Origin of the sequence: Acetobacter cibinongensis, from assembly GCF_000963925.1 — a bacterium.
GTDB lineage: Bacteria > Pseudomonadota > Alphaproteobacteria > Acetobacterales > Acetobacteraceae > Acetobacter > Acetobacter cibinongensis.
On sequence record NZ_BAMV01000011.1, the window covers coordinates 1 to 57,671 of the forward strand.

The 57,671-nt window shown below is 54.0% G+C and carries 40 protein-coding genes (1 of these 40 running past the window's edge); 18 read left to right on the forward strand and 22 right to left on the reverse strand.

Annotation, left to right across the window (positions count from 1 at the left end; genetic code table 11):
- Positions 1-556 precede the first annotated feature (556 nt).
- The 4 genes from hpnH (at position 557) to Abci_RS06515 (ending at position 9,419) form a co-directional block, all read left to right on the forward strand.
- Positions 557-1,774: an adenosyl-hopene transferase HpnH gene (hpnH, locus tag Abci_RS06500; protein ID WP_048838355.1), complete on the forward strand. Its 1,218-nt coding sequence runs from the start codon at positions 557-559 to the stop codon at positions 1,772-1,774.
- Between the two features lie 238 nt (positions 1,775-2,012).
- Entirely contained in the window at positions 2,013-3,350 is a 1,338-nt protein-coding gene (locus tag Abci_RS06505; protein ID WP_371861375.1) for a hemolysin family protein, read from the forward strand.
- A gap of 240 nt (positions 3,351-3,590) precedes the next feature.
- Entirely contained in the window at positions 3,591-5,780 is a 2,190-nt protein-coding gene (locus Abci_RS06510; protein ID WP_048838357.1) for a TonB-dependent siderophore receptor, read from the forward strand.
- Between the two features lie 312 nt (positions 5,781-6,092).
- Positions 6,093-9,419 carry a S41 family peptidase gene (locus Abci_RS06515; protein WP_048838358.1) on the forward strand — a complete coding sequence of 1,109 codons (3,327 nt, stop codon included), beginning with the start codon at positions 6,093-6,095 and terminating at the stop codon, positions 9,417-9,419.
- A gap of 197 nt (positions 9,420-9,616) precedes the next feature.
- On the opposite strand, the gene Abci_RS06520 is transcribed toward Abci_RS06515, so the two are convergent.
- Both Abci_RS06520 and Abci_RS06525 read right to left on the reverse strand, forming a co-directional pair.
- A complete protein-coding gene (locus tag Abci_RS06520; RefSeq protein ID WP_244877604.1) occupies positions 9,617-10,648 on the reverse strand; it encodes an alpha-E domain-containing protein in 1,032 nt (343 codons plus the stop codon).
- The gene (locus Abci_RS06525) at positions 10,645-12,117 is read right to left on the reverse strand and encodes a circularly permuted type 2 ATP-grasp protein (RefSeq protein ID WP_048838536.1); all 1,473 of its coding nucleotides are present in this window, start codon (positions 12,115-12,117) and stop codon (positions 10,645-10,647) included. Before Abci_RS06525 ends, Abci_RS06520 begins: the two co-directional genes overlap by 4 nt.
- A gap of 287 nt (positions 12,118-12,404) precedes the next feature.
- Between Abci_RS06525 and Abci_RS06530 the strand changes: the two genes are divergently transcribed.
- Both Abci_RS06530 and Abci_RS06535 read left to right on the forward strand, forming a co-directional pair.
- Complete coding sequence (locus tag Abci_RS06530) at positions 12,405-13,307, forward strand: transglutaminase family protein (RefSeq protein ID WP_048838360.1); 903 nt, start codon at positions 12,405-12,407, stop codon at positions 13,305-13,307.
- A 65-nt stretch (positions 13,308-13,372) separates the two neighbouring features.
- On the forward strand, positions 13,373-14,455 hold the full coding sequence (locus Abci_RS06535) for a zinc-binding metallopeptidase family protein (RefSeq protein WP_048838361.1): 1,083 nt from the start codon (positions 13,373-13,375) through the stop codon (positions 14,453-14,455).
- Between the two features lie 13 nt (positions 14,456-14,468).
- Here the strand turns inward: Abci_RS06535 and Abci_RS06540 are convergent, their stop codons facing one another.
- The 3 genes from Abci_RS06540 to Abci_RS06550 form a co-directional block, all read right to left on the reverse strand.
- Positions 14,469-16,409 carry a lytic transglycosylase domain-containing protein gene (locus Abci_RS06540; protein ID WP_048838362.1) on the reverse strand — a complete coding sequence of 647 codons (1,941 nt, stop codon included), beginning with the start codon at positions 16,407-16,409 and terminating at the stop codon, positions 14,469-14,471.
- Between the two features lie 208 nt (positions 16,410-16,617).
- Complete coding sequence (locus tag Abci_RS06545) at positions 16,618-17,487, reverse strand: uracil-DNA glycosylase (protein WP_048838363.1); 870 nt, start codon at positions 17,485-17,487, stop codon at positions 16,618-16,620.
- Positions 17,484-17,636, reverse strand: a complete 153-nt coding sequence (locus tag Abci_RS06550) for a hypothetical protein (RefSeq protein ID WP_158319782.1) — start codon at positions 17,634-17,636, stop codon at positions 17,484-17,486. The genes Abci_RS06545 and Abci_RS06550 overlap by 4 nt, the downstream gene beginning before the upstream one ends.
- A 1-nt stretch (position 17,637) precedes the next feature.
- On the opposite strand from Abci_RS06550, the gene Abci_RS06555 reads away from it, so the two are divergent.
- The 4 genes from Abci_RS06555 to Abci_RS06570 all read left to right on the forward strand — a co-directional run bounded on the left by Abci_RS06555 (position 17,638) and on the right by Abci_RS06570 (position 21,186).
- Positions 17,638-19,482, forward strand: a complete 1,845-nt coding sequence (locus Abci_RS06555) for a tetratricopeptide repeat protein (RefSeq protein WP_048838364.1) — start codon at positions 17,638-17,640, stop codon at positions 19,480-19,482.
- Complete coding sequence (locus tag Abci_RS06560; protein WP_048838365.1) at positions 19,482-20,387, forward strand: 4-(cytidine 5'-diphospho)-2-C-methyl-D-erythritol kinase; 906 nt, start codon at positions 19,482-19,484, stop codon at positions 20,385-20,387. Before Abci_RS06555 ends, Abci_RS06560 begins: the two co-directional genes overlap by 1 nt.
- 115 nt (positions 20,388-20,502) lie before the next feature.
- Positions 20,503-20,904, forward strand: a complete 402-nt coding sequence (locus Abci_RS06565) for a hypothetical protein (RefSeq protein ID WP_240554464.1) — start codon at positions 20,503-20,505, stop codon at positions 20,902-20,904.
- Between the two features lie 72 nt (positions 20,905-20,976).
- On the forward strand, positions 20,977-21,186 hold the full coding sequence (locus Abci_RS06570) for a TOBE domain-containing protein (RefSeq protein WP_048838366.1): 210 nt from the start codon (positions 20,977-20,979) through the stop codon (positions 21,184-21,186).
- A gap of 68 nt (positions 21,187-21,254) precedes the next feature.
- Here the strand turns inward: Abci_RS06570 and Abci_RS06575 are convergent, their stop codons facing one another.
- Both Abci_RS06575 and Abci_RS06580 read right to left on the reverse strand, forming a co-directional pair.
- Complete coding sequence (locus tag Abci_RS06575; protein ID WP_146806769.1) at positions 21,255-22,091, reverse strand: cytochrome-c peroxidase; 837 nt, start codon at positions 22,089-22,091, stop codon at positions 21,255-21,257.
- 61 nt (positions 22,092-22,152) lie between these two features.
- Positions 22,153-22,695: a hypothetical protein gene (locus Abci_RS06580; RefSeq protein ID WP_052944781.1), complete on the reverse strand. Its 543-nt coding sequence runs from the start codon at positions 22,693-22,695 to the stop codon at positions 22,153-22,155.
- A 55-nt stretch (positions 22,696-22,750) separates the two neighbouring features.
- Here Abci_RS06580 and Abci_RS06585 point away from each other — a divergent pair, with 55 nt between their 5' ends.
- From Abci_RS06585 to Abci_RS06600, 4 genes are all read left to right on the forward strand, one after another.
- Complete coding sequence (locus Abci_RS06585; protein ID WP_052944782.1) at positions 22,751-24,916, forward strand: TonB-dependent receptor plug domain-containing protein; 2,166 nt, start codon at positions 22,751-22,753, stop codon at positions 24,914-24,916.
- 498 nt (positions 24,917-25,414) lie between these two features.
- The gene (locus Abci_RS06590) at positions 25,415-27,871 is read left to right on the forward strand and encodes a membrane-bound PQQ-dependent dehydrogenase, glucose/quinate/shikimate family (RefSeq protein WP_048838367.1); all 2,457 of its coding nucleotides are present in this window, start codon (positions 25,415-25,417) and stop codon (positions 27,869-27,871) included.
- A gap of 121 nt (positions 27,872-27,992) precedes the next feature.
- Positions 27,993-28,832, forward strand: a complete 840-nt coding sequence (locus Abci_RS06595; RefSeq protein WP_371861381.1) for a transporter — start codon at positions 27,993-27,995, stop codon at positions 28,830-28,832.
- A gap of 219 nt (positions 28,833-29,051) precedes the next feature.
- Entirely contained in the window at positions 29,052-29,939 is an 888-nt protein-coding gene (locus Abci_RS06600; protein ID WP_052944792.1) for a helix-turn-helix domain-containing protein, read from the forward strand.
- A gap of 59 nt (positions 29,940-29,998) precedes the next feature.
- Here the strand turns inward: Abci_RS06600 and Abci_RS06605 are convergent, their stop codons facing one another.
- From Abci_RS06605 to Abci_RS06625, 5 genes are all read right to left on the reverse strand, one after another.
- A complete protein-coding gene (locus Abci_RS06605) occupies positions 29,999-32,269 on the reverse strand; it encodes a TonB-dependent receptor (RefSeq protein ID WP_048838368.1) in 2,271 nt (756 codons plus the stop codon).
- Between the two features lie 327 nt (positions 32,270-32,596).
- Positions 32,597-33,136 carry a Dps family protein gene (locus Abci_RS06610; protein WP_048838543.1) on the reverse strand — a complete coding sequence of 180 codons (540 nt, stop codon included), beginning with the start codon at positions 33,134-33,136 and terminating at the stop codon, positions 32,597-32,599.
- 160 nt (positions 33,137-33,296) lie between these two features.
- Positions 33,297-34,253, reverse strand: a complete 957-nt coding sequence (locus Abci_RS06615) for an NAD(P)H-dependent glycerol-3-phosphate dehydrogenase (protein ID WP_048838544.1) — start codon at positions 34,251-34,253, stop codon at positions 33,297-33,299.
- A gap of 66 nt (positions 34,254-34,319) precedes the next feature.
- Positions 34,320-34,559 (reverse strand): (2Fe-2S)-binding protein, encoded by a 240-nt coding sequence (locus Abci_RS06620; protein ID WP_048838369.1) that lies wholly within the window; start codon positions 34,557-34,559, stop codon positions 34,320-34,322.
- A 186-nt stretch (positions 34,560-34,745) separates the two neighbouring features.
- The gene (locus Abci_RS06625; RefSeq protein ID WP_244877607.1) at positions 34,746-35,219 is read right to left on the reverse strand and encodes a PACE efflux transporter; all 474 of its coding nucleotides are present in this window, start codon (positions 35,217-35,219) and stop codon (positions 34,746-34,748) included.
- Positions 35,220-35,580: 361 nt separating this feature from the next.
- On the opposite strand from Abci_RS06625, the gene Abci_RS06630 reads away from it, so the two are divergent.
- From Abci_RS06630 to Abci_RS06645, 4 genes are all read left to right on the forward strand, one after another.
- Complete coding sequence (locus tag Abci_RS06630; RefSeq protein ID WP_048838370.1) at positions 35,581-36,597, forward strand: CgeB family protein; 1,017 nt, start codon at positions 35,581-35,583, stop codon at positions 36,595-36,597.
- A gap of 155 nt (positions 36,598-36,752) precedes the next feature.
- The gene (locus tag Abci_RS06635) at positions 36,753-39,701 is read left to right on the forward strand and encodes a glycosyltransferase (RefSeq protein WP_244877608.1); all 2,949 of its coding nucleotides are present in this window, start codon (positions 36,753-36,755) and stop codon (positions 39,699-39,701) included.
- A 128-nt stretch (positions 39,702-39,829) separates the two neighbouring features.
- Complete coding sequence (locus Abci_RS06640) at positions 39,830-43,180, forward strand: glycosyltransferase family protein (protein ID WP_048838372.1); 3,351 nt, start codon at positions 39,830-39,832, stop codon at positions 43,178-43,180.
- A 206-nt stretch (positions 43,181-43,386) separates the two neighbouring features.
- Positions 43,387-44,601: a glycosyltransferase family 32 protein gene (locus Abci_RS06645; RefSeq protein WP_052944783.1), complete on the forward strand. Its 1,215-nt coding sequence runs from the start codon at positions 43,387-43,389 to the stop codon at positions 44,599-44,601.
- Positions 44,602-44,731: 130 nt separating this feature from the next.
- Here the strand turns inward: Abci_RS06645 and Abci_RS06650 are convergent, their stop codons facing one another.
- The 10 genes from Abci_RS06650 to Abci_RS06695 all read right to left on the reverse strand — a co-directional run.
- Positions 44,732-45,730, reverse strand: a complete 999-nt coding sequence (locus tag Abci_RS06650) for an ABC transporter ATP-binding protein (protein ID WP_371861376.1) — start codon at positions 45,728-45,730, stop codon at positions 44,732-44,734.
- Positions 45,727-46,776: an ABC transporter ATP-binding protein gene (locus Abci_RS06655; protein WP_048838373.1), complete on the reverse strand. Its 1,050-nt coding sequence runs from the start codon at positions 46,774-46,776 to the stop codon at positions 45,727-45,729. Before Abci_RS06655 ends, Abci_RS06650 begins: the two co-directional genes overlap by 4 nt.
- Entirely contained in the window at positions 46,766-47,740 is a 975-nt protein-coding gene (locus Abci_RS06660; RefSeq protein ID WP_048838374.1) for an ABC transporter permease, read from the reverse strand. The genes Abci_RS06655 and Abci_RS06660 overlap by 11 nt, the downstream gene beginning before the upstream one ends.
- Before the next feature lie 17 nt (positions 47,741-47,757).
- Positions 47,758-48,756, reverse strand: a complete 999-nt coding sequence (locus Abci_RS06665; RefSeq protein ID WP_048838375.1) for an ABC transporter permease — start codon at positions 48,754-48,756, stop codon at positions 47,758-47,760.
- Positions 48,753-50,465: an ABC transporter substrate-binding protein gene (locus Abci_RS06670; RefSeq protein WP_084597559.1), complete on the reverse strand. Its 1,713-nt coding sequence runs from the start codon at positions 50,463-50,465 to the stop codon at positions 48,753-48,755. Before Abci_RS06670 ends, Abci_RS06665 begins: the two co-directional genes overlap by 4 nt.
- Positions 50,465-51,592, reverse strand: coding sequence for an acyl-CoA dehydrogenase family protein (locus Abci_RS06675; RefSeq protein ID WP_048838376.1), 1,128 nt, complete (start codon positions 51,590-51,592; stop codon positions 50,465-50,467). Before Abci_RS06675 ends, Abci_RS06670 begins: the two co-directional genes overlap by 1 nt.
- A complete protein-coding gene (locus tag Abci_RS06680) occupies positions 51,592-52,764 on the reverse strand; it encodes a glycosyltransferase family 61 protein (protein ID WP_048838377.1) in 1,173 nt (390 codons plus the stop codon). The genes Abci_RS06675 and Abci_RS06680 overlap by 1 nt, the downstream gene beginning before the upstream one ends.
- A 30-nt stretch (positions 52,765-52,794) precedes the next feature.
- Entirely contained in the window at positions 52,795-53,409 is a 615-nt protein-coding gene (locus Abci_RS06685; RefSeq protein ID WP_048838378.1) for an SCO family protein, read from the reverse strand.
- A 2-nt stretch (positions 53,410-53,411) separates the two neighbouring features.
- A complete protein-coding gene (gene polA / locus Abci_RS06690) occupies positions 53,412-56,228 on the reverse strand; it encodes a DNA polymerase I (RefSeq protein ID WP_048838379.1) in 2,817 nt (938 codons plus the stop codon).
- A 160-nt stretch (positions 56,229-56,388) separates the two neighbouring features.
- Positions 56,389-57,671 carry the 3' portion of a TonB-dependent receptor gene (locus Abci_RS06695; RefSeq protein WP_048838380.1) on the reverse strand. The gene runs 1,123 nt beyond the window's last position, so only the last 1,283 of its 2,406 coding nucleotides appear in the window; its start codon lies beyond the right edge, outside the window; its stop codon occupies positions 56,389-56,391.

A 57,671-nucleotide genomic window follows, 5' to 3' on the forward strand; every position in this document is an offset into this window, starting at 1 on the left:
TCCGCATGTCCGACGGATAGGTCACCCGGTCCAGGGCAGGAAAACGGCCAAGTGTGGGGATAGGGGGAGGGGCATTGCCAGAAGTGCGCGGCCCGGAAGCAACGGCGGAAAGAGTGGCCGTTTTTTTAGAAGGAGAACTGTCCATGCGATCGTTTCCATCTTCTTGCTTGTGGCATGCCAGAGGGCGGCCTGTGAGTAGTCAGGCACGTTTCCGGCTGCCGTATGCGTGTCTTACGTCGCGCCAAATGTCTGTGGACATTGCGAACCGTCATTTTGGTTTAATGTTTCTGTCTTTAACGCAAGGCTTTCGTGCAAACTAAGTCGTGATTGTGTCTTTTTTGTCACGCAAGTTTAAAAAGACTTGAGCTTGACAAATAGAGCGACCTATATGCAGGCCAACAGTTCCTGAATGCGTGGTGGTCCACCCCGTGCACGAGCGGTTGCCTCAAAACAGCAGGCTTAGCCGGTCAAGTGGCACAGCCACGTTTTTTGACACACTAACAGTCTCATCCAGTTTACGATACGGGCGTGAGATAAAGCGCCGGAGCGGGGGTTTATGGCCGTACCGATAATGCAGGCCGTCAGGGTCGGTAAATATGTTGTCACACAGCATCTCAAACGGCGCGAGCGCTACCCGCTGGTGCTCATGCTTGAGCCGCTTTTCCGCTGCAATCTGGCCTGCGCCGGGTGCGGTAAGATTGACTATCCTGCGGCTATCCTCAACCAGCGCATGACCGTGCAGGAATGTCTGGATGCGGATGCTGAAGCAGGCGCACCAGTTATTGCCGTGGCCGGGGGTGAACCCCTGCTGCACAAGGAAATGCCGGAAATTATCCGTGGCCTGATCGCCCGGAAAAAATACGTCTATCTCTGCACCAATGCGCTTCTTCTCGAGAAGAAGATGGATGAGTATGAACCCTCACCGTTCTTCTCATGGGACGTGCATCTGGATGGCGACAAAGCCATGCACGACTCCTCCGTCTGTCAGGATGGTGTGTACGAACGTGCGGTTGCGGCCATTAAAAAAGCCAAGGCCCGTGGTTTCCGTCTGTCCATCAACTGCACCCTGTTTGATGGCGCAGACCCCAAGCGTATTGCCTCCTTCTTTGATGAAGTGATGGCAATGGGCGTGGATGGTATCATGACGGCGCCGGGTTACGCTTACGAGCGTGCACCTGATCAGGAACACTTCCTGAACCGCCAGAAAACCAAGCAGTTGTTCCGTGACGTCTTCCGTCTGGGTAAAGGCAAGAAGTGGCGCTTCACGCAGTCACCGCTCTTCCTGAACTTCCTGGCCGGGAACGAGCAGTATCATTGCACCCCGTGGGGTAAGCCGCTGCGTAACGTGTTTGGTTGGCAGCGCCCGTGCTATCTGCTGGGTGAAGGCTATGCCAAGTCTTTCAAAGAGTTGATGGAAGACACGAAGTGGGACGACTACGGCACGGGTAACTACGAAAAATGCGCTGACTGCATGGTGCATTCCGGTTACGAATCTACAGCCGTGATGGATGCCGTCCGTCGCCCCTGGCACATTGCCAAAGTTGCCCTGTTCGGACCGGAAACGGAAAAACCGATGGCACCGGAAATCTCGCTGGCTAACCAGCGTCCGGCCCAGTACGTTTTTGCCCAGCAGGTTGAAGAGCAGATGGCCGATATTGCCGCGCGCAAACCTGCCAAGGCACCTCGCGTGAAGGTTATTCGGACTGAAGCCAAAGGGGACGCTGCCGCAGCAAAACCTGCTGTAGCACCAGTTGAAGCAACAGCTGCAGACTAAACCAGACGGGTTTCCCGACTCGGTTTTTCAAGGAAAGCGGTTCTGGTATCAGAGCCGCTTTTTTTGTGCCTGAGGAAGAAACAGGACCAAATTAGGCTGTTTTATTGGTCTGGCTGACATACTGTGCCTGCATAAGCAGGTATGGTGGCGTATCAGAGCAGATACAGTGTTTTAAGGGGATATTCTGGCCGCACATGTGTCGTGTGGCTGGTTTTGGCGCGCAGGTTCCCGTAGTGTTATGCCTAGACATTCCGTCACGCAGGGCTCCCGCTTTTTCATGACCGTTTCCATCCTCGTTATTTTCCTCCTCATTTTCCTGAACGCCGTTTTCGCCATGGGCGAACTGGCCCTTATTTCTGTCAGAACGCCAAGGCTGGCCATTCTGCGTGAACAGGGGTTGCGCGGGGCAGACCGCGCCATGCGGCTTGCAGAAGATCCACAGATTTTTCTTCCTACCGTTCAGGTGGGTATGACCCTTGTGTCCATTCTGGAAGGGACATTTGGTGGGGTACAGATTGAAGCCCACCTGACCCCCATGCTGGAAAAAATAGACCTGATTCGCCCCTTTGCGAGCCAGGTATCCATGGTGGTTGTGGTACTCGCCATTACAGCGCTTATGCTGGTGCTGGGTGAACTGGTGCCCAAACAGCTTGCCTTGCGCCAGCCAGAAATTATGGCGGCCCGTCTGGCTTTGCCGCTGGAAATTCTGGCGACCGTTTCCCGCCCGATTGTGTCGGTGTTACGAAAGTCTTCCAACCTCGTGCTCAAACTGATGGGGGCAGGGGATGCCGTCAGCCAGACCCTGACGGAAGAGGAACTGAAAGCCTATATTGCCGAAGGTGCCCGGACAGGTGTGCTGGAGCATGAAGAGCGGACAATGATTGAGCGCATGCTCAGGCTGGCCGACAGGCCGGTGCGTGCCATCATGACCCCACGGAACGAGCTGTACTGGATAGACCGGCATGCCGGGCGGGAAGCTCTGGTCAAGGCGCTAAAGGAAACCACCTACGCTCGTATTGTTGTGTGTGAAGGCGGCGTTGATAATCCGGTTGGTGTAGTGCTGGCCAAAGACATGCTGGACCGCACGCTGGATGGTATGCCTGTTTCCATAGAGGCTGGATTACGCCAGATGGTTGTGGTGCCAGACAGTATTTCAGCCTTTGATATGCTGGAGCGTATGCGCGGCATTCAGTTGGGTATTGCCTTCGTGTTTGACGAATATGGATCCTTTGAAGGGATTGTCACCGCGTCTGACCTGTTTGACGCCATTGTTGGGGAGGGGCGGCCGGAAACACAACAGGCTGCCAATAATTCTCGTGAGGCAGCCCAGGATGACGTGCTGATACTGGATGGTACAGATTCTGCAGATGAAGTGAAGGACCGTCTGGGCCTTCGGGCTTTGCCTGATGAGGGAAGCTATCACACGCTGGGTGGGCTATTGCTGGCATTGCTTCGCCGTGTTCCGGCAACAGGCGATAAGGTGGCCTATTCAGGTTGGCTATTTGAAGTGCTGGATATGGAAGGCCGCCGTGTTTCTCGTGTGCGTGCCAGCCGTCAGATCTTGGCGGAAAACTGAGGCAGGCCACCCGGCAGCCCACGGTTGCCGGGTAATTTCAGATAAAATTTTTTATTTCCTGATACTTGTAATTGTGAATTTTCATTCACCCTATAGTCTCTGAATACTAAAATTATATTTAATAAAATATACGGTGTGACAACGCAGTAAAAACATTGATCTTATTTAATTATGCAAATAATTCTCATTTACGATAAGCCCTGCACCTGCGTCCGCAATGAAACATAAGTGAATTCGTAAATGCCCGGCAGCAAGGCTATTTGTTTTAGCGTTCTCTCCCTTTTGTTGGCTTCTCAGGCTTTTGCTGCAGAACAGATCAAATCTTCTGATCTTTCGCATCAGGGGCGTGCTCCGACGAAAAGTCAGAAGAAAGCCAGTAAAAAAGAATTGGAACAGGTTGAGGTCCGCGGGCGTCGCGCCTCAACAACGGCGTCTTCTGCCACCAAGTCAGACACCCCTCTGGTGGAAACGGCTCAATCCGTCACTGTGGTAACCCGGAACCAAATGGATATTCGGGGTGTGCTGAACCTGAATCAGGCTGTGCGGTATGCTGCTGGCATTACGCCAGATCTGCGTGGCGGCGTGGGAACACGCTATGACCAGTTTGCTCTGCGTGGGTTCACTGTCCCGACATTTCTGGATGGCCTGAAGCTGCAAAAAGGTCTGGGTTATGCATCAGCGCAAACCGATACCTCGCGCCTTGACCGGATTGAAATTCTTAAAGGTCCGGCTTCGGCTTTGTACGGGCAGTCCAGCCCAGGGGGGCTGACAGCCCTTTCAAGCAAGCTGCCGACCGCTGAGCGGTTTTATGGTGGGGTGAATGCTACCGGCGGCATGTTTGACTTATACCGTGTTGATGCTGATGTCGGGGGATATGCCACCCAGAACGGCATGGTGCGGTACCGGCTTTATGGAACCATTAACGGCCAGCACACGCAATTGGCGCGTACAGGCAGCCGCCGGTTCAGCATAAGCCCGTCTTTTACATTTGGGGGAGATGGTCCAACAACCCTCACACTGCTTGGCAACTACCAGTACGACCCGGAAAACGGAACATATGGTGGCGTGCCGTTGGTAGGCTCTCTCAAACCGGCTGCCTTTGGGTATTTGCCGCGTAATTTTTATGATGGTGACGTGCCTTTTGAAAAATTCAACCGTCGGCATGGCTCCATTACTTATATTTTCAATCATAAATTCAATGATAAATGGAGCTTCACAACCCGCGGTCGTTACGACGATATCAAGACTATATATCGTAGTATTTATAATGCGGGGTATTATACCAATGAAGCGGCTGGCCTTTTGCCACGCTATGCCTTTGGTACTAACGAGCATGCCAACAATCTTCAGTTTGACAGCCAGTTTAAAGGGCATGTCACGACAGGCCCACTCACGCATAGCCTGATGTTTGGCTTTGACTATATGCAGCAGCACGCCACGGAAACAGCTTTCTCAGGGGCGGCCCCTGTCATGAACGTGTTCCATCCTGATTATCGGATGGTTGTTGCTGATATGTCTCCCTACATCAATTATGTAACAGATTCTCATCAGGCAGGTGTGTATGGTCAGGATGAAATTCGTTTCAAACGCCTGATCATAACAGGAAGTTTGCGGAATGACTGGTACCATTCCCACCAGATGGAACATATAAGGAATTCGCTGACAACGCAGTCCAATAGCCAGATAACATGGCGCGCTTCCGGCTTGTATCATTTTGACTTTGGCTTGGCACCGTACATCAGTTACTCAACGTCCTTTGAGCCTCAAACCGGCATTGTTTCAAACAATGGCGGCCAGACCTTCCGACAGGCAGACCCAAGTATTGGCAAGCAGTTAGAAGGCGGGCTGAAATATCAGGTTCCTGGCACGTCAATTTTGCTGACAGCCGCAGGCTTCCACATTGAAAAAACCAATGTTCTGGTGAGTGTTGCAAACTCTCCTTACAGCATACAAAATGGCTTGGTCCATTCAGATGGTTTTGAATTTGAAGCCCATGCGGAACCTTATAAAAACCTGATGATTACAGCTGCTGTGAGTGTCCAGAAGGTAAAAGACAACACGACAGGCAAACCGCTTATCCAGACAGGCAAGGGGAATGCCTCCCTGTTTGTTTTCTACACCATGTCATCCGGGCCTGTTAAAGGATTGGGGTTTGGGGGTGGTATGCGGTACACAGCCAAAGCATATGGCGGCGAAGCCTCCTACGGCAGCGTGTGGGTGCCAAATTACGCGCTCTTTGATGGCTCTATCCGGTACGACCTGTCCAAGCTGTCCTCCTCCCTGCATGGTTGGAATGTCTCAGCTAGTGTCAGGAATATTTTTGACAAGAAGTTTGTTGCCAACTGCCTTGCCTATGCATCTTACGGGCAGGAGTTCTGTTACTATGGCGAGCGGCGAAATGCGCAGGCGTCCATTGGGTATAGTTGGTAATGTGACAAGCGGCTAAGGGATTTTTCCTCTGCTGCTCAAAAATAAAAACATGGTTGCACGGCCTTACCTTTAATAGGGGGCTGTGCATCATAGTCCCGGCTTCATTCACTAAATTAGTAAGTTCAGTGTTTGGCATCTGCTCTGGCAGTGTCTCAAAACAGCTTCCACCCTGCGGCTAGCAGCTTGCGTAACGCGCGCCACTATACACATGTCGCATTAGTTTATTATTGATATATCGCAACAACATGATACGACTGCAGGAGAGAAATTACAGGAACTCCACGTTTATAAAGGCGCCGGGTACACACGCAAATGGCTACTCTTAAAGATTTTTCCTACCGTTCTAAGCGGCTCCTTCTGTCATGCAGCTCTTGGGTTTGCCTCTCACTGCCGCTTCAAGCTGGCGCGGCAACCAGCTATGTAAGAGAGCCTTCTGTTTCCGGCCAGACCGTTCTGTTCAATGCCGAGCAGTCTATCTGGAGTGCGCCACTTGCTGGCGGTAAGGCCCAGCGCCTGACAAGTGCGCCCCATGCACCCCATGACATTGACCCACACCCTGTTCTTTCACCAGACGGAAGCCAGATAGCATTTCTGGCTAATTTTGATGGCCCGTCAGAAATTTATATCATGCCCACAACCGGAGGAGTGCCGCGCAGGCTTACTTATGAAAATGGGCGGATGCGCCTTATAGCGTGGGACAAAAATGCCGGGATTCTTTTTGCTGCTCCGGCCGCCAAAGGCCCTTATTATTTTTACACTGTTGCAGCGGTTGATCTGCAAACAGGTAAAAAAAGCCTCTACCCTCTAGCAAATGCGAATGATGCTGCTCTGAGTGATGATGGCCGCTGGATTTATTTCACTCGTTTTGGCTTGAGCATGACGCGTGACAATATGCGCGCCTACCGTGGTGGCGGTATGTCCCAGCTCTGGCGATTTGACCTGAAAGAGGGAAAAGAAGCGGAGCGTATTGGGTCGCGGCAGGTCAATCTGATCCGGCCTATGCCGTGGCATGACCGCCTGATTGTCCTCTCGGATGAAAATGAGCGTTATAATCTGTGGAGCCTTGCGGCAGATGGCTCAGATGCAAAGCAGCTCACACACTTTACAGATTACAGTGTTCTGGAAGCCAGCATTTCCGGCGATCATGTTGTCTTCCGGAAAGGTGCTGACCTGTATCAGTACGACCTGACAACAAACGAGACAAAGCCTGTCGCGCTTGATCTGGTGTCCGACAACATACCACGCACACCTTATTGGCTGTCAAAACCGGCTAAATTCTTAACGGACATGGTTCTGTCCGCCAAGGGTGATGCAGCGGTTTTCACCATGCGCGGACATGCGGTGGTTGCTGGCCCTTCTCCCCGCAGGCAGGTGGTTATTGCAACGCCGGATACGGTGCGTTTGCGTCATGCTCAGCTTAGCCCGGATGGAAAATCTGTTATTGCGTTCAGTGATGCCAAAGGGGAATCCAGCATCTGGCGTTTTGCAGCAGATGGGAGTGGTACTGGCGAGCAACTGAATGATGCGGTAGCGGCTGAGCCTGTTGCGCTGTCGGTCTCGCCTGATGGTAAACAGATTGCCCATACAGATCTTGCTGGTCGTTTGTGGCTTCTGGATATCGCCACGAAAAAAGACCAGATCATCGACACAGCTACAACCGATGGCACCAGCAGCTTTGACGGTTTATCCTGGTCAGCAGATGGCAAAATACTGGCTTTTGTCAGAACCCGTGGCTCCAACCTGCGCCGCCAGATTGCTTTTTATGATACTGGTTCCAAGCGGCTGGAGTGGGTGACGGATGGCCGGTATGAATCCTATACGCCCACCTTCTCCCCTGATGGAAAATGGCTGTGGTTTTTGTCAGACCGGAATTTTTCACTCGGCAACAACTCCCCGTGGGGTGACCGTAATCTAGGTCCGGCCTTTGCCCACAGAACGGGAATTTACGCGCTCGCCTTGCAAAAAAAGAGCCATTTCCCGTTCCAGCCTTCAACCGAGCTGGATGAGCCATCTGATCATAAAGAGGATGAAAAAAAGAAAGACGATAAAAGCAAATCGCAGCCCAAAAAACCTCTGCCTGCTATAGAATGGGACGGTCTGGCTGCGCGTCTTTACAAAGTGCCTGTTCCCGCGGCTGATTATCGTGGGCTGGGCGCTACAGATGAGTTCCTGTATACGCTGGATACGTCTGAGGATACCGGGCCGCTCAAGTCCATCCATATTGATAATAATGAACATAAGATCGAGACATTTGCGCCTAAGGTCAGTGATTTTGACGTCACCCCGGATGGTAAGACCATTATGGTTGTGACAAATGATGCCAAAAAAGATGCGCCAGATCTTTTTATCGCACCAACAACTGCCAAAAAGCCTGATGATCTGGCAGGGAAAACACTCGATATTTCAGGCCTGCGCCTGCGCATAGACCCAGTGCAGGAGTGGAATGAAGAATTCCTTGATGCCTGGCGTATTCATCGGGATCATTATTATGACCATGCCCTGCATGGTGTAGACTGGCCGGGTATTCGCAAACATTTTGAACCTTTGCTGGCGCGGGTTGGCGATCGTTCTGATCTTGATGATGTTCTGGCCCAGATGGTTGCGGAAATTGGGGCAATGCATTCCCAGATCATTCCAGCCAAAAGCACGGAAAAACCGGCAACCTCACTCGTTGCCAGCCTGGGTGCTTATCTGGTGCGTGAAGCGGGTACAGGCTTCCGGGTAGAGCATATCTATCAGGGCGATACAGATCTGCCAGATCAGCAGTCTCCGCTGGCCGCACCAGGTGTTGATGCGCAGAATGGTGATGTTATCACTGCTGTGAATGGGCAATCGACCGTTAACGTCCCGGACCTCTCGGTTCTACTAGCAGATCAGGCAAACAAGCAGGTTCTTCTTACCCTTTCCAGAAAGGGCAAAGAGCATAAGGTCATTGTCACAGCCGTGAGCGCTAACGATGAGCGAGACCTGCGTACGCGTGATTGGGAAATTGACCGCGCCAATACGGTAGAGAAAGCCAGCCAGGGCACAATTGGCTACCTGCATCTGGGCGGCATGACGGGCGAAGATATGGAATCCTTCACTCGGGAATTCTATGCCAATATTGATAAAAAAGGCCTTGTTATTGATGTCAGAGGCAACAACGGCGGCAATATTGATAGCTGGGTTCTGACACAACTTATGCGGCGGCCTTGGATGTTCTGGGCACGGTATGGCAACGCCCCGTCTGTCAACTTCCAGCAGGCATTTCAGGGACAGATTGCCGTGATTACCGATGAACGGACCTATTCAGACGGCGAGGCTTTTGCACAGGGTATTGAAGCGCTTCACCTTGCCCCTGTTATTGGTGAACGCACGGCTGGTGCCGGTGTATGGCTTTCTGACGGAACGCGGCTCATGGACATGGGCAGTGCGCGCACGGCTGAAAACCCATATTTTGATATGCAGGGCCACTGGCTTGTTGAAAACAAGGGCGTGACGCCGGACATTGAGGTGGAAAACATGCCTGTTGCCACCTTCAATGGGCAGGACCAGCAGCTTGAGGCGGCGCTGACATATTTGCAGAAGCAAATAACGGAGCACCCGTTGTCTGTTCTGAAGCCCGATGTTTTTGATGCGCCTACAACGACTACGCCATAAGTCGTTCAAGGTTTGGCCAGTTAAGCTCAACTCTCTGAGCTTAACTGGCTTCTTTTTAAAAAACTGCGAAATACAGACCCCTGTTTTCGCAGTTTTGGGTGGTGCAGGTTAGATAAAACCAAAGTGGTCTTGCTGCCGGTAAGCCGTCATAGTAGCTGTCAGGTAAATCAGTTTTTATGTGACGTCGGTAATACGTTTTACTGTTGAACCTGCGTCTGGCTGCTCTCTACCAAGGCAACAGGTGGCCAGAATGCCTGCGCAATATCATTCTGAATGTGCGCTATCTGTGTCTGGATCCATTGCATATATTCATGCAGGCCACGAATGATCATGTCATCTGCGGTCTGGTCCTGAAGGGTGACGCGCAAATACGCCACACGCTCCTGAATAGGGCCACACAGGCGGCGGAGGCTGTTATGCCCTGCCAAGACGGATAAAGTGCTGTCGAACACTTCCAGACACACGGCCAGAGAGCGCGGAAAACCATCGTTTTTAAGCAGAAACCCCACAACATTTGCAGGGGTTGTGGCAATAGGTTGAATCCGCCAGAACGCATGATAGGCAGCGGCTGAACGCAGGATGGAAGCCCACTGTGTACTATCAATTTCCGATCCTGCTTTTTCCCCTGTAGGAAGCAGCGTGTGGTAGCGAATGTCAATCAGGCGGGTAATCTGGTCACTGCGTTCCAACTGTTTGCCTAGCTGGTAAAATAGCCAGGCCTGATCCCGGTAGAGTGTGCCTTCTGTTACGCCGTAATGTGTCTGACAGTCCTGTTTTAGGCGGTTGCAAATACTGGAAAGGCTGTGCTGCCGAATATCTGAAAATTGCAGTTCCAGAACCCAGCGCGTGAACATGTTGAGGTGTGTCCACATCTCCGTTGAAATAAGGGGGCGCACGGCACGGGCATTTTCACGCATGGCATGCGCCATGGACTTGATGGAATTTGGATTGGCCATTTCCGTGACATAAAATGCCACCACGTTCGCTTCTGTCGCCTCTGTATGCAGAGCATAGAAGGGCGTTTCGTCAGAGTTGATCTGAATAATGGAATCCCACCCCGTCTGACCATCAGGGCCACGTACGAAGCCTTCGGTAACTTCCAGAAGGCGGGCAAGGTTTTCAATACGCTCGCTATAACGGGCAAGCCACATCATGCCTTCTGCATACCGAGAGAGCAGATTGTTCAAACCGGGAAGCGTATGGGAAGACTGGACGGAAGTCTGCATCATGATGCGAGCACCCATGTATCTTTGGAACCGCCACCCTGTGACGAATTGACAACCAGAGAGCCTTTGCGAAGGGCCACGCGGGATAATCCTCCGGGCAACACCCATGTCGAGCGGCCTGTCAGCGCGAAGGGGCGCAGGTCAACATGCCGTGCCTCAAGTCCATCCTCACAAAGTGTTGGGGAGACGGAGAGGTTGATGACAGGCTGACTGATATAATTTGCGGGGTTGGCGTGCAGCAGGCTTCTGAACTCATCCAGTTCTGCCTGACTGGCGTGTGGGCCTATCAGAAGCCCGTAACCACCGGACTCACCAACAGGTTTAATGACCAGCTTGTGCATGTTGGCAAGCGTGTAAGCTAGCCCTTCAGGCTCCGCGCAGATATGGGTTTCAACACTGTCCAGAATAGGGTCTTCACCCAGATAATAGCGGATGATGCGCGGCATGTAGGCGTAAACTGCTTTGTCATCTGCAACGCCGGTGCCCAAGGCGTTTGCAAGGGTTACGTTGCCGCGCCTGTAGGCCTCAACAAGGCCCGGCACGCCCAACATGCTGTTAGGGTTGAAGACCAGCGGGTCTAGAAAATCATCGTTCAGGCGGCGGTAAATAGCGTGCACAGGCCTGAGGCCAGCAATGGTGCGCATATAAACACGGTGGTTTTCCACCGTCAGGTCTTTCCCTTCCACTAGGGGGACACCCATCTCCCGCGCCAGAAAAACATGCTCAAAATAGGCAGAGTTGTAGATGCCGGGTGAAAGCAGCACGACCTGTGGGTCCGTCACGCCCTCCGGCGCAACCTGGCACAGGCTTTCACGCAGCTTCTGACCGTAATCATCTACCGAGCGCAGCGGCAGGCCGGAGGCAAGGTCTGGCATCAGACGCAACATCATATGCCGGTTTTCAATAACGTAAGAGACGCCGGATGGTGTGCGGGCGTTGTCTTCCAACACAAGAAAGCGGCCACTCTGGTCGCGTATCAGGTCGGTGCCGTTAATATGGACATACACGCCCCCCGGCACCTTCAGGCCAACCATGGCCTGACAGTAATTGGGGTTGGTGAGCACAAGTTCAGAGGGCACAATACCATCACGCAGAATGGCGCGCTCATGGTAAATATCATGCAGAAACAGGTTCAGGGCTTTGACGCGCTGTTGCACACCCCGTTCGACATGGTCCCACTCTTCCGCCGTGATCACGCGGGGTACGAGATCAAACGGTAGAATGCGGTCTATCGCCTTGCTGTCAGAATAGACGGTGAATGTAATGCCATGTCTGTCAAGCTGTGCTTCTGCTGCGGCAGCGCGGTGGCGCAGTTCAGTCAGGCTATACTGGTCCAGCCGTTTCTGAATATGTGCCAGACGCGGTGGCAAGGGGCCTGTGCGGTTGGTCAGTTCGCAAAAATAGTCAGGCACCTGATAGTCTTCAAAAAGGCTGGCTGCGGAAACAGGTGCCTGTATTTGCGTGTTGGTCATCCCTGCCTCCCGGTTTTTACTGAGAACGGCGCGGTAGAGAAAAGGTGCCATCACGACCCGCGGCGTTATCGTTACGATTGTTTACTAACGGAGCAAGAATTCAGAGCTTTGCCAAGCGGCAAAATGGAAAATCGTTATTTTTTCGAAATTAAACCGCCGGAGGCTTCCTTATCGGCCTGCAATGCTGTTAGCCTAGGTTCCGCATGCACAGAGCGCTGTGTCTGCACTAGAAAAGAACACACGCCACCCCGGCATGTTGGGGCTGAAAAAGGCTTTGGCACGACACCATGAGTTCCTATGTCCGGCTGCATCATCATACACGGTATCGCTATGATCGACCGGTGATGCTTGGCCCGCAGACAATTCGGCTCCGGCCTGTTACGGCAGCGCTCTCTGCCGTGTCAGCTTACGCGTTACGGGTTGCGCCACCTTATTCTGCACAGACATGGCACCATGATGGTTACGGCAACATGGTTGCTCAGGTTGTGTTTGACCAGAAGGTGACGTTTTTTGACATTACAGTTGAACTGCAAACCGACCTTACCCCAAGGGACCCGCTGAATTTTGTTGTGCAGGAGGAGGCCCTGCATTGGATGCATCGGCCCGTACAGGAGCCGGGGTTTATCCAGCCATTTTACGGCCTTGAAGAGCGTGAGCAGGCGTTGAAGCCTTATTTTGCGCCTGTTCAAACCGGGCCACAGCTTCAAAAATTCCTGCAAAGCTGGACAGCGCAGGCCCCTACGGAAACGGTTGCCATGCTCATAGCACTTAACCGGGCGTTGGCTGCTCGTATCCGGTATCAGGTCAGGCTTGTGCCCGGGGTGTGGAGTGCTGAAGAAACATTGGAGCGTGAGACAGGGTCTTGCCGGGACAGCGCATGGCTTCTGGTCGCGCTGCTGCGGGAACTGGGATTTGCGGCGCGTTTTGTCTCCGGCTATCTCATCCAGTCCTGCATGAATGGGGAAGGTGTGGAGGCTTTGACCTGTGACCTTCATGCCTGGGCTGAAGCCTATTTGCCCGGTGCGGGGTGGATTGGTTTTGACACGACCTCCGGCTTGTTGACCGCACAGGCGCATGTTGGGTTGGCAGCAACCGTGATGCCGGAGGAGGCAGCCCCTGTCTCCGGCCTGCTGGATGCATGTCAGGCAGAGATGGATGTGACAATGCAGGCCCAACGCCTGTTTGCCTAAGCCCGTCATACACGACTAGAGTTGGGACTCGATACCTGACTTGATGCCATGAAAAGAGCGCACATATGCGGATATTTACCTGCCAGTCCTGCCAGCAGGTTGTGTTTTTTGAAAACACCTCATGTGAGCGCTGCCACCATACATTAGGATATCTGCCGGGGCTGTTTTCCCTAACGGCTCTGGAGCCGCTGGATAACGGATTGTGGCGGCCCCTGGAGCGCACGGTGCGCCGTGCGGAGGTGGCATTTTGCGCCAACCATGCCCACGATGTGTGTAACTGGCTAACCGCCCCCAATGCGGATGGTTCAGCAGGCTTTTGCCTAGCCTGCCGGTTTAACCGCACAATCCCCAACCTTGCGATACCAGATAATCTGGAGCGCTGGCGCAAGCTGGAAGTAGCCAAGCACAGGTTGTTCTACACGCTACAGCGGCTCAAGCTACCCATCAAAACCCGGCGGGAAGATCCCGAGAACGGGCTGGTATTTGATTTTCTGGATGACGCACCAGATGGGTCAGCACCCGTTTTGACCGGGCATAACAACGGTATCATCACCATTGCCGTCAAGGAGGCGGATGATGAGCGCCGAGAGCGGATGCGCGTTGAAATGGGGGAATATTACCGGACCCTGTTGGGGCATTTCCGCCATGAAATAGGGCACTATTACTGGAATATTCTGGTGCGGGATGGGGGGCGGCTGGAGGCTTGCCGTGCCGTTTTTGGCGATGACCGGCAGGATTATCAGGAGGCGCTGGAGCGCTACTATGCCGCTCCACCGCCGGAGGGGTGGCGAGACCACCATGTCAGTGTTTATGCGACCTCTCACCCATGGGAAGATTTTGCAGAAACATGGGCGCATTACCTGCATATCGTCTCAACGCTGGAGACCGCATGGGCCCATGGTGTGACCATTAGCCCAGATTTTGTGGATGGCCCGACAGTCTGGCCCCAGCGGCAGACAAACCCTTATACTGAGGCCTCGTTTGATGAAATCATTCAGGCGTGGCTCCCGCTGACATATGCGGTGAACAGCCTGAACCGCTCTATGGGCCTGCCAGACTTTTACCCGTTTGTGCTGACACAGGGGGTCATGGATAAGCTGACTTACATTCATACCCTGATCCGGGAAGTGCAGGCCTTACGGTTTTAGAGGGGCGGCTGACCTAATGGATCAGCCGGGGGTTCAGGGTGTGGGTCATGGCCTTTTCATCCGCAAAGTCCGGCCATTCGTTACGGGCCAAGGTGGAGAGGGATGGTGTTGGCAGCTTGAGTTTGCCTGCATAGATCCACAGATAGGACAGGGCACGATGCACATAATCCCGGGTTTCTGTGTTGGGCAGAAGCTCCATAAACAAGAGCGGGTCGTCTGACAGGGCGGCCTCTTTTTCCCAGCGTGCCAGAGCACTTGGGCCAGCATTATAACTTGCCAGAAGCCGGATCATGTCTCCACCGCGCACGGACAGGTGGGAGTTAATGCGGGTGCGCTCGGCCAGATATTGCACATAGCGCTGCCCGATTTCCAGATTGAGGCTGGGGTCGTGCAGGCTGTTGGCAGCGTTTTCAAAACGGCGCGTCACATTGGCCGGGGAGTCGCTAATTACAAAGTCAGCTGTCAGAGGGCGTAGCTGCATCAGCCCGTGTGCCCCAGCGCTCGAGACCGCCTTGGGGTCGAAGTTCGATTCAAGCCGGGTGAGGGCGTAAACCAGAGCCGGGTCCATGGTGAAGCCATGCCGTGGGCGGAGCAGGGGTAAGGGCATGTCATCATGCGCCTGCCCGTGGGCTTCATGGGTTGCCAGAGCATCGGACATCTCGGCGGCAACATCGTGTAGGCCAGCGCTTTCCGCTACAAGCTGAAAGGAGCGTGCCAGTGTGACGTCCCGCAGGTCCGGCCATGCACGGCGGATAGCGTTTTCGGCTCGTTCCTGCTCTCCCACCTGAAGCAGGGCAAAAACACGATGTCCAACCTCTGTTGCTCCAACAGCTTCAATATCAATTTCCGTCAGCACGGGTGCGGAAGGGGTGGAGGAGGGGGCTTCCAGCGGTGCAAAGTTGATCTTGTGCGACGGCTCTTTGCCATGCCCATCCTTGGCAGGATGGTTCATGTGTGCCGCCAGAATACCGTAAAAGGTATTGGGGAAGGCCTCTGCATGTTGGAGCCATAGATGGCGCGTGCGGTCGCGTCCCATTTTGTCATGCGCACGGGCTGCCCAGAAGGCGCATGCGGCGCGCAGATCCTGGGTTGCGTTTCTTGCGTGAGAGGCTTTTTCAAAGAAAGGAGCCGCTTGGGCGTAACGCTCCTGCTGCCATAGAGCCAGCCCAGCAATAAATCCTGCCAGCGCATTTGTCCCGTGAGCATGGTCTACCCCGGAGCGTGCAATATCCAGTGCAAAATCCGTCTCACCCATGCTGAGCATGGCCTGCGCCGTTTCTGCCTGTAACTGCGCTGCGTATGCAGGCGTTATACCGGGTGTGGCTGCAATGAGCTTGAGCGCACTGCGTACACCCTTAAGGCCCCACGTGGTCCGCTCCCGCAGGGTTTTGTCCAGCAACGGGTTGCGCGTGAACTCGTGCGTGAGCGGGTTTTCGGGAATGGTAGGGTGGTTTGGGGCCAGTCGCTCGCCGGTTGGAGCCGGTGGCAGAGGGCCTCCCCGCTGTGGCAGGGCGGCAAGACGGGCCCAGATGGTCGCGGCATCTGCGTAGGATGAATAGTTTTTCAGCCACGCCCGTAGCTCTGTGGCACCCGGATGGTAGGCGGGGTTGAGGTAACGGTCTGCCTCTATCTCGCCCAGCAGGGTGGCATCTGTCAGGCGGGTGCTGCTGCTAATGGCTTCTGCAAAGGCGCCCTGTCGTTGCAGGCGGAAGATGGCCTTGATCTGGGTGCTGACTTCGGGCGGCAGCGGTTTGGGTAAGGGAATGTCATCCCCGTCCGGAAAGGCCTGTCTAGGCAGAACCATCGCCAGCTCTTCGCTGTGCGTGTCCTGCCCGGATTCAGGCGGCTTGGCGTGGGCTCGCGTCGTTACGACGGTTGCGCTAGCCAACAAAGCTGCTCCAGCCAAAAAGGCCTTCGCCGCGATCTGATGAGATATGTGACCTATCGCTCGCATGGCTGGCGGGGTCTATGAGGTTCTGCGGCAAAAAGCAAGTTTGCCTTTTTCTAATGATAAAAAAGCAGGCGTCAGAACACGCAGAGAGAAAGAGGGATGGCCTGATGGATAAAGAGAGGAACTATTTAGAAAATTAAGGAAAATATTTTGTTTGCCATTTGTGATTATTCTTCACACGGCATAAAATTCCTTAGTTTTTCCATGCGTTTCAACCGTTTTGCTGTAGCGTTTGTGCAACAAGCAAAAGTGGATGCCAGATGTCTTTGCGTGCGGTCGGGCTGGTCTGGAGTTGCATCGGGTGACGTATGGCCAGAGCCGGAACCGGTGCGGCCAGACCCGTAATGGGAATGGGGTGCCAGACATGCCGTGCCATCTGTGTGTGCGAGTCTGTCAGAAGGCGGCCTGGCAGGCGGCCGCACAGCAAAAGGCGCTGGGGCGCAAGCAGGCTGATTGCGCGCTCAAGAAAGGGGCGACAAATCCGCAGTTCCGTCTCAGCAGGAGGACGCCCGCCGGGGGGACGCCAGGGAATCGCCGTGGCCAGCAGAAGGTTTTCACGCTTCAGGCCGATAGGGCTAAGCATCTGGTTCAGCAACTCACCCCCAAGGCCAGAGAACACATGCCCACTGCGGTCTTCATCCGCATCTGGCGCTTCACCAATGATCATCAGGGGGGCCCCATGCGGTCCCTGGGGGAAGAGGGTGTGCATAGCTGTCGTGTGGAGTGAGCAGGCCTCGAAAGCCTCCATGGCTTTGCGGAGGGCTTCAAGGCTTGTGGCGGCGGATGCCACAGCGTGGGCCTGTTCTACGCTTGCCGCAGGCAGGGGAGGCGCTGCCGTACTGGGTGTTTTGGCTGCACGCGGAGGGGCCGCAGGTGCGGCGGCTGGCGCGCCGGGCGGCATGTAGGATGTAGCAGAAGCTCCAGCCGCGCGGGCGGGTGCAGGAGGCGTCTGCTGTGCGGGGCGTGCGCCGGGAAGGGGCGTGAGATAGGCCAGACGCTGGTCCAGCGCCTGATCGCCCACCGCACAATCTACGCCCCAGTCACTATAAAGCTGGAGGAGAGCAAGCGCGCCGTCCATCATGCTGGCCTTGTGACGCGGCGTGCGGTTTGGCGCTTGGCTGCGGGCAGGGTAGAGATGTATCCGCCGTTCATGTCATTCTCCCCAGTCGTTACCGGAGCGGGACGGGCCTGAGTGGTTTTTAGGCCTTCGTTGCTCCTGGATAGGGTCATTATGCTATTTTGTCGCCTTCTGCCTACGGGTTTCCTCCTGCTTTCTGCCACAGCACTGCTAACGGCCCAGCCCGCCGGGGCAGCGCTGGCCTCTCAACCCACCCAGAAAGCCGTGCAGGGGCCAACCCAGACGGGCAGAGTCGACTCGGCGGCCTTTCTGGCCGCTGTTGTGGCAACGCATAACGGGGATGACGTACAGGCAGCCCAGTCGTTTCGTGCTGCCTCCGCAGCGGACCCGGCCAACCCGGAACTGATCAGGCAGGCTTTTGTCCGTAGTGTGCTGGCTGGAGACCCTGAGGCCGTGACACTTGCCGCACGGAACGAGAAGCTGCCGGGCGGCCAGACCATTATCTCTTCTCTGGTTCTGGGTAATGACGCCGCCGCACGCGGGGACTGGAAAACTGCCGCCAGTTTTTACCGTAAGGCAGAGGCGGACCCAATGGCGCACCTTATCATGCCACTGCTACAGGCATGGTGTGCTCAGGCCCAGAACCGTATGGATGAAGCCATAAACGGTCTGACCCGCACGCAGGGGTCTGTTCTGGTGCCGTTTTACACAACACACGCGGCTCTAATCGCACAGGTTTCCGGCAATGCGCCCCGGGCGGGGGACCTGTTTGCGCAAGCTGCAAAGCTTATGCCGGGGTATGACCTGCTTCTGACCCGCTCGCATGCCGCATGGTACTGGTCCCAGGGCCAGCAAAGCAAAGCCCGCGACCTGTTGCGCGGCATGATAGAGTCAGACCCCATTCTCGCTCTTGCTGGTAAACAGTTGCAGGCCGAAATCAGCCATTTTCCTGTAACGACGGCCCAGCAGGGCCTTGCGCGGGCCTATGTGCTAACTGCCTTTTTGTTACGGCAGCAGTCCCGTCAACAGGAGCAGGAGCGCACGGCCGCCAACCAGCACGCCCCGACAGACCATCAGTTTGATGAAGCGTCCCGCCTTATGTTGGGTTTCGCCCTTGGGCTGGACCCCCGTCTGGCTGAGGCCCGCCTGATGCTTGCGGATATTCAGGACGATGAAGGGCATCATGATGCCGCGCGTGACACTCTGTTGCGTATTCCCCCGACCTCTCCTTTGGCTCCGGTAGCAGCCTTCAAGCTGGCGCTGGCAGACAACACGACCGATCATCTGGAGGAGGCTCGCATCAAGCTGACACAGCTTGTGCAGGATAATCCGGACCGGCTTCTGCCCGTTCGGGTGCTGGGCAACACGCTGGCAGCACTGAAAGACTGGAAAGGTGCTCTGGCCGCTTACAACAAGGCCATTGAGCTGAATAAGGCCCACAACAAGAAAGATGACTGGTCTTTGCTGTTTTTGCGGGCGGTCACCTACCATGAAATGGATGACTGGCCGCGCGCCAAGGCTGACCTAAAAACAGCTCTGGCGTTGGTGCCCAATGAACCTTTGGTACTGAATTTTCTGGGGTATTCCATGGCAGAGCGCCGGGAAGAGTTACCTGAGGCCGAGCGTATGCTGCGCCACGCTGTGGAACTGGACCCGCATGATGCTGCCATACGTGACAGCCTTGGCTGGGTCAAGGTGGAGCAGGGGGATTTGAAGGAAGGGACCGCCCTTCTGGAACAGGCTGCTGAACAGACGCCCGAGGACCCTGAGGTCAACTACCACCTTGGGGAAGCCTACTGGCGCGCTGGCCGCCATAGTGAAGGTGTTGACCAGTGGAACGTAGCCCTGGGCCTGAAGCCCGAGCCACGTGATGAGGCCCTGATACGCGCTGCACTGGCCCGTGCAGCCGCCGCAGGTGACAAAAAAGCAGAACAGATACAACAGGCTCCCCACCCATCCCCTTCCGAAGTACAGGCCCAAGGAAAGCATACGCCGTAATGTCCGCCACAGTTCTTACAGCCCCCCAGTCCATCTTGACCGAGGAGGCGCACGCCAAAATTAACCTCTATCTGCATGTTACGGGTAAGCGGCCTGATGGGTACCATTTGCTTGACAGTCTTGTTGTCTTTGCGGGAGCAGGCGACCGGCTGACATATTTTCCTGACTCTACACCCCTGACGCTTGAGCTGGGTGGCAGATTTGGGGCCACTCTGGGGGCAGATGCTGCTGGCCCGGACAATCTGGTTATGAAGGCTGCCTCCCTTTTGCGGGCGGCCAGCAAGCCGGGAGCCAGAATACAGGGTGGCAGATTGGTGCTGGAAAAAAACCTGCCTGTTGCCTCTGGTATTGGGGGTGGCTCAGCGGATGCCGCTGCGGCGCTACGGTTGCTGAACCGGGCATGGCACGCGGGGGTGGAGACCAGCACCCTTTTGCAGTTGGCGGAGCAACTTGGGGCGGATGTGCCAGTTTGTCTGGCCAGCCAGACAGCCCGGATGGAAGGCATTGGTGAGCATCTGTCCGCCGGGCCAGTACTGCCTGACTGCGGGATGGTGCTGGTTAATTGTGGGGTGGGGGTCTCTACACCAGAGGTCTTTCGGAAGCGTGAGGGCGCTTTTCATGCCCGCGCAGACCTGCCAACGCGCTGGGCCTCAGCGCAGGACCTGGTCGATAGCCTTGCCCAACAGACAAACAGCCTGGAAGCGCCGGCGTGCCAGATTTGCCCCCCTGTGCAGGATGTTCTGACAACACTGGCACACCTGCCAGAGGCCCTGCTTGCGCGTATGAGCGGGTCCGGGGCGACCTGCTTTGCCTTATTTTCCACGCCTGACCAGGCATATCAGGCAGCCCAGCACCTAGCTGAGCAGCAGCCAGACTGGTGGGTATGGGGTGGCGCTCTGGTGTAGCCACCACTAACAGTCTAAAAAATACTCAAAATTCGATGCTCATGGTTGTAAGTGGAAAGTAAAGCACACATAAATTAAGATATACGTTCTCATGATCTGAAATAAAGAGGAGGTGATGATGTTTTCTAAAATAGATTTTACACTGACCGATGACAAAAAATCCGTCACCATGACGCTCTCATCTGAAGATGATGCGGACAAGCCAGCCGTCATCTCGCTCTCCGCAGAGCAGGTGACGCAGATCATTCAGGTTCTGGGCCGCGTGCGGGAAACCATGCTGGAAGGGCAGGATGTACCGTCCATTGAAGGCGCACGCTTTACTCCGGTAGTGCGCACCCGCTGGGCGTTGCAGCCAGAAGCCAGTACAGATGGGTCCGTGCTGGCCTTCCAGCACCCTGCCTATGGGCCGGTCGGTCTGGTCCTAACGCCGCAGGATTCTGACAAACTCATGCGTGGTTTGCACATGCATCAGGAAATACGGCGCGACAATTACGCCAATCGTGGCAAATTGAACTAACACGCTGCTTCCGGGAAGGCGTGGTGCGCAAGCGCGCTGTTTTCCCGGTCCAAACTCAGTAAAGGCTACATTATGAAACTTAGTGCGCGAAACCAGTTAAAAGGTAAGGTTCTTTCCATCCAGAAAGGGGCGACCACCTCTCATGTCAGCATCGAACTGGTAGGGGGTGCCGTTGTGATGGCCTCTATTACCAACGAAGCCGTAGCTGACCTCGGGCTGGTTGTCGGTCAACCGGCTGTAGCAGTTATAAAAGCCTCTGACGTGATGGTTGGCGTAGAGTGAAAATTAGGCCCGCTCTTTAATGCGGGCTTATTCGGCTTGCTCATAGAACTTTTGCGAGGGGTGCCTTATTACAGAGGGCATCCTTCCGCAGGAAGGCCGAAGGCCGGATTGTGCAGAAAAGTCTGGTCCGTCAGTGTTTGCATAAAGGCGACCAGGGCTTCGCTCTGTCGTGGTGTCAGCGTGATAGCGTGATGGGCCTGTAAGGCGGCCTCCAGCGTAGGGGCGCTCCCATCATGCAAATAGGGAGCCGTGACAGCAACGTTGCGTAGAGACGGCGTCCTTATAGCCGTAGAACTTGCGGAAGTCAGCTTATAGAACTTCTGGTCCGACAGTAAAAACCCACTGTGGCAGGCTGCACATTTTTTCTCTTTAAAAAAAAGACTGGCCCCCTCTTCTGCCTGAAGGGGAAGGGGATGGTGCTCTTTCTGGGCGCGGTCCCATGCGCTGGTGTTGGACACGAGAGTGCGCTCAAAAGCAGAGACTGCCTGTGCAATGGTGTCTGCGGTTATATGGCCTGATTCATCAGGAAAAGCCTGTTTAAAAAGTTTCTGGTAGCAGGCGTCTGATGCCACTCTCTGTTCCAGAACAGCCTTGCTTGTCATACCCATTTCAACAGGGTCATGCCCCATCAAGGGCGTGAAAAACTGATCTTCCAGTCGGGAGATATGCTGCTCCAGCCATGTCAGGGTTGTGAAGTCCTTGATATTGGCCAATGAGGGGACATTGCGAATGCCCTCTTCATTTGTCACGCCCATATGGGTTGCATTGCTCTCTGCAAAAGCATGCTTCTGGTTGTGGCACGTTGCGCAGGACATACTGCCATCAGCCGAGAGGTCTGCATCATAAAACAGCCGTCTGCCCAGTGCAGTCCGTGCCTCCTCTTGTGAAAGAGAACTTGCCTGCACAGTTGAGAATAATGCTGTGCAGGACAGGAAGATCAGAAAGTAAAAGGAAGCTGAGCGCACTCTACTGAACTTTAATAACCATCACTTCAAGGGTAGGGGTTCCGCTACCACTGATCTGAATGGTCTGGCGGCCTGCCGGAAGGGTGAAGTCAACCATTTTGCCAATACCGCTACAGGCAGGCCCATGCTGATGGTGGGTTGAGTCAGTCACCTTGCCCTGTGCAATAACGTCCAACCACGCCCGGCCAGACAGCATGACGCGGTATGTACCAGCGTCAGGTGTGTCAAACGCCAGCAATCCCCCTGAACTGACTTTGCCGCCGGGGGCTTCTGGTCGAACGCTATACTGTATGTCCGTGGTGGGGTGCAGGGTCACCTGTGCGGCCTTGCCAACGGTCAGTAAAGCCACATTTAGGCCATCCGGCTGGGTGGCAGCACTTACCGGGGTAGGGCTTGTCCATGGCGCAAGGGCAGGGGGGAGAGCGGGTGCAGGGTGTTGTGTACACTGGGCTGTATGTTCTGCGGCCCAGCCCGTACCAACAGGGTAAAACCCTGCGCAGGCGAACAGCGCGGTCAGGCGCAGGAACTGTTTCACTCTTGCCATGAGGCTCTCCTATTATCTATATTTATGTATATATAGATAACGGCCGGAATCGTAAATGACTGCACGCCTCTTTGCCAGAACGGCATCACTCTCTTTCATGACTGTCCTGGGAATGGGGAGCCTTGGTGTGGAGGATGCGTGGTCGCAGTCTCAGGATGCCACCTATGTGGCGGACACCAACGAGAACACCAAGACCCGCAAAAGCAAGCCCGCTGCCACGTCTGGCACGAGTAGTGTTTCTGCACCCCAGACCCACACACAGACTCAGGAAGCCGCAGATGTGTATGGGCCGGGGCAGATTACGGTTTACGGGACACGCACGCCACAGGCGTTGGTAGGCAGTTCAACGCTTTCTGCTGCATCTATTTACATGTTTAATAAAAATACGCTGGATGAAGCGGCCAATCTTATCCCCGGCGTTAGTTCAGCAAACACCGGGGGCACCCGGAATGAACGCACACTGACGGTACGTGGGTTTAACCGCTTTCAGGTGCCGTTGCTGGTGGATGGCGTGCGTATTTACCTGCCCGCAGATAACCGACTGGATTATGGGCGCTTTCTGACGTCAGATATTGCTGAAATTCAGGTCGCCAAAGGCTATGCTTCCGTTCTGGATGGTCCGGACGCCATGGGAGGCATGGTCAATCTGGTAACGCGCAAACCCAGTAAAGCGCTGGAAGGAGAGTTACGGGGCGGCACCATGCTGGGGCATGGGGGTGGGTACTCAGGTTATAACGTCTCAGGCCTGATCGGCACGCGGCAAAACAAATGGTATGCTCAGGCCAGTTTTGCGGTCAATAACGTTGACCATACGGATCTGTCTTCTCATTACACACCTACGGCTACGCAGAGGAAAGGCAAAAGGCTGCTCTCTGATTCTGCAGACTGGCGAGTGAACCTTAAGGCGGGTTACACGCCCAACGCAACGGATGAATATACCGTCAACTACACCCGTCAGGGTGGAGAAAAAAGAGCGCCTTATAACGTGAATGACTCTGTGGCGTTGCAGAGAAACTGGACATGGCCTGACTGGAATCTGGACAGTTTGTCCCTGACCAGCCGCACACGCCTTGCGGATAGACTGACGTTACGGACAAAGCTGTACCGCAACACGTTTTACAACTTACTGCGTAGTTTTGATACCTCCAGTCTGGACACACAAACCAAACCCAAAGCGTTTAATAGTGAGTATAATGATACAGCTTGGGGTGGCTCGGCCCGTCTGGATGCCAAGGTCTCGCGGCGCGATACATTTGGTCTGGCCTTTTACGGGCGGCGTGATGAACATGCAGAAATACAGCAGGTTTTTCCCGGCGGCAGTTACCAACCGCGCCTGACTTCTGTTGAGCAGAGTTACAGTATTGCTGCAGAAAACACGTTTGCGCTTCTCAGCACCTTATCTTTTACAGCGGGTGTCAGTTATGACTGGCGCGTGCTGGAGCGGGCGCAGGGCTATTCGGCAGGTATTATCAATTATCCTACCCGTAACAGGGGCGCCCCTAATGGGCAGGCACGGTTGAGCTGGAAGCCTGATGCCGCGTCAGAACTCCATATCAGTTTTTCTGATCGCGTGCGTTTCCCCACGTTGTTTGAACGGTTTAGCACGCGGTTTGGGGGTGCGGTTTCAAGCCCGTGGCTTAAGCCTGAACGCGCACAGAACTATGAATTGGGCGGCTCCCACAATTTTGGAAAAATACAGGTTGCAGGAGCGCTTTTCTATTCGCATTTGAACGACCTGATTGCGTCTTTTCCTACCATTTATAATGGCGTTGCAGTGTCCCAAAGCCGGAATGTGAGTAGTGGAAATTATGCGGGGGCAGAAATTTCCATAGCTATACCGCTTCGTAAAAACCTTTTATTAGGCGGTAACTATACATATATTCATCAAAGCGTGACTGTGCCAGGTACACCCAATTATAAGCCAGGTGATGTGCCAACACATAAAGCCTTTGCTTATGTAGAGTGGGAACCAATAAAAGGGTTGAGGTTTGTTCCCAACGTAGCTGTGGCATCTAACCGTTGGACAACGGATACATCGGGGCTGTTCTATTTCCGAACCGGACATAACGTCAATCTGGCAGCGCGTCTGGATTACCAGATTACGCCTAATGTGCAGGTAGGCGTTAATGCGTCCAACTTGCTGGACCAAAACTACCAGCTTGTCTCAGGTTTTCCTGAGCAAGGGCGCAATTTTTTCGTAAACCTGCGTATTTCTGGTTGAGCTTATAAGGGGTGGCGGTGCGTGTGGGGTAAGCAACCCTGCGCGGATGTAGGGTTGCTTACCCCACACATAGGCTCTCTCAAAACGACACGACCAAACCGGAAGCATGGTGCCCTTTGAAATATCAAGGGTGTGCCATGCTTTTTTTGTGCATGTGTCTTCACTCATTGGCTCTTATCGTGTCGTTCCAGCTAGGGTTTGGCTGTGCGCAGACGGGGCAAAATTCTTAGCCGCTATGCCCGATTCCTGCATTTTGAGACGAAGGGTAGGGGTAGCTCTTCGCGCTACGCATGGCAGAAAACAACAGGTTTGGTCTTTATGTCTCATATCTGAAACAGTTTCTGCTATTTGTACAAAGATCTGTGAGTAAGCTACCTGAAACAGTGGCATTTTCTAGGCAATTGCTGTTCACCAGACAAAATGGCTGGTGGTGAGACGTGGCCCTAATGACCCCTCTGCTCGCTGGCAGCCACTGAAACATTCAGAGAGACACTCAACATGCGAGAGAGTAATAAGGGGTTGTTTTCCATAATAACCTCAGCCTTACTGGCTCTTATCGGACTATTCCTATTTTTCGGTGGTGCCCAACTGCTTATGCTTGGCGGTTCGTGGTTCTACATTGTGGCGGGCGCTGTCATGCTCGCCGCAGCATTTAACGGGTTCAGAAATCCCAAACTGGCAGCGCGCCTCTATGCGGCTTTGTTGCTTGTTGCAACTATCTGGTCCGTTTTTGAAGTTGGCTTTGACATCTGGGGTCTTGAAGTCAGGCTCTTCACGCTGATCGGCCTTGGCGTATGGCTTCTTCTGCCGTGGGTCTGGCGTACCAGTGACAACTGGCTGGCCGACAAGCGGGAAGTTCTCGGCTCTGTCGTGGTGTCAGGCGTGGTTGTGGTTGCAAGCTGCTTCTCGTCTTACTCCATTAACGGCACTGTGCCGTCTGACCGTATGTCTGCCACAGGCCAGTCTGACATGGCATCCAACGGCGTGTCGGACAAAGACTGGTCTGCTTATGGTGGCACAGTCGGCGGGGACCGGTATTCTCCAGTTGGTCAAATCACACCAGCAAACATCAGCCATCTTAAACGGGCCTGGGTCACGCGCACGGGTGACGTTCAGCAGGACGGTGAAGGCACAGTGGCAGGTCCCGATCAGGGGCACGAGTTCAATCTGGAACTCACACCGCTGAAAGTGGGCGATACCCTGTATATGTGCACGCCGCACAGCTGGGTGATGGCGCTGGACGCCAAGACCGGTAAGGTCAAATGGAAGTTTGACCCCAAACCAGCAACGGCTGACCTTGATAAAAACGTTTATCTCGCATGCCGTGGTGTCTCTTACTACCATATCCCGGATGAAATTCAGACAAGCTGCCGCAACCGTATCTATTCTCCGGTTGCTGACGTACGCATGGTGGCAGTTAACGCTGAAACCGGTGAGCCTTGCGATGACTTTGGTGACCATGGGTTTATTTCCCTGCGTCAGTACCTTGGTCACGTTCCGCATGGCTTCCACTTTGTTACGTCTCCACCCATGGTGGCCAAAAACCGTGTCATTACGGGCGGTTGGGTGTTTGACAACCAGGCAAACTTTGAACCGTCTGGCGCGATCCGTGCTTTCAACGCCACCACTGGTGAAATTGAGTGGGCATGGGATGCAGGCCATACGCCTGAAACGTGGAAACCCGGCGCTGAAGACGAGCTGACGCGTGACACCCCGAACGCATGGGGCGTGTACACAGCAGACCTCAACCTGGGCCTGGTTTATATTCCTACGGGTAACTCCCCGCCGGATAACTGGGGTGGTTCACGCCGTCCGTTTGATGACGCAACGTCCTCCGCTACAATCGCTCTGGACATTGAAACAGGCGAACGCCGCTGGACCTACCAGACCGTGCACCATGACTTGTGGGACATGGATATTCCGTCTGGTCCATCCATGGTTGACCTGCCCGGCCCGAATGGTGAGAACATCCCGGCGCTGGTGCAAAGCACCAAACGCGGTGAGTTCTTTGTGCTTGACCGCCGTACCGGCCAGCCAGTTCCGGGCTACCCGGTTGCTGAAAAGCCAGTGCCAACGGCTGGCATAGCGCCAGATGACCGTGTTTCTCCAACACAGCCATACCCAACGGCTATGCCTTCTCTGACGCCGCCGGACCTCAAGGAATCTGACATGTGGGGTGCAACCCTGCTTGACCAGATGATCTGCCGTATCCAGTACCGTCAGTCTGCCTATGAAGGTCAGTTCACGCCGCCGCATGTTGGCCAGACAACCATTGTCTATCCGGCATTCTATGGTGTGGTTGACTGGCAGGGCATTACCATTGACCCGCAGCGCAAACTGCTGCTGGCCAACGCAAGCTACCTGCCGTTCCGTATCCGGCTTGAGCATCGCCACACGCTGGAAAAAGACGGCACGCTGCCAAAGTGGGATGGTAAAGGGGAAGAGCCTGCCGCAAAGGGTGACGCACTCTCCGTCTCTCCTGACTACGGCACGCCTTACATTGCTTACACCAACCCTTGGCTGAACCCACTTCAGATCCCCTGTAAGGGGCCGGTATGGGGCACCATCACGGCAATCGATCTTGTGACCAAGAAGATTGTCTGGCAGCACCCGGTTGGCACCACGCGTGACACAGGGCCTTTCCGCACACACAACAACCTGCCGCTGCCAACAGGCATGTATAACATCGGCGGGAACATTGTGACCAAAGGTGGTGTGGTGTTCATGGGCGCTACCGCCGATGATTACCTGCGCGGCTTTGACCTGGCGACCGGTAAGGTCATCTGGAGTGACCGTCTGCCAGCAGGTGGACAGGCGACCCCAATGTCCTACGAACAGGACGGCAAGCAGTATGTTGTTATTGCTGCTGGTGGCCACGGTGGTCTGGGTACCCGCAGTGGTGACTACATCATTGCCTATACGCTTGATAATGCTCAGGGCGGCAACGCTCAGTAATTAAGCACGATGACGCGGGGCTTTGGGTTTTTGACCTAAAGCCCCGTTTCTCCTTTTACGGAACAACATGATGCATCTGATGAAAAAGGCGGAGCGCCTGCGCTCTCTGCTTGGTTTTGTCATGCCCTGCGTGGCACTGGCTTATGCCCCGGCAGCGTATGCTGCGGACATTACGTTGGGCATTATTGGCCCGCACGAATATGATCTGCCGGTAGATTTCAAACCCTTCAACGTGCTGGTGCAGTACGGTAATGGCAATGCGGCGGGGAACACCTATAACAGCGCCGGGCAGCGCATGGCACGCGGTGGCAGCCATACATGGTCAGGCCTGACCAAATATGTGCATTTCCGCACGTTTGAAGCTATTCCGCATGTCGGGTTTGCCTTTGAAATTATTCAAGGTGAGAGCTACGCTCTGGCTAACGGGACAGATTATGGCGGGCTAGGCCCTACCATTGTAGGCCCCGCAGCGTGGTTTAAACCAAATGCACACAGCACATTTGGTATTCAGACCTTCATGCAGACTCCGGTTGGCACGCGAGATGCCACCTCTCCCAATTACTGGTCCAATATTTCTAGCTTTATTTTTGATTACGAGTGGAAGCATTTCAGTTTTGACGGTGATCTTGGGAGTGTTGTTGGCTCAACCAAGCACATGAAAGGCCAGCATAGTTACCGGCCAGGCACCGTGTTTTTTACAAATTTGCGGTTTAGCTGGAAAGCCACACCAAAAATTGAACCCTTCATGGCGTTCGACTGGCAAAATGTCGCCGGAACGTATGACAATACAATGCGTCAGTACGTTAGTGACACCAACAGCCGGGAAGTGGCTATGGGGCCGGGTGTCATGTTCAATATTTCCAAAAAAGTATCTTTTACAGCGCGTTATTCACACTCGCTGGAAGGGCGGAACACGCCTGAAACCAATGCGTATTACGTTAAATTTGTCTATCTCTGGTAGGGCATGAGGTCTTGCCTTGCCAGAGATCAAGGCGATTTCACTTTAAGTATCCCCCAAAAATAGGTTAACAGAGAGACCCGCTCAAGAAAAAACGTATAGCAGAAATAGGCAGGATGACGACAAGTGAAGGATAGTCCTCCCGAGAGAAAACCCCTGTTGCCGCGTTCCAAAGGGGACGTGCCAAGCGGGTACAAGGCCCGCGCTGCACTCTCCAACGGTATGCCTGCGGTTGAGCATTCGTGGCAACGCTGTGCCTCTGCCTACCATATGGACCCGGCGCAAGGGTGGACGCCTGATATCTTGTCCGGTGCAGAATTTCGCCATATCAGCGGGCGCTCAGCCGTTTTTCTGAAATCTGCTATGGGAGAGATGCACCATTTATTTGAACTGGTGCAGGGCATGGGGCTGATGGTCCTGCTTGCCGACCCCACGGCGACCATTCTTGCCCGTTGTGTGGATGAAACGCACTTATCCGTCTGTCGTCGCCTGCATTTGCGCAAAGGGGCCATCTGGAGCGAGGCTTCAGCCGGGACAAACGGGGTTGGAACCTGCATGCAGGAGAAATGCCCGGTATTTTTAGGGCAGGGGGATCACTGGCGGTTCTGTTTTTCCTTGCTGGCAAGTTATGCCGTCCCGGTGTTTGACGCGCAGGGTCATATTGCGGGTGCCTTGAATATGGCCGCCATGAGCGGTGACACCACCCGCCCTTACGCCAACCTGTTGATGGAAACCCTTAAACTGTCCGGCAGGCGTATTGAGGAAGATCTTTTCCGCAATCGTTATGCAGGGGAAAAAATTCTGGCCCTTGGCCCTGCGGAGGGCTGCTCATCCTTGTTCGTTGCCGTCAATGAAGGGGGCGAGGTAACAGGAGCTACGCACGCTGCCCGTATGTTGATGGGATGGACGGACGACATGATTCATGAGCGCCCGAACCTGCTGACGGAATTGGAAACCAGCACCGAAATCAGCTTCAAGCGGGCAGAGAAATGTGTTGTACGGTCTGCCCTTGCGGCCACACAGGGGAATGTGAGTGCGGCTGCGCGGGGCTTGGGTATTAGCCGGGCAACACTATACCGCAAGCTCAAAGCCCTTAATATTGAGTCGTGATATGCAACACCCCTGAATGCCGGCCCCATTAGCCAGCATTCAGTAGTTAGGCGTCAGTTTTAAAACCCGTAGGAAACACGGCCACCTATAAAGCGTGGCTCACCGGGAATATAGAAATAGGTTGTGGTTGCCTGTCCGCCGCTCTCCGCATAACGGCGGTTGAGGATATTACGTGCATACAAGGTCGCTTCCCACCGGCCAGAAGCAGGGCGGAATGTCACATGCGCACCCAATAGAAAATAAGGGGGAAGGCGATAAAACCCGGTACCACCGGGGGTAATGGCCTGGCTACCGCGATATTGCCAATCCGGCCCAAAGTCCAGAGCATAGGCTTTGGCAATAGGTTGCCGCCAATCTGCCGACCCGTTGAGAGTGAGCTTGGGTTGCCCGTTATCAACGCCTGCAAAATTATCGTTGATGGCTTTCCACTCATGATGTTGTGCATAATAGGCGTTTGTTTTTGCGCGGTTTACGGTCGGGAAATTTTGAAAATTACCGCGCTGCCACCCAATATTCTGCGTCAGGAAAAGGTGGCTGAAGGGGTGCGCTTCTATCGTGCCCTCAAAACCCCAGCTTTCGGACTTCGGGGCATTGGTAATTTCGCTCAAAGGCCCATAGTTGGGGATGAGAACGGTGCCTAAAATCTGCTGATTGTGGAAGTCATTATAAAAAGCAGCACCATTTACCCTTAACCGGTTCGGGATGGGGTCAGCCTTAAATCCGGCTTCATAGGTAAGGACGGTTTCAGGTTGAAAAGGGTCAAGCTGCGCCTGAATCTGGGTGTTGTTTGCTGTAAACCCGCCCGGTTTAAAGCCTTTGCTCATTTTGTAATACACTAAGCTATGGGGCGTCATTTGCCATGAAATACCAACCTGCCCGGCGAATTGGTTGGAGGCTGTGCTCTCTCCATGAAAAGTGTTGGTTGCCCCGCCAAAAATTTCTGACCGCAGGCCAGTAATGGAGCGGTCATCCAGCTCATGCAGCAAGCCCGTCCAGAGAGTTATGTTATGCGGCAGGCGATAGCTGACATGACCCAATTCCGAAACGGCTTCCTGATTAAGCCCAAAATTGGTGGCCATCATATAACGGCGGGCTGAATAGTTGGTGTAATCAAAAAAGAAGCGCTGGTTCATACGGCTTCTTTGATAATAGGCCCCCACCACCCATTGCAGTCTGTCATTGGGGTTGGAGTTATTAAGCCGCACTTCCTGCGTAAAGCTGTTGGCATTAACGGTGCGATAGGTGTCAGCCTCAGAAAGGGCAGTGCCATCCTGGTCTGTATATTCGCCTTCACGCTCGGTCTCAAAAGCACTAATGGCTGTAAAAGTGACAGGCCCGAAATCGTGAATGATGTGAAGGTCTGCGCCCCAGAACTGGTTATGCTCACTGGGCTTGATGCCTGCTTTCCGGCCAAACAGCTTTGCAAATTCTGGTCGGGAAGACCAGTTAGCTTGTTGCCAGGAGGCAAATTTTGGCAAAGCCTGTGTGCCAATCAATCTGTGTACAGGCACACTTGTGACAACCTCACTGTTATCCTGAGTAAAGTGACCACCGAGCAAAATGGTTGTGTGGCTGTCTGGCTTCCATTGCAGCTTGCCGCGTAAGGCCCATAGGTCGGCATCACCCAGATGGTCGCCATTTTGCGGGTTGGTCTGCCAGCCGCCGCCATGCAGTGTCTGGCCAGCAAGGCGGAAGCTGAGGCCTTTTGCGAGCGGGCCAGAAATATAGGCTTCACTGCGGCTACGGGCGTAGGAGGCAATATCCTGTGTTGCGCCAAAGTGCCATGTATCGGTCGGGTTGTTGGTGCGGATATGAACTTCACCGCCGGTATCAGACTGTCCATGCTCCGTGCCGACCGGGCCGGGGGTGACGGAAGCGCCCGCCAGATCAAACATCTGACCGTTTGACATGGTGGAGTACGGGTAAGCAACATCATCAATATAGGTCAGAACCGGCGCCATATTGCTTTGGGTAAAGTCATTAAACCCAACGCCACGCAGGTAGAAATTGGTTGAGGCCGTGCCGTTAATGCTTTGAATGGTCAGATTGGGGGCAACGCGTTCTAACCCCCGCAGCGTGGTAACATCTCTCTCCCGCAGGCGTTCGGCCGTTAATCGGGTTGTGGCATCTGGCTGATGCTGTGCTTCTGGATAGGCAAAATCATGCCGTCTGGCGCTGACATCTATGGTTGTGGAGTGTCCTGCAACACTGCGCGGTGAATGGTGGCGTGATTTTTTGGTTGGGGCAGGGGCAGCGGGCTTGTCTGCGGCCAAAACGGGCGCACTGAGTATGAGAGGCACGCCCAGACCAAGTGTCGTGCTGAGCGCCAGCAGAGCGCGACGAGATGTTGTTATTTGAAAAACTGTTGTGAAGACGGAGTAAAAAATGGTTCTGCTCCCATTATATCAAATTATGAGAGCAACTGCGCCTGCCCACCATATGACACCAAACCAAAAAGCCGTTCAGGCTGATATGTGGGGCGGTATATGCGAGATATGGCGGAAAACAGCAAGATTTTAGCGCTAAGGGCACCATTTTTGCAGGCTGACGTGGGTTATTGCACACAGTTTATGACAGAGGCATGACAAAAAAAAGCGGTGCCCTTGGAGGGGCACCGCTTTCCGGCGTGATGTCAGGTAGAAGGACGCGCGATAAATTTAGTCGTTTTTACCAAAAGCCGGACGCGTGGATTCAAACAGGAACCAGGTGCGGCGCTCCGTTTCATCAATCCAGTTTTCGATCAGGCTTGCTGTCGCAACGTCATTAGCATCGTCACACACTGCATGGACCTGACGCAGGCGTTTGGTCAGAGTCAGGTTATCTTCGCGCAGTTCTGCCAGCATATCTTCCGGCGTGACATATAGCGCATCGTTGTCCTGAATTTTCGTACGGCGGCTGACTTCCCCAACGGAGTGCAGGGTTGTACCACCAATTTTACGGGCGCGTTCTGCCAGCGGATCTGTCATGGCGAAAATCTGGTCGCTCTGTTCGTCCAGCAGCAGGTGGTAGTCGCGGAAGTGGCGACCGCTCATATGCCAATGAAAATTCTTGGTCTTGATATAAAGTGCAAAAACATCAGCCAGCACATCGGCAAGCCCGACAGCAACGGCCTGAACGGCATCTGCTTTCAGGTCTGTTGGTGTACCCAAGTATTCCTTAACGTGTGCGGCTTTGGCATCAGACGGCGCTTTGCTCATAAAACTGTTCCTCGCTGCAAAATGAAATACTGCGTCACTATGGCGCGGCGTTTCTGTTCTAACGATGTTGGGATGGAAAATGTTGCATGCAAGAGGCGACAGGGCAGACATGAATACGCTGCAAGAGAAATTAAGAAAACTGTCACACTGGATATGCGTCTTACTCCGCCTTGAGCGGGCGGTTAAGGAGTGCCTCCTGCGCCTGAGAAAGTGTTAAGGTATTAGCCAGAAACCCTGAGACTGTTTCAATAATTGGCACACTTACGCCGTGGCGGTGTGCCAGCCCCAAAAGGGCGCTCGCTGTTGTGGCACCTTCTGCAACCCCCGGTAAGGCGGCAAGAGCATCTTCAGTCTGCACACCGCGCCCCAAAGCCAGCCCCATCTGATAATTCCGAGACGATGCGCCTGTGCAGGTTAAAAGAAGGTCTCCCATACCCGCTAACCCGGAGAGGGTTGCAGGTGAGCCGCCAAGCGCCGTTGCCAGTCGCGCTGTTTCGGCAAGGCCACGCGTAACAAGGGCCGCACGCGCATTTTCACCTAACTTCGCACCAATGGTTATGCCCGCAGCAATGGCGATAACATTTTTGGCAGCCCCGCCTAATTGCACACCAACACAATCCTGGCTGGCATAAAGCCGGAACACAGATGAGGATAATTGTTCTGCAAGCCTATGGGCTTCGCTCAGTTCTGGTGCCGCCAACACCGCGGCTGCGGGGAGACCTTCGGCAATTTCATGCGCAAAATTGGGCCCAGACAGCACGGCCCCGGCAAGGTCTGGCCGGATGCGGTGCAAGATTTCAAGTGGGAATGACTGTGTAGAGCGCTCAACGCCCTTGCAGCAAAGAATGGTAGGAGCAGTTGGCAACAGGGGTAATACGGATGCGAGTTGCTGCACGGGGATAACGACAAGAGTAGCATCTACTCTGGATGGTATGACCCTGCTAACGGGAATGCTGAAGGGGAGGGGGGTGTCCGGCATATGCGGCATAGCCCCGGAAGCAAGCCTCTTTTCCGGGCCGCGTGCCCAGACATGTACCTGTGCCCCAGTCCGGTGCAAATGAAGTGCTAAAGCACAACCCCATGCTCCAGCCCCCACAACAAGAATATGCTTCGTCATACTCTCAGCCGTGCCAGAAACAGGAGAGTCCGGCAAGCCGGAGTCTTTCCGGCGTTCGGTAGCTGATCAGGCAGAAAGCGGTACGCTGGCCGGAGCGCAGGCTGCCAGATGGGCTGCGTGGCTTTGGGCGATGTGCATTTTTTTCATACGCGCTTCACGCAGCATACACACAACACCGGGAACGCAGTTACCACACTGTGCCTTGCAGCCTTTGGAGGCGTAAATTTCTCTCGGGTGCGTTGCGCCGCTTTCAACAGCAGCTTCGACATCTTTATGCGTCAGGCGGTTACAAGAGCAGATGACCATTCAGATCGTCCCGTTCTTAAAGTGGCGTGCATTCTTCATATAGGGACAATGAGAATTATTCGCAATAGCCTGAAGTGGGGTATGGCCCTCAATTTGATTAAAAACACGTTACAGGCGGGAAGCCTGCACGCTGTCACGGGGCTCACGGCTGGCAAAAGTGGAGGCGCAGTGACCTATGCCACTGTTTTAAGGGGAAGAAACGGGTTCGGAGGCGCGGTGGCGATGGATGGGGAACAGAATATCGTAAGCCAGATTGAAGAAAAAAGCATACACAAGATAAAAAAGGGCAATGGAAAAGCTCATATAAAATGCTTCAACGAGCGAAATTTTTAAATAAAGAGCAATGGCAGGCAAAAGGACAACCTGTAATCCGGCTTCAAAAAGCAATGTATGAACAATGCGAACGAGAAGTGTTTTGACGGTTTTGCCCGTAAAGTGCTGTAACAGATGATCAAAGCCGAGGTTATAGAGGTAGTTCCACACAACTGCTGTCACGGCACTCCCAACGCCAATGACACCCATAGTTTCCGTCTTGAGGCCAAAGAGGTGAGACCCTGTTGGGATGACGAGCGCCAATGCAAGGCATTCAAACAGGAGAGCATGACGGACGCGGTCTGGTGTGGAGCGCATGGGCGGAGGTGTCAGGTCAGAATTAGTCATAGCGGAACTTTAGTCTGCTCGTACGGAAAGAAAACCCATATCCCCTAACCAATTGTATGATAAAAAGAATGAGATTACTGCTTTGGTGAGCGGTTTGGTATTTGGCAAGCAAAAACAATGTTTGCTTGTTTTTAATATTAAGTTAAAAGTTGATTTGTAATCCAGATATAACATGTTGCAATAGTCAACTTCATTTACATTAAAAATCCCTTGTTTTTATTGACTTCAGAAGGCTTTTTGCCCTGATTTTTTGGCTCGTAATGCTTTACAGCGTTTGCGCCACATGCGACTGTGCGGCTGAATGGTTATGGCTCCAGTTTGCTCTGGGTAAATAGATTTTTTGGAACGCACGGACAATTTTATGGCAGCTCTCAAAGAGAACAACACGGTGTTACCAGAAACGTGGAAAGATCAGCGGGTTCTGGTGTGTAGTGGTGGCCGGTATGAATCTCAGGCGAATGCCCAGATTCGTGAGTCCATCATGGACGGCTGGGCCGAGTGCTTTGGCGATGATAACGTGACGGCTGTTCATATTAGTGGTGCAGCCGCCTCCATTGCACGACTCAAGCCAACCATTGTTTTTGCCATTGGTTCCTACCTGCCGGAGAGCACCTATTTTGGTGAAGTCTGCCGCGAAGCCAAAAAAATTGGTGCAACCACTGTTTTCTGGGCCACAGAAGACCCCTACGAGCAGGATGCCAACTACCGCATTGCCGGTGATTTTGATGTCGTGTTTTCCTGTGACCGCTGGGGGCATAATTTTTACCTGCGTGACCGGGTTTTCCATCTTCCCTTGGCTGCCAGCCGCAAGCTGCATTACGCGCCACTGACGGGTGAAGCTGACCGTACGATTGACGTGCTGTTCTGTGGGGTTGCCTTTACAAGCCGTAAGGACATTGTTCGCACGCTGCTGCCAAGCCTGCGTCGGTTGAATGTCCGGATTATCGGGCCGGGTTGGGGTGAATTCGGGGTTGGTTTTTCTGATGCCCGTATTGAAAAAGCTCAACTTGTTGAATTGTATCAGCGCTCCAAACTTGTGCTGAACCTTGGTCGTTCGCTTCATTTTGAAAACAAGCGCTTTATGGTGTCACCTTCAACGCCAGGACCGCGTACGTTTGAAGCTGCGGCAGCCGGTGCGTTTCAGGTCTTCCACGAAGATACGTATGAGCTGCGGCGGTATTATACAGCGGAAGAAATCCCCACTTTCTCCAACAAGCGCGATTTTGACAAATTGATTGAAACCTATTTGCAGGCACCCGAAAAGCGTGCGGAAGCAACCAAGCGTGCACAGGCCCGTACGTTATCTGACCATACCTATGGTAATCGTATTCAGGACGTGGTGAAAATTCTGCAGGAACAGGGCTTTATGGCTGCTTAAGTGAGATGTGCATTTTGGTGAGGTTGCTTGGTCTAACAGCCTCACCCGGTGCATCAAGGCACGGGGAGTGGTGGGGATCTGCCCTGTGTTGGTCAAGCCACGAGAATTCAGGTCTCACTAGTTAACTGCGGGCAGCAAGAATGTCTTTGTCTAAGATGAGTAAGAAGATCGACTGGGCAGCGTTTGATCTTGAATGGTACAAAAAACGGTACCAGCGCGTCCTGTCGTTTTTTAATCTGGTAGAAGACGAAGCTGTTCGTGATTTTTACGATCAAAAAGGGGCCGCTCTTAAGCACTCCCCCAATCCTTTTTTTGACGAAGCCTGGTACCTGATGCGCTACCCTGCGGTGCAGGACCTTATAGCCGCAGGTGAGTTCAAAACGGGGTTTGACCACTACCAGAGGGTTGGATTCTGGGCGCATAATCCTCATTGGTTGTTTGACGAAGACTATTATCGGCGTACGTTTCTGGACTTCTCGCGGGAGAAGCTGGAAGAAAGCGGTATCCGGAACGGGTATGACCATTACCTGAATCAAGGCAGCCGTTTGCTCTGCCCCTCTTCCATGTTTTTTGACCCCTCCTTCTTCTTGCAGGAAGTGCCAGATTTTTCGTTTGATACGGAAGAAGGGCCTTACGTTACCTTGTTGCGGTCCATGCCGGACCGCAGCTTATATTCCAAGCGTCTTTCCTGGTATTTTGACCCGGAATGGTACGTGGAAAACTATCCTGAAGTTCAGACAGATGGCCCACTGTGGTATGGTCCGCTCCATCATTATCTGGCTAATTCTGAGCCTGAAAACTATGATCCGAACGCCTATTTTTCAGAAAAATTTTACGCACAGGCGTACGAAGATGTGGCCGGTGCGGTCAAACACGGTGCGTTCCGGAACTGCTATGAGCATTTCGTAAAATGCGGCCAGTATGAACTGCGCCAGCCTGCTGTTGACGTGAAATTGCGTGCTTATGCGGATAATCCTAAAGTAAAAAGCGAAGTTGCGGCTCAAACATATCCAAGCTTTTTTGTGCATTACATGGCGCATGGCGGTATAGTGGAAGAAACAGGCTACACACCCGAGGAAATAGAATTTATTTCCAAAAATGTTTATCAGAGCATGTGCCGCGTTCGTTTGCCTTTGTTGCTGCGTGCCAATCTGAGCTTTGCTTATGAAAAGCCGGATCTGAGCGTCATCATGGTGGTGCACAACAATTTTGCTATGACCATGACGGCGCTTGGGTCTCTGCGTCAGAATTATACAGGCCAGATTCAGGTCATTCTTGTTGATTCGGGCTCTTCTGATGAAGTGCGGCATATTGAAAACTATGTTCAAGGGCTGGATGTTATCAGAACGCTCGGGAACGTGGGTTTTCTGGCCGGATGTAATGAAGCGCTGGAATTTGTAAAAGCTGACTACACGCTTTACCTCAACAACGATCTTGAGCTGATGCCCCATGCTATTGAGGCCGCTCTCGCACGCTTTGCGAAAGAGCCGCAGACTGGCGCTGTTGGCGCCAAGCTTGTTCGCACAAATGGTCTGCTGCAGGAGGCCGGGTGCTCAGTCTGGCGTGATGGCTCTGTCAGTGGCTATCTGCGTGACCAGTTGCCGGATGTGCCAGAAGCCAATTACGTTCGGTCTGTTGATTTCTGCTCCGGTGCCTTCCTGCTTGTGCAGACCAAATTGTTGAAGGACCTGTCCGGTTTCGATCCCGACTATGCGCCAGCATATTTTGAGGAAACAGACCTATGTGTCCGGATTAACCAACTGGGGTTGGACGTTGTGTATGACCCGGCAGTGGTCGTGCTACACTATGAATATGGCACATCAGGTACGCTGGAAAGCAACCAGATGATGTTAAGAAACCAGCAGAAGTTCATAGAGAAAAACCGCTCTTATCTGGAAAACCGTCCCGTAAGGCAGGCTAACCAAGTCTTGCACGCGCGGTCTGCCTATCCTGCGACAAAGCGCGTGTTAGTGATTGAGGATTTTCTGCCGTTCCGCCATCTGGGGTCAGGCTTTACCCGCTCCAATGATATTATTACGGCAATGGTCAACTGCCTTGGGTGCCATGTAACCGTCTATCCGGTTTTCCGGCCTATGGGCGTTATTGAGGACACTTATACCGGCTTTCCCGACCGTGCAGAGGTCATGTGGAACAAGGGTATGGAAGATCTGGCAGGCTTCCTGAAGTCGCGCCCCGGATATTATGATGTAATCTGGATGGCCCGCACCCATAATGCTGAGCGTCTTGCGCCCATTCTTTCTGAATGTTCCGGGGCTCTGGCGGGATGTTCCGTGGTTCTGGATACAGAAGCCGTTGCAGCCGGACGTGAATTGCAGAAGTGGGCGCTCCGCGGTGAGCAGCCACAGCACACCTTGGAAGAAATGCTCCAGAAGGAATTCCGTGCAGCAGGGGTTGCGCGCAAATTTGTGGCCGTGAACGAGCGAGATGCAGCAACCCTGCGCCGTCTTGGCATGGAGGATGTGAGTGTTCTGGGGCACCTTCAGCAGGCGCATACAGCGGCACCAGGGTACGACGCCCGCAAGGATATTCTGTTTGTGGGGGCTGTGCATGACAAGGATTCACCAAACCTCGACTCTCTGATCTGGTTTGCAAATGAAGTCTTGCCGTTGCTGGATGGTAAATTGCCTGATGCAGTCAAGTTCAGGGTCTGTGGTTTTGTAAATCCCGAGATTGATCTGAAAAAACTTCTGCCGCACCCCCGTGTGGATGTTGTGGGTCGGGTCGACAGCGTAACACCGTATTACGACAGCCATCGGGTTTTTGTAGCACCGACCCGCTTTGCTGGCGGCATTCCCTACAAGCTGCATGAGGCAGCCGCACACGGTGTGCCCATCGTTGCCTCCAGTATCCTGTGTGATCAGGTTGGCTGGCAGAGTGGGCAGGACCTTATGGCAGCAGAAACAGGGCGCGCCGCAGCATTTGCGGACGCCATCCTTCGCCTGTATCAGGATAAAGACCTGTGGGAGATGGTGCAGCAGAACGAGTTGCGCCGTATTGCTCAGGAAAATCAGCCTGAGGCGTATATTAAGACAATACAACACATTCTTGCAGCACCTAAGGGGTCAGCATGGCACTCCTGTTGAGCATCGTCATGCATCGTGACCAGTACTGACGTCATATCATGCCAGTTTATTTTGTGACTGGCACATTGTGGTTTATTCCGTGCCTGAACGTGGCGCGCAACAGGGTTTAGAAGGCAGCAGAAGATCAAATGGCCATAATCTACAACACGAACTATACGCATAATCCCAACTCTTACCTGACATTGGCAGTAGAGCGTGCGGCACGCGCCATTCTGGGGGATGATCAGGTTGTTGTGGCCGATAACCATGATCTGGGCGAGCTGGCTGCCAAAGGCGAGCACCAAACCCTGATCTGCCTTGATGCACAGCGCATTAATGTGCCGCTGCTACAGCGTATGCGTCCTGCTTTCAAAACCATGATTTTGTGGACGTTTGAAGATCCTTTCATGAAGGACTTTAACGCTGCAAATGCTGGCCTGTTTGATTACGTTTTCACAAACGACCCTTCCTGCGCGGATGCTTACGGCCATAAAGGCCATTATCTGCCTTTGGCTGCGTCTCCTTCTCTGCACGATCGTAAAATCAAAACACTGGAAGAGCTGGATTACGACATCTTCTTTGCGGGGACGATGTGGCCTAACCGTGTGGAAACACTCCGTCACGTTATTGCAGCTTTCCCGCAGGCCCGTCTGAAACTCATCTGCCCAGGTAACGAATACCTGCCACCTCTGCCGTCAGATCTGGCTGAACTGGCTATTCAACGCCCGGTCAGCCACGAAGCTTTCGTGGATTTTGCGAACGCCAGTGCTGTTACGCTGACCATGTTCCGTGATTACGCCAGCCATGGTGATACCAGCCAGGCAACAGCGCCGGGTCCGCGTTTCTATGAGCTGGGTCTTGCAGGAACGGCACAGGTTATTGAAGCGCCTGAAGCTATGGACAGCAAATACTTTGACGATGTCAAAGGGATTGCGCTGGCGCGGCATGTAGGGGGCGTTATTGCAGCCATTGACGGCTTTCTGAACAACCCGTCACTGCGCCGCCGTGCAGCTCAGGCTGCCAAAAAATCCGTTCAGGAAAAACACCTGTACGAACACCGCCTGCGCACCATGATTGACATTACAGGGGCTGACTTCGGGCGTCGTCCGGCTCCCGCCCCGGTAGATACTAAGCGCCGCCTGCGTGTGCTGATGTGCACCCATTCCACAAAATATGAAGCAGCCTGGGGTGGTGTTGAAGTTTATCAGGAAACTTTGTGCAACCTGCTGGGCCGTGAAGTTGACTTCTATTACTGGCTGCGTCGCGGGAACCATTGCCGCCTGCTGACAGCCGATGGTGAAGAGGTTGAACGCTTTGATGTGCCAGAAGTAGGCTGGACAGACGCCATGTGCGATGGGCCGGAAGAAATGGCCTTCTCAAACGTTATCAGCCATTACAACATGGACGTGGTGCATTTCCAGCATCTTGGCCACCATGCGCTCTCTCTGCCTATTATTGCCAAAGCGTGTGGTGCCGGGGTTGTTTTCTCAGCACATGATTTCTGGCTGATTTCTTCCCGCTACAACCTGCTGGACCAGAGCTTCCATTATGATGAAGAACTGGTGAAATCTGTTGTTGCCTATGACATCATCCTGAAAAACGCGGAAAATGTGGAATATGGTGGTGAGCAGACGCGTCGTGCGTTTGTGGCCCTCATGCTGCACTCTGTTGATGCGCTGCTGTTTGGCACGGAACATTCCTACAATCTGATCAGCGAGATCTATCCGATTGTAAAAGAGAAGAAATGCGCCATCATGGGCATTCCTTCCCCGGAAAGCACGTTGCCGGTTGCACGGAAAGAGTATGCTCCGCTGGATGGTCGTAAGCTTGGGGTAGCCATTGTTGGCAACTTCCTGCGTACCAAAGGTGCCGACACCATCCTCAACCTGATTGAGATTGCTCACCCGGATCACTTCCAGTTCCATATTTTCGGTGCTGTGCACCCAGAATACAAACAGGTTCTGGCGGATCTTAACCGTCTGAATGTGACCGTCCATGGTCAGTATTCCATGGGCGACACAGATGCCCTGAAAGTGGCAGACGTTGCGCTCAATCTGAGTATCTGGCCGGAAACATATTGTATTTCCCTGTCTGAAGCATGGCAGAATGGCCTACTACCGATTGTAACAGACGTTGGCGCTTTGCATGATCGTGTTGAAGATGGCGTCAATGGCTTTAAAGTGCCCATTAACAGTCCTTCTGTTGTGTTGGCACGTCTGGAACTTCTGCTTGCTTCCGAGCCGCTTCGCCGCACAATGATGAGCAACATCACGCCAGCACTCTGGACGGATGGTCAGGCTTACGGTCAGGAGCTTTTTGAAATCTACAAAGAAACTGCGCCGTACACGCGTCTTGGTTTCTCTGAAATGCAGATTGATGCTGGTCAGGTACACTTGTTGCCGCATGCGTCCTGGCGCCACCAGGCTCCGCCTCGCCACATCTTCGATCCACCAACAGTGCGCGACGTGGCAGTGGAACTGCCCGAGCCAGTTTCCGACTGGTTCGCCATTCAGGATGCCGAATATTATATTGACGATATCTGCCACCACGTTTTCGCGGAAAGCGAACTGTCAGACTTTGAAGAGGCTTACGAATTCCATATTCGTGGCTGGCACATGGTGCCGCGTGTCAGTGCCTCCGGTAACCTTTATACCGTTCTGATTGGTGGTAATGACCAGCCTGTTATTTTCCTGCCTTGTATCCGTGAGTCCCGTCCGGACGTGTTGAGTATTTACCCAGATGCACCGCGCCGCTCCGGGTTTGCCGGGCAAGTTGCATTGCGTGGCAAGTGGTGTGAAGGCACCTTCCGTGTGGGGCTTATCAACGTTATAAATGGTCGTGGCAGCTTTGCCCTGACACCGTTCCAGATTAAGGTGGATGGCGGCAAGATTGTTGAAATCCTGCAAAGCAAGCCTTCCAACCTGCGTGTAATGTCTGACTTCCGCCGTATTGCCCATCAGGATGGGCAGTTGCGTGGTGTTAAGCTGGTGCAGGCTGGTAAACGGGCGCTGGAAATCTACCGTGGTGGTGATCTGGAATATTACATTGATGAATGCACGGGCCTGATTGGCAACCCGCCGCGTGAAGTCAATAAAAATAGCCTGTACCTGAGTGGCTGGGCCTTCCTGCACAATCTGCGTGCTGCCGGACAGCTGTTTGTAGCCTGCGTGGCGGAAGCGGAAGATGAAATCTTCTTCTTCGGTACTGAACGTGGTGTGCGGAGTGACGTAAGCGGAGTATTCTCCGATGCGCCGCTGTGCGTCGGGTTTGAGGCCGATATCATCTTCAAGTCTGGCTTCCCGAAAGCGCTTAAGGGCGATTATCGGATATGCCTTGTTAATACAGTGAATGACCAGATTGGTATTCGACCGCTCGATGTTGTTGTGACGCTGGATAATAACACGGTCAAAACCATCGAAAGCCGTGAAGTCTCTCCGAAAGTGGCAGAGCACATCACAGCAATGTTGGTTGATAGTTTGAAGAAAAGTGCCGCAGCGTAAACATAGAGTGACCAAGGCGTGAAAAAGAGTTCCTATTGTGCTCTACTTGAGTGCAATAGGACTTTTTTCATTTGAACAAATAAGACATCTTTAGACATTTGTGGCATTGTCTGTGAGAGTGATGTAGCAATACTGTAAGCGTCGCAAAATGAGGTTTCATCTCATATTAAGAGCAAGCAGCGGTTGCGAGACGGGATAGTAGTCAGATGCAAGAACACCAAGAGTCAGGCGAGCAGGCAGAAACCGGGGGAAAAACTCTGGACGAACTCGTTTTTGGCAATACGGCAGATATTTACCCGAAAGAACCAACCGCCTTTGAAATGCAATGCATTGAGCGGGACGGGCAGGCTGCCGACTACTGCCGGCACAATGGTGCCACAACGCTTGAACATGCTTTTACAGTTGCCAATATTCTGCATCGCAATCGTATGCCGTTTGAAGCGGCGTGCATTTATGGGCTTGCTTACCGCATTCACTCCAAAAATCAGGGTGAATATCCGCTGCCACAGGCTCTTATGCAGGTGCGGTTGCTGTGCTTCCTGAAAGCGGGGAAAGAGCTGCCAGAACATGACCTGCATGCTCTGTCTGTCCTTTCTCGTCCATATGCTAATTACATTGAAAGCATCCGCGCAGCATGGCGTGGAGGTGACCCAAGGCAGTCATTGCTGCATATGGGGAATGCATTTGAAGAATTCCTGAGCGGCGAAGAAATTGACTGGTTGTATCTGGAAACAGCGCTTCAGGTGCAGCCAAGCCTGTTTAACACGGATGCACCGTCTATTGGGCAATCGGCTGGCATTCCCAAAAAACTCTTTATGTATTGGGACAAAAACCCGCCTGAAGAAATTGTTGAAAATTTATATTTTCATCAGGGTATTCCCGATCTGGACATCAAGCTGTTTAATCAGGAAGAAGCTGCTGAATGGCTTTATCGGTTTTACGGTCCTGAAGCGCGCGAGTTTTTTCTTGCAATGCGTCACCCTGCTGAGGCTGCGGACTTCCTGCGTGTGCATGTTACCAACCTGTATGGTGGCTGGTGGCTGGATGCAGATGCCCGTATAGCAGACGTTTCAGCCCTCAACTTTATGCTGCAGGAGAAGAACGATGTGGCCTTGTTCCTGACGCAAGGGAACGTGGTGCATAACGATTTTTATGGCACGGTTGCAAAAAGCAATATCATGCAGGAATGTCTGCTTGTGTTGTACAACAATTGCTACCGGCATAAGCATTTATACATTGCCTATAAGACTGGTCCGGGCATTTTTAACCGGGCTGCCTCTCGTACGGCGTATCGTGCACTTGAGAACATCAATCAGGGTGAGCGCGTCAAGTTTTACAATCAGGCTAAATTTGAGGAAATCATTACTCAGATTGACGCGCCCTATAAATCTCGCCTGCCGTTGTGGCAGGCTATGGGCTGATAACGCAGCACATTAAAAAGTGTCTGGAAAATGGCTTCACCTTATTTAGGTGGAGCCATTTTTTAACTGTCCAGTGTTAGATAGAGTTCCTATCCAGTAAAAGATTAGCTGAAAAAGACAACACCCTTAATTAGGTTGTCAGTGGAAAATGACAGGCAACGGACCGCGTGGGCGTGAGTGGGCGTAAGGCGGGCTCTTCTTCACGGCAGCGCTGCTGCACGGCCGGGCAGCGCGTATGGAAACGGCATCCTGCAGGGCGTGAAACAGGGCTTGGAATATCTCCTCCAAGGGGTGGTGGGCGCACAGCACCGATCTGCGGGCGTGGCACCGCTTGCATAAGAGCAAAAGTATAAGGGTGTGCCGGCTGGTGCAGCACGGCATCTGTTTCGCCCAACTCTACAATTGCGCCAAGATACATGACCGCAACACGTGTGGAGATCTGGCGGACGACCGCCAGATCGTGGGCGACAAAAACATAGGTCAGACCAAGTTGCGCCTGAAGGTCGGAAAACAGATTGACGATCTGGGCCTGTACGGAAACATCCAGTGCAGAAACGGGTTCATCCGCAACAATCAAGTGGGGAGACAGGGCCAGAGCGCGGGCAATGTTGATCCGTTGCCTTTGCCCACCGGAGAATTCATGCGCGTAGCGGTCCAGAGCCGTTGCGGGCAGGCTGACAAGTTCCATCAGCTCCAGCAGGCGGGCGCGTATGGTGGGTGCTGTCCGTGTGCTGCCATCTGGTGCTGGGTGTACACGCAACGGGTCAGCCAGAAGGTCATCAATACGGCGGCGCGGGTTGAGCGAGGCGTATGAGTCCTGAAACACCATTTGCATACGCGGACGGAAAGGGCGGAGTGCGCGGTCGGAAAGGTGCGTAATGTCCTGACCATCAAACTTGATTTGGCCGGAAGAAACATCCAGCAGGCGCAGCAGGCAGCGGCCTAGAGTGGATTTTCCGCACCCTGACTCCCCAACAAGTCCGAGCACTTCTCCACGATGGACTGTCAGGGAAATACCATCAACAGCCTTCAGTTTTTGCCCGCGAGGCAAGGCATAGGTCTTGTGGAGGTTTGTGACCTCCAGTAACGGATGAGGCGATTGAGCGTGTGGCATTGGCAAGGTGCTCATGACAGGGGGCTTGCAACCGGTTGGTGCTGCGGGAGCGCATGGCCTTCTGCTGGCAACAGGCATGCTGCCTGATGATGCAAGCCCGTGTTAATAAGCGGAGGCGGTGGGTTTGTTTGGCAGGCAGCATGCACAAAAGCGCAGCGTGGCCCGAAGGCGCAGCCCGGCGGACGGTCCTGCGGCGCAGGGGGTGCCCCCGCAATGGCGGGTAGCCGGGCAGGGCGCACGCCATCCAGAGGTGGAATGGAGGCAAGTAAGGCCGCAGTATAAGGGTGGCTCGGCTGTGCAAAAAGAGCCTCTGTCCGGCCTGTTTCTGCAATTCTGCCGGAATAGAGCACCAAGGTGGCATCACAGGTTTCGGCCACCACGCCCATATCATGCGTAATAAACAAGACGGAAGAGCCATAGCGTGAGCGCAGGCCGCGTATCAGGTCAAGAATTTGCGCCTGTACCGTGACATCCAGCGCTGTTGTGGGCTCGTCCGCAATCAGGAGAGAGGGGTTACAGGAGAGGGCCATGGCAATCATGGCGCGTTGGCGGAGGCCACCGGAAAGCTGGTGTGGGTAACGGTCTGCCATGCGGGTGGGATCTGGCACCCCCATCTCTGCCAGCAGTTCTACCGTGCGGGCGCGGGCCTGTTTACGCGACAGGCGCTCATGGGTGCGTATCTGCTCATCAATCTGCCAGCCTACTGTGTAAACGGGTGTAAAGGCTGTCATGGGGTCCTGGAAAATCATGGCGATCTCCCGCCCGCGCAGGCGGCGCATCTGGCGGTCTGGCAGCCCCACCAGTTCCTGCCCCTTGAAACGGGCTGAACCGGTTATGCTGACGCCAGGGCTGTCAATCAGCCCCATGAGCGCCATTGCCGTGACGGATTTGCCAGAACCTGACTCACCAACCAGCCCGACAATATCCTGCGCACCAATGGTAAAGGATACGTTTTCAACCAAGGGCAACACTGTGCCACGGGACTGCACGCTAACACTGAAGTTACGGACTTCAAGCAGCGGTGTTGGGTCAAGTGCCGGAGGAGTGGGGTTAACGGGCATCGCGCACTCGGGGGTCAAGGAACAGATAGAGAATATCCACTACTGCATTGGCCAAGACGACAAATACGGCAGAATACATGACAGTGGCCATGATAAGCGGCAGGTCAAGGTTGGTCAGAGCCTGATAGGTTAGCCGCCCAACACCGGGTAGGCCAAACACAACCTCTGTCAACAGGGCACCCCCTCCAACAAGCTGAGCGAAGTCCAACCCGAAGAGGGAGACAAAGGTAATCATGGAGGTACGCAGCCCGTGGCGTAGCAGTACACGGGTGGGTGAGAGGCCTTTTGCGCGGGCTGTGCGCATGAAGTCTTCCCCTGCAAGCGCAACAAGGTCAGCCCGGAGCACCCGGCTGTAGATGCCAATAAACATGACCGCCAGCACAGCCCACGGAATGATAAGGGCCTTGAACCATCCCCACGGGTTTTCTGTCAGGGGCACATATCCCAACCCCGGCACCCAGGAGAAAAGCCATGTGTCGTGGTAGCGGCTTTGCGTTATCAGGTTAGTAACCTGCCCCAGCCAGAAGACAGGGATGGAAATGCCGACAAGCCCTATCATCATCAGGCTGCGGTCTATCCATGTGCCTTTCAGGGCGGCGGCTATGGTGCCCATGGTGATGGAAAGGGCAATCCAGATCAGAGCTGCACCACCAACCAGAGAGACTGTAACCGGTGCCGCACGGATAATTTCTGGCACCACAAGCTCGCCACGGTCAACGTAGGAGGCAAGGTCCTGCGTGATAAACAGCTTTTTCATCATGGTGGCGTATTGTACGGGCAAGGGGCGGTCAAAACCGTATTCCTTACGGACTTTTTCCATAGTTTGGGGGGAGGCATTACGTCCGGCAATACGGGCAGTGGGGTCTGCGCCCGGCGTGGCAAAAAATACCAGAAACACGAGCGCTGAGATGCCAAACAGTACAAAAGCCGTTTGTCCAAGCCGACGAAGAAGGGGCACGATCATGGAAATTCCCCTTTATCTTAAGAAGACCGGCGAGCGGCGTCCCGCACATCCAGCGCGTCCCGCAGGCCATCGCCCAGAATGTTGAGGGCCAGAACCACAATCACAATGGCCAGACCGGGGGCAATGGCAACCATGGGGCGGGTATAAATCAAGCCTTCCCCGTCCTGAATGATGGTGCCCCACGATGCCGCAGGGGCCTGCACGCCAATGGACAAGAAGGACAAAGCGCTTTCCGCCAGCAGGGCAAGGGCCATCAGCAGAGGGCCCATCACAACCAGCGTCGTCATGACATTGGGCAGAATATCGTACAGCACAATGCGCCATTGCGGCACACCCAGACAGCGTGAGGCTGTAACGAATTCTGCCTGCCGCAAGGCCAGCACGCGGCCCCGGATAGGCCGCGCGGCATAGGGCACATAAACCAACGCAATAATGACAATGGGAATAAGCAGATTATCAGCCTCAATCACGAAGGGGCCAATATGCAGGCCCTGACTGACCGTGACGATGGAGAGCGAAATTGCAAACAGATAGACAGGTACTGCCCACATAATGTCCATCATCCGGGAGAGGATACTATCAACAAGCCCGCCAAAAAAACCTGCGGCTATGCCTGCTATGGCCGCCAACACAAGGCAGATAACAGCCGCACTGGCTGAAATGAGCAGTGAGTTCCGCCCCCCGTATAAAAGGCGAGCAGCAACATCCCGCCCTTGACTGTCTGCCCCTAACAGATAGGCCGCGTGACCTGTTGGCCCGATAGGGCTGAGACCCAGATGCAGCGGGTTATCGTTAGGCTGCATGATGTCAACGGCTTGCCCATTAACCAGAATGCTTCCTGCTACGTTGGACGTGAACGGGTCAACCTTGGCAATGTGGTGTGCGTAAACCGGGGCAAGCAGGCTGGCCAACACCATGAAGGCAAGCACGGCCAGAGCCACAAGGGCGGACGGGTTGCGCAACAGGGCACGCCATGCCTGCTGCCATGGACCTACGGAAAGGGGCTTAGCGGTCATTGGATCTGGAGTTGAGAGAGGAGAATTTCATCATTGAGTGTTACGATGACGTTACGCACACGTTTTGACAACAGGGTAACGCGTCGTATTTGTACCAATGGTACTGACGGGGCCTGTGCCATCAGCGCTCTGTCCACTCCGGCCCAGAGCTGTAGGCTGCCTGCCGGGTCCGTTATGGCACGGGTTGTGGCCTGATGCATGAGTTGCTCAATATCCTGCTGGCAGAAGGCTGACACGTTGAGCGAGTTATCGGAATGTGGGTGGATGCTGTCGCACGAATAAAGGGTGTGCAGAAAAGAATCGGCGGAAGGATAGTCAGCTTGCCAGCCGGTTAGGGCCAGTTGCACGTGGTTGTCACTGTTCTGAATGTAGGGGAACTGTACGGCTTGGGTCATGCTGCGGACAGTGGCATCATACCCTAGTTGTGCAAGCGTGCTGCGGAGTTCCAGCGCCATGGCGCCATACCGTCCATCCAGCGGGGCAACGAGCGTTATTTTTTGACCCGCAGTACCGCTTTCCTGCACAAGCTGACGGGCTTTGGCGAGGTCAGGCGCACGCCACTGGTCTGCCGGGTGCTCCGGAGAAGCCCCTTTGGTGTAAGCGCAGGAGGGTTCGTATCCCGGAGAGCCTTTGGGTAAAAGCTGGCAGAGTGGAAGAGCTATGGCCGGTCCGCCGTGGTAGATGACCATGGCATGACGGTTTACGGCATAGTTGAGCGCTTGCCGTACTTTCAGGGAGTTGAAAGGCGGGAGTGTGGTGTTGAGTGCGGCATAATAATAGAGCAGTTGCGTGTAAATTTGTACCTGCTGTGGATAGCGGGAGCCAACCTCGCCCAGACGATCAAGCGGGACATCTTCATACATCCAGTCAAACTGGCCGTTTTCTACAGCCGTGACCTCTGCTTCCTGATCCAGCCCGAACGTCATGTGGAGTGTATCAGGGTAGCCCGCAGGTTGGGTGGCGTGTGACCATTCTTGAAAATAGGGGTTGCGTTCAAGCAGAATGTAACGTGTTGGGTCGTAGCCGGTGATACGGTAGGGGCCTGTGCCGGGAGGTGCCGTATTGCCCATATCATGAGCAGGTGTATCGGCTGGCAGGATGGTGGAATGAACCCATGCCAGATGAGCAAGAAATTCCGGGTCTGGTGTGCTGAGATGGAAAACTATGCTGCGGGTTGCGGCGTTTGTTTCAATACCGCCGTCGAGCGTACAGGTTTCCGGCTTTTTCAGGCAGGCCTCTGCGCCAATAATATGACTGTAATACGGGCCAGCGGTGGGGCTTCCTACTTTGAATAAACGCCTGAAAGATGCAGCAACATCGTCAACGCCCAGCACTTGCCCGTTAGAAAAATGAATGCCCTGACGGAGTGTGAAGCGATATGTCAGCCCGCCATCTTCAGGAAGGGGAATAGCCTCGACCAGATTGGCTACAACGGGTACAGCACCCGCTCCTGAAAATTTAGGGTAGGAGAGAAGTGTGTCATACACAGGCAGTTCAAGCTGCTTGGTCAGGGCCATATAGGCCACTTGTGGGTCCAGCGTGCCGCCTGAACTTTGCCCCGTCAGGCGTAATGCTCCCCCCATATGTGCGGAGGCGGGAACGCTGACGGATGTTTCAGCCTGTGCGGGTGCGCTACCAATTACAAGACAAAAAGCAACCAGATACGGCAAAGCACATGCGCGGGAAGTGTTGTTTGAAAAAAAGAGCATTAAATGCCTAAAGCTTTTTTGCCAGCCATGGCCAGAGCGGTGTCTGCCTGCGGTGTATGAATGCGGGCGCAAAGAATATTGCGCAAATGCCGCTCAAGCGGGTTGGTGCGGCTGAGAGCCGGATTACCAATGGCAGCCACAGCTTTTTGCACGCTGTTAATAGCGTTTTCTGTCACCAGATGTTTGACAAGATTGGCATCTGTAGGAGTGGCGTGCCCAGCATCATAGCTGTGCAGCCAGTTGGCTATCAGGGCACGATTGGCCGTAAGGAGCCCTTCAATTTCTCCCATCAGTAAATGGAAGCGGGGTAGTGTTGCCAGAGAAGCCCCAAGGTTTGCTGGTTTGCGCTCATGCAGGAAATCGACAAGCCAGTTTTTCGCACTCAGCGCCACACCGTTGTAGAGACTGGCAATGCAGAGGGCGTGCCACATTATGGTGTCCGTTCCCTGATTTTTCCAGTCAGACGGTGAACGGATATCGACAATATAGTTTTCTGCGACAACAACATTTTGGAAGTGGACTGTGTGACTGGCCGTGGCGCGCATGCCCATCTGGTCCCATGTGTGCTCCACGCGTATGCCGGGCGCATCCAGTGGCACAAGAACATGCCCTACACGTGGTTCAGCCTCATCAGTAGCAGCCCAGACAAGGCCCCAGCGGAGCGCAGTGGAGCCTGTAGAATAGATTTTACATCCGTTTAAAACCCATTGCCCATTTTTCCGAGCAAGCTTGGTGGCGGGTATGCCGCCACGGGAGGGTGTGCCAAGTTCTGGTTCAACCCGGAGGGCATTCAGTAAGGCACCGTCCTGAACCGCGGCAGTAGAGACCATCTGACGGGTGGCTTCAGGCCATTGGCTGGAGGTTGCAATGTCATGATGATGCAGGCACTGCATGGCGAAAATGAGAGCGGTGGAGGGATCCCCTTGTGCCACCTGCTCAAGAAGTGGCAGGATATCGCGCAGATTTTTCCCACCGCCACCATAGGTAGGAGAGACAGTCAGGCACAGCAGCCCGGCGGATTTCAGATCTTGCAGGTTTTCCAGAGCAATCTCCCCGGACACGTCATGGGCCGCAGCGCGTGCCGCAAAGCGTGTTACCAGAGCTGTCAGATCTTCAGGAGAAAGCATTAGGCCTCCTCCTGCGGTGCCGGAGGGGGTGCAGGAACTGGTGCAGCGTCAAGGTTGTCGAGGGCGTTTTGGAGTTTGGCAGATGTAAGGGTTTCTGTGTGCAGGTTAAAAACGCAATAGCGGGCACGGCGTTTTTGAGCGATCAGATCAAAACAGTTTCGTAAATGGGGCTGGCCGTCCAATTGTCTGTTAAGTTCTATCACCTTAACACCCGGTTGTATAAAAACCAGATTGGCAAGCCCTGCACCATGGGGCGCAATAATGGCCTCTGCCTGCCTGAAAAGGGCAAGCTGGCTTTCAAAATCAAGCTTTTCCAGAAAAACTTTTTCAAATCCGTTTGCTGTCAGGACAGGATCTATCTGTGCCTGTTCTTCTGGTGTAATGCGCCTGTCATGCCCACCTTCGCGCGAAATATAAATACGTTTTGGAAGGTCGGGTTGTGGTGGAGCCTTCATGCCGTCAAACAGGGCATAAGGCTCGTTCAGGTTCATATACAGCTCCGGCATTGTAGGAGCATGCCAGAAGAAATGGAGCGTGCGTGCCCGGTGCAAGCCTTCGTCCAGATAGGCTACACGGTCAGAGAGGCCTGACAGTGCAAGAGATTTTTCAAAAATATCAGAGGAATAAGCAGGGTTCCGCCGCGCAAAAGTCAAGCCTTGCTCAGGCATGGCCAGTGTAACAGAAGGGGGGAGAAGTGTATTGGCCAGTTGTGTTTTGGAAATGCCGTATAAAAGCCAGTGATAGTAATTCCGGAAGGCATTATCAAACCCGATAAAAACTTCATCCAGTTCTTCATGCACAGGCATATCGGGCAGTGTGTGCGTATGACGATAGATATCGTGCTGGCAGAAGCAGGACGGTTCGCTCACCATCCTGTTGCGCTGGTCTATAATCATGCCATCAAGACCGGGGTTTATAACAAAACGTGCATTATGCAGGGTAAACAGCATCAGCCCGGTATGGGGTAGGCTGATCACGCTGTCCTGTGCAGACCTGCGGGCTTGGTAAAGCTGGAGGCCTAAATCAAATTCCGTAAGAGGTTGGTCCTGGTAGGCTGGTACGGGGCCGGGGGCGTGGGCCTCGTTCTGTACGCAAACCCGCTTCCAGCCGCCTGCACTGAAGGCTGAAACATAGCCTGTTACGGCAAAGAGGTCAGATGCGTTTTCCGGCATGAGCCTACAAGTCCCCTTGTCTTAAGGTCTTTAATCTGCAGTGTTCATAAGGGTTGCGAGTTGTTTTTGCATGGCCTCTGCGCTCTGGTTTGCGCTGATCATACCTTTGTACCGCGTGTCTGGGTTCATTACCACAAAGCTGGGGGACATGCGCATGGTATAAGACCATTCAGGGTCAGACACTTTTTCAACCGGGGCATGGTATTCTTTTGCAAGGTCTGCCAGAGCCTGTGGGGCTGCGGTACCTGCTACAATACGCGGGCCAAGGGTCGCGGCGTATTGGTGCAGGCGTTCCGCATCATCCCGGTCAGGGTCCAGGCTTACAAAAATAATAACAGCCTTGCGCTTGCTGGGGTCCAGCTTGTCCAGCGCGTCTGACATTGCACGCAGAGCAGGTTCGCAGGCATCCTGCGTGCAGTGGGTTGCGCCAAACAAGACCAGCATCCAGCGCCCGTGAAAAGTCTGGTCGGTCATGGTGCCTGTTGTGGCATCCATCAGGCGAAACGCGCCTCCAACCTCATTCCCATAGGTATTGAGGGTAATGGTGTGGTGCAGGGCAAGAGTTGTGCCCAGATAGGTTGCAAGGCCACCTGCTGCCAGAATGGCTGTTGCGGTCAAAAGAATACGTTTGCCGGTCGGGGTCATGTTTAGTGTGCCTCTGCCCAGTTGTTGCCAATGCCAGTTTCTACTACCAGCGGCACAGAAAGGTCTGCCGCAGATTCCATAACGGTTTTCACAAGCTGTGCTACAGCCTCGGCTTCCGCTTCGTCTGCTTCAAACAGAAGTTCGTCATGCACTTGCAGGAGCATACGAGCGGAGAAGCCCCCTTCTGCCAAGGCATGAGGCAGCCTGACCATGGCGCGTTTGATGATGTCCGCAGCGCCGCCCTGTAAGGGGGCGTTAATGGCCTGCCGTTCAGCATATTGCCGCCTTACAGCACTTTTTTCCTGAATGCCGGGTACATAGCACCGGCGCCCGAACGGTGTGAGCACATAACCCTGCGCGCGTGCTTCTTCACGCATACGCTCCATATAGTCCCGAATTTCCGGATACCGTGCAAAATAGGCATCAATGTAGGAGCGTGCTTCTCCGGCAGGGATACCGAGCTGGCGGGCAAGGCCAAAAGCGGAAATGCCATAAATAATACCAAAGTTGATGGCCTTGGCGCGCCGGCGTGTTAGGCTATCCATACCTTCTAGCGGAACACCAAAAACTTCGGATGCCGTGCGGGCGTGAATGTCCTGTTTGAGTTCAAACGCCTCCCGCAGGGCGGGAATATTAGCAACCGCAGCCAGTAGCCGGAGTTCGATTTGTGAATAGTCAGCAGAGATCAGCTTTTTGCCTTTGGGGGCAATAAAGGTTTGCCGGATACGGCTGCCTTCTTCCGTGCGAATGGGGATGTTCTGAAGGTTGGGGTCATTGGAAGACAGGCGGCCTGTGGTGGTAATGGCCATCTGGAACGAGGTGTGTACCCGGTCTTCCGTGGTAGTCTGGCGTAATAACGCGTCTGTGTAAGTGCTTTTCAGCTTTGCCAGTTGCCGCCATGCCAAAACTTTTTCCGGCAGTTCATGCCCTTGGTCTGCAAGATCTTGTAGCACGGAGGAATCTGTCCCCCATGCACCTGCCTTGCCGCGTTTTCCGCCTGGCAACCCCATTTCATCAAACAGGATTTCCCCGAGCTGCCGAGGGGAGGCCACGTTAAAATCCCGGCCTGCGGCAGCATGGATTTCTTTTTCCATAACAGCCATACGGGTTTCAAAATCTTTTGACAGGTGGCCGAGTTCTGCGCGGTCAACGGCAATGCCCGCTTTCTCCATACCCGCCAGAACAGGTGAAAGCGGGCGCTCTATCTGTTCATAGAGAGCAAGTGCCTTGTTAGTGCGCAGGGTAGGGCGGAGCACATGCCAGAGCCGGAGTGTGACATCTGCATCTTCCGCCGCATAGTCCGTGGCGCGTTTGACGGGCACTTGTGCAAACGGGATACGATTACGGCCCGTGCCGGTGACCGTATCATAACTGATGGGGGTATGGCCCAGATGCCGGGTGGAGAGTTCATCCATACCCTGCCCATGCAGCCCGGCAGACTGGGCGTAGGACATCAGCATGGTGTCATCCACCGCCGTTATGGTGGTGTAATCAAGCCCTGCATGATCAAAGACCAGAAGATCGAACTTGGCGTTTTGAAAAACCTTGAGCGTGGTGTCATCTGTCAGCAGAGGCCGGATAATGTCCAGAGCGGCCTGCACACTCAGTTGTTCACCTGCGGGTTCTTCCAGAGTGCCTTCATGGCGCAGGGGAACGTAACAGGCTTTGCCCGGTGCCGTGGCCAGAGAGAGGCCAACCATGTTGGCGCTTAGCGGGTCCAGTCCATCGGTTTCTGTGTCCACCGCGCAGACACTGGCTTCCTGTGCAGCACTTACCCATTTTTGCAGGTCCTGCGCTGTCCGCACAGTCTCATACGCACCGTAGGGTGCTGCAAGGGTAGCTTTGGTCAGGTCATCTTGGTCTGGGGTGGTGGTAGGCGCTTCAGCAACCGCACCGCTAATGGAGGCATGGGCAGCGGCTCGTGCGGCACGGTGAGCGTGCGCGCCGGATGGGTGGCCCACGCCCAGACGTGTCAGGACAGACCGGAAGCCCATGCTTTCCAGCCAGTCAGCCAGTGTCAGTTTGTCCATCTCGCGCACGGCCAGATCAGCAATGGGCACGGGCAGGGGAACATCACACGCCAGTTCAACCAGTTGGCGGGAAATACGGGCGGCATCCGCATGTTCAATCAGCATGTCGCGCCGTTTGGACTTCTTCATGTCCGGTGCGGCGGCCAATACAGCTTCAAGGGTGCCGAATTCGTTAATCAGGGCAGACGCCGTTTTGGGGCCAATACCTGGCACACCGGGTACGTTGTCCGTGGGGTCTCCCATAAGGGCCTGCACGTCCACCACTTTTTCAGGCAGGACGCCAAACTTCTTTTCAACCTCAGGCAGGCTGATGGGGGTTTGCTTCATGGGGTCCAGCATACAAACGCCGGGGCCAATAAGCTGCATCAGGTCCTTGTCGGATGAGACAATGGTGCAGGTGCCACCTACCTTCCGCACGGCGCGGGCGTAAGAGGCAATCAGGTCATCCGCTTCCCAGCCTGCCAGTTCCACGCTGGCGACATTGAAGGCCCGTGTTGCATCCCGAATGAGCGAGAACTGAGGGCGCAGGTCTTCCGGCGGTTCAGGCCGGTGGGCCTTGTATTGCGGGTAAATGTCTGAGCGGAAGGTGTGGCGTCCGGCATCAAAAATAACGGCCAGGTGGGTGCCCACATGCTCACGCAGCATACGCGCAAGCATGTTGGTAAACCCGTACACGGCATTAACCGGCACGCCATCCGGGCTGGTCATGGGCGGTAGGGCATGGAAGGCGCGGAAAATAAACCCGCTGCCATCAACCAGAACAAGATGGGGTGCGTCAGAATGGGTCATGATTGGGCTACCGGCTGAAGGGCTGCCGGACGCAGCCGTGCAGGGAAGAAAAGCATAGCTTTGGGATATGCGCCCTTTGGCCGTATGTCCAGCATTCAAGCCCGTATAACAGGGTCTATGCCCAGTTTATGCCCGTGCGAAACGGACAGGCAGTCGCCCGCTAGAAGCCAGTAGAGAGCGAGACTATGCCTGCAAATCCACCGCCCACAAAGTAGGAGGGAGCTCGCCCGGCTATGCGCGTGCCATAAACGCCTGTGGTGGGTTTGGCGTTAAAAGACACACTATTGACCCCGGACAGATAGCCCGGCTGGCCCAGATTCATCAGGTTCAACTGAATTTGTGGAGACTTGGCAAACCCGACCTTTTTAAGCCGGTACCCCATGCTGAGGTTGGCTGTTGTAAAACCGGGAATACGCTCGTCGTTCATGAAGGTTGAATAGGTCGGGCCAACATAGTTTACTGTTGCCATGCCAAAAAAATGCTCATCATCATAAGACAGGCCAATGCTGCCGGAGAATGTTGGTGTGCGGATGGCTTTTTTGCCGCGCGTGGGCAGATAGTCGTCCCCTGATTTCAAATTATTATCAATGGTGGCGTGGATATACTGCCCGGACAGATAAGGGCTGAAATGGTGCCAGCGTTTCAGGCTGACTTCCAACTGTGCGCCGCGTGCGGTCTGGCCGCCTCCGTTAATGGATTCTGAAACCTGAGCCCCATTCAGGGTGCTGGTTGTGCTGATTTGGCGGTTAGTGAAATTGTAATTGAACACCGATGCAGAAATGTTCACGTCCCCTGTGTGGCGGTAGCCCAGTTCTTCCCCAATGGAATATTCTGGCCGGGTGTCACTGGTGGCACTCCGGTTTTGCTTGCCGGTCGCGACACTGAAGCGGTCATTATAGTTTGAAATACCGGAAGGGGCACGAAAGCCGGTTGTGCCATTGATGAAAAGCTGATCATGCGCAGTTATGTCATAACTGGCAGAAACTTGCGGTTGGGGTGAAAAATAGCTGGAGCCGTTTCTGTAGCGTGCGCCCGGAAGGGCGTTGCTAATGGTGCGCGTAACCATAATAGCCCGGAAGGCAGCAGAGACCGTTAATTTATTGGAAAGTGCTTTAAAACTGTCCTGCACAAAAAGTGCATTCACCTGTTGCACGAGGTGAGAGTTGTAGGATGACAACGGCTCCCCGGATGCCGTGAGAATAGGCTGGTGGCCCAGCATGTTGGAGGCACCCCCATTGGCATACACGGCAGCATAGCGGGACGGGTTTGAAAAGTCGTAATAAGAATACCATGTGCCTGCTGTCAGGCTGTTTCGTCCTGCTTTCCACTCGAGAGACGCAGTTATGCCTGAATGAGCCTGTTTGAATGTGTCTGTGGCAACAGCAGTGATTTTTCCATTAGCGCCAATCACGCCCCCCTGAAGCGGCCCTGCGGGTTGGTTGC

Coding starts and splice junctions, on each gene's coding strand:
- hpnH (WP_048838355.1), top strand. CDS start 557: ATGGCCGTACCGATAATGCAGGCCGTCAGGGTCGGTAAATATGTTGTC.
- Abci_RS06505 (WP_371861375.1), top strand. CDS start 2,013: ATGCCTAGACATTCCGTCACGCAGGGCTCCCGCTTTTTCATGACCGTT.
- Abci_RS06510 (WP_048838357.1), top strand. CDS start 3,591: ATGCCCGGCAGCAAGGCTATTTGTTTTAGCGTTCTCTCCCTTTTGTTG.
- Abci_RS06515 (WP_048838358.1), top strand. CDS start 6,093: ATGGCTACTCTTAAAGATTTTTCCTACCGTTCTAAGCGGCTCCTTCTG.
- Abci_RS06520 (WP_244877604.1), bottom strand. CDS start 10,648: ATGATGCAGACTTCCGTCCAGTCTTCCCATACGCTTCCCGGTTTGAAC.
- Abci_RS06525 (WP_048838536.1), bottom strand. CDS start 12,117: ATGACCAACACGCAAATACAGGCACCTGTTTCCGCAGCCAGCCTTTTT.
- Abci_RS06530 (WP_048838360.1), top strand. CDS start 12,405: ATGAGTTCCTATGTCCGGCTGCATCATCATACACGGTATCGCTATGAT.
- Abci_RS06535 (WP_048838361.1), top strand. CDS start 13,373: ATGCGGATATTTACCTGCCAGTCCTGCCAGCAGGTTGTGTTTTTTGAA.
- Abci_RS06540 (WP_048838362.1), bottom strand. CDS start 16,409: ATGCGAGCGATAGGTCACATATCTCATCAGATCGCGGCGAAGGCCTTT.
- Abci_RS06545 (WP_048838363.1), bottom strand. CDS start 17,487: ATGATGGACGGCGCGCTTGCTCTCCTCCAGCTTTATAGTGACTGGGGC.
- Abci_RS06550 (WP_158319782.1), bottom strand. CDS start 17,636: ATGACCCTATCCAGGAGCAACGAAGGCCTAAAAACCACTCAGGCCCGT.
- Abci_RS06555 (WP_048838364.1), top strand. CDS start 17,638: ATGCTATTTTGTCGCCTTCTGCCTACGGGTTTCCTCCTGCTTTCTGCC.
- Abci_RS06560 (WP_048838365.1), top strand. CDS start 19,482: ATGTCCGCCACAGTTCTTACAGCCCCCCAGTCCATCTTGACCGAGGAG.
- Abci_RS06565 (WP_240554464.1), top strand. CDS start 20,503: ATGATGTTTTCTAAAATAGATTTTACACTGACCGATGACAAAAAATCC.
- Abci_RS06570 (WP_048838366.1), top strand. CDS start 20,977: ATGAAACTTAGTGCGCGAAACCAGTTAAAAGGTAAGGTTCTTTCCATC.
- Abci_RS06580 (WP_052944781.1), bottom strand. CDS start 22,695: ATGGCAAGAGTGAAACAGTTCCTGCGCCTGACCGCGCTGTTCGCCTGC.
- Abci_RS06585 (WP_052944782.1), top strand. CDS start 22,751: ATGACTGCACGCCTCTTTGCCAGAACGGCATCACTCTCTTTCATGACT.
- Abci_RS06590 (WP_048838367.1), top strand. CDS start 25,415: ATGCGAGAGAGTAATAAGGGGTTGTTTTCCATAATAACCTCAGCCTTA.
- Abci_RS06595 (WP_371861381.1), top strand. CDS start 27,993: ATGCCCTGCGTGGCACTGGCTTATGCCCCGGCAGCGTATGCTGCGGAC.
- Abci_RS06600 (WP_052944792.1), top strand. CDS start 29,052: ATGCCTGCGGTTGAGCATTCGTGGCAACGCTGTGCCTCTGCCTACCAT.
- Abci_RS06610 (WP_048838543.1), bottom strand. CDS start 33,136: ATGAGCAAAGCGCCGTCTGATGCCAAAGCCGCACACGTTAAGGAATAC.
- Abci_RS06615 (WP_048838544.1), bottom strand. CDS start 34,253: ATGACGAAGCATATTCTTGTTGTGGGGGCTGGAGCATGGGGTTGTGCT.
- Abci_RS06620 (WP_048838369.1), bottom strand. CDS start 34,559: ATGGTCATCTGCTCTTGTAACCGCCTGACGCATAAAGATGTCGAAGCT.
- Abci_RS06625 (WP_244877607.1), bottom strand. CDS start 35,219: ATGACTAATTCTGACCTGACACCTCCGCCCATGCGCTCCACACCAGAC.
- Abci_RS06630 (WP_048838370.1), top strand. CDS start 35,581: ATGGCAGCTCTCAAAGAGAACAACACGGTGTTACCAGAAACGTGGAAA.
- Abci_RS06635 (WP_244877608.1), top strand. CDS start 36,753: ATGAGTAAGAAGATCGACTGGGCAGCGTTTGATCTTGAATGGTACAAA.
- Abci_RS06640 (WP_048838372.1), top strand. CDS start 39,830: ATGGCCATAATCTACAACACGAACTATACGCATAATCCCAACTCTTAC.
- Abci_RS06645 (WP_052944783.1), top strand. CDS start 43,387: ATGCAAGAACACCAAGAGTCAGGCGAGCAGGCAGAAACCGGGGGAAAA.
- Abci_RS06650 (WP_371861376.1), bottom strand. CDS start 45,730: ATGAGCACCTTGCCAATGCCACACGCTCAATCGCCTCATCCGTTACTG.
- Abci_RS06655 (WP_048838373.1), bottom strand. CDS start 46,776: ATGCCCGTTAACCCCACTCCTCCGGCACTTGACCCAACACCGCTGCTT.
- Abci_RS06660 (WP_048838374.1), bottom strand. CDS start 47,740: ATGATCGTGCCCCTTCTTCGTCGGCTTGGACAAACGGCTTTTGTACTG.
- Abci_RS06665 (WP_048838375.1), bottom strand. CDS start 48,756: ATGACCGCTAAGCCCCTTTCCGTAGGTCCATGGCAGCAGGCATGGCGT.
- Abci_RS06670 (WP_084597559.1), bottom strand. CDS start 50,465: ATGCTCTTTTTTTCAAACAACACTTCCCGCGCATGTGCTTTGCCGTAT.
- Abci_RS06675 (WP_048838376.1), bottom strand. CDS start 51,592: ATGCTTTCTCCTGAAGATCTGACAGCTCTGGTAACACGCTTTGCGGCA.
- Abci_RS06680 (WP_048838377.1), bottom strand. CDS start 52,764: ATGCCGGAAAACGCATCTGACCTCTTTGCCGTAACAGGCTATGTTTCA.
- Abci_RS06685 (WP_048838378.1), bottom strand. CDS start 53,409: ATGACCCCGACCGGCAAACGTATTCTTTTGACCGCAACAGCCATTCTG.
- polA (WP_048838379.1), bottom strand. CDS start 56,228: ATGACCCATTCTGACGCACCCCATCTTGTTCTGGTTGATGGCAGCGGG.